Annotated in this window: 28 protein-coding genes and 4 pseudogenes; 18 read left to right on the top strand and 14 right to left on the bottom strand. The window is 40.8% G+C overall.

The annotated features are described in order from the left end of the window. Positions 1 to 399 precede the first annotated feature (399 nt). Together FTU38_RS12800 and FTU38_RS12795 are read left to right on the top strand one after the other, a co-directional pair. Positions 400 to 711, top strand: a pseudogene (locus tag FTU38_RS12800) (HNH endonuclease signature motif containing protein); the annotation flags it as partial. Between the two features lie 550 nt (positions 712 to 1261). Continuing rightward, complete coding sequence (locus FTU38_RS12795; RefSeq protein WP_001255534.1) at positions 1262 to 2494, top strand: ATP-binding protein; 1233 nt, start codon at positions 1262 to 1264, stop codon at positions 2492 to 2494. 271 nt (positions 2495 to 2765) lie between these two features. On the opposite strand, the gene FTU38_RS12790 is transcribed toward FTU38_RS12795, so the two are convergent. Further along, positions 2766 to 3095, bottom strand: a complete 330-nt coding sequence (locus tag FTU38_RS12790; RefSeq protein WP_000506885.1) for a DUF4236 domain-containing protein — start codon at positions 3093 to 3095, stop codon at positions 2766 to 2768. Positions 3096 to 3303: 208 nt separating this feature from the next. On the opposite strand from FTU38_RS12790, the gene FTU38_RS12785 reads away from it, so the two are divergent. The 7 genes from FTU38_RS12785 to brxL are packed head-to-tail and all read left to right on the top strand — an operon-like array spanning position 3304 to position 17411. Further along, positions 3304 to 4170, top strand: a complete 867-nt coding sequence (locus tag FTU38_RS12785) for a WYL domain-containing protein (protein ID WP_159153678.1) — start codon at positions 3304 to 3306, stop codon at positions 4168 to 4170. 11 nt (positions 4171 to 4181) lie between these two features. Further along, positions 4182 to 4793 carry a DUF1819 family protein gene (locus FTU38_RS12780; RefSeq protein WP_159153677.1) on the top strand — a complete coding sequence of 204 codons (612 nt, stop codon included), beginning with the start codon at positions 4182 to 4184 and terminating at the stop codon, positions 4791 to 4793. Positions 4794 to 4809: 16 nt separating this feature from the next. Next, positions 4810 to 5385, top strand: coding sequence for a DUF1788 domain-containing protein (locus tag FTU38_RS12775; protein WP_002010699.1), 576 nt, complete (start codon positions 4810 to 4812; stop codon positions 5383 to 5385). A 40-nt stretch (positions 5386 to 5425) separates the two neighbouring features. Further along, positions 5426 to 9106: a BREX system P-loop protein BrxC gene (brxC, locus tag FTU38_RS12770; protein WP_159153679.1), complete on the top strand. Its 3681-nt coding sequence runs from the start codon at positions 5426 to 5428 to the stop codon at positions 9104 to 9106. 46 nt (positions 9107 to 9152) lie between these two features. Further along, positions 9153 to 12674 (top strand): BREX-1 system adenine-specific DNA-methyltransferase PglX, encoded by a 3522-nt coding sequence (pglX, locus tag FTU38_RS12765; protein WP_159153676.1) that lies wholly within the window; start codon positions 9153 to 9155, stop codon positions 12672 to 12674. A 43-nt stretch (positions 12675 to 12717) separates the two neighbouring features. Continuing rightward, the gene (gene pglZ / locus FTU38_RS12760) at positions 12718 to 15342 is read left to right on the top strand and encodes a BREX-1 system phosphatase PglZ type A (protein ID WP_180111402.1); all 2625 of its coding nucleotides are present in this window, start codon (positions 12718 to 12720) and stop codon (positions 15340 to 15342) included. A gap of 29 nt (positions 15343 to 15371) precedes the next feature. After that, the gene (brxL, locus tag FTU38_RS12755; RefSeq protein WP_159153674.1) at positions 15372 to 17411 is read left to right on the top strand and encodes a protease Lon-related BREX system protein BrxL; all 2040 of its coding nucleotides are present in this window, start codon (positions 15372 to 15374) and stop codon (positions 17409 to 17411) included. A gap of 124 nt (positions 17412 to 17535) precedes the next feature. On the opposite strand, the pseudogene FTU38_RS12750 reads toward brxL, so the two are convergent. The 4 genes and pseudogenes from FTU38_RS12750 to FTU38_RS12735 form a co-directional block, all read right to left on the bottom strand. Beyond that, a pseudogene (locus tag FTU38_RS12750) lies at positions 17536 to 17772 on the bottom strand (hypothetical protein); the annotation flags it as partial. A gap of 196 nt (positions 17773 to 17968) precedes the next feature. Next, positions 17969 to 18679 (bottom strand): serine/threonine protein phosphatase, encoded by a 711-nt coding sequence (locus FTU38_RS12745; RefSeq protein ID WP_004827016.1) that lies wholly within the window; start codon positions 18677 to 18679, stop codon positions 17969 to 17971. Further along, positions 18661 to 19383: a hypothetical protein gene (locus FTU38_RS12740; RefSeq protein WP_159153672.1), complete on the bottom strand. Its 723-nt coding sequence runs from the start codon at positions 19381 to 19383 to the stop codon at positions 18661 to 18663. The genes FTU38_RS12745 and FTU38_RS12740 overlap by 19 nt, the downstream gene beginning before the upstream one ends. After that, complete coding sequence (locus FTU38_RS12735) at positions 19380 to 20027, bottom strand: hypothetical protein (RefSeq protein WP_004827010.1); 648 nt, start codon at positions 20025 to 20027, stop codon at positions 19380 to 19382. The genes FTU38_RS12740 and FTU38_RS12735 overlap by 4 nt, the downstream gene beginning before the upstream one ends. Before the next feature lie 461 nt (positions 20028 to 20488). Here FTU38_RS12735 and FTU38_RS12730 point away from each other — a divergent pair, with 461 nt between their 5' ends. From FTU38_RS12730 to FTU38_RS12710, 5 genes are all read left to right on the top strand, one after another. Next, positions 20489 to 24208 carry an ATP-binding protein gene (locus FTU38_RS12730; RefSeq protein WP_180111401.1) on the top strand — a complete coding sequence of 1240 codons (3720 nt, stop codon included), beginning with the start codon at positions 20489 to 20491 and terminating at the stop codon, positions 24206 to 24208. A 24-nt stretch (positions 24209 to 24232) separates the two neighbouring features. Then, entirely contained in the window at positions 24233 to 24865 is a 633-nt protein-coding gene (locus FTU38_RS12725; RefSeq protein WP_004676008.1) for a hypothetical protein, read from the top strand. Beyond that, positions 24862 to 26106, top strand: a complete 1245-nt coding sequence (locus FTU38_RS12720) for a hypothetical protein (RefSeq protein ID WP_005100615.1) — start codon at positions 24862 to 24864, stop codon at positions 26104 to 26106. The genes FTU38_RS12725 and FTU38_RS12720 overlap by 4 nt, the downstream gene beginning before the upstream one ends. Positions 26107 to 26255: 149 nt before the next feature. Further along, positions 26256 to 26963: a hypothetical protein gene (locus FTU38_RS12715; RefSeq protein WP_227518671.1), complete on the top strand. Its 708-nt coding sequence runs from the start codon at positions 26256 to 26258 to the stop codon at positions 26961 to 26963. 179 nt (positions 26964 to 27142) lie between these two features. Next, on the top strand, positions 27143 to 27718 hold the full coding sequence (locus tag FTU38_RS12710) for a recombinase family protein (protein WP_075316580.1): 576 nt from the start codon (positions 27143 to 27145) through the stop codon (positions 27716 to 27718). Positions 27719 to 28010: 292 nt separating this feature from the next. Here FTU38_RS12710 and FTU38_RS12705 read toward each other — a convergent pair whose 3' ends face one another. The 5 genes from FTU38_RS12705 to FTU38_RS12685 all read right to left on the bottom strand — a co-directional run bounded on the left by FTU38_RS12705 (position 28011) and on the right by FTU38_RS12685 (position 32926). After that, a complete protein-coding gene (locus FTU38_RS12705; protein ID WP_043963410.1) occupies positions 28011 to 28715 on the bottom strand; it encodes an IS6-like element IS1008 family transposase in 705 nt (234 codons plus the stop codon). A gap of 241 nt (positions 28716 to 28956) precedes the next feature. Beyond that, on the bottom strand, positions 28957 to 29757 hold the full coding sequence (locus FTU38_RS12700) for a DUF2310 family Zn-ribbon-containing protein (RefSeq protein WP_114237944.1): 801 nt from the start codon (positions 29755 to 29757) through the stop codon (positions 28957 to 28959). Positions 29758 to 29893: 136 nt separating this feature from the next. Continuing rightward, entirely contained in the window at positions 29894 to 30232 is a 339-nt protein-coding gene (locus tag FTU38_RS12695; protein ID WP_114237945.1) for a hypothetical protein, read from the bottom strand. 1083 nt (positions 30233 to 31315) lie between these two features. Continuing rightward, complete coding sequence (gene repM / locus FTU38_RS12690; RefSeq protein ID WP_180049802.1) at positions 31316 to 32161, bottom strand: replication initiation protein RepM; 846 nt, start codon at positions 32159 to 32161, stop codon at positions 31316 to 31318. Between the two features lie 60 nt (positions 32162 to 32221). Next, positions 32222 to 32926, bottom strand: coding sequence for an IS6-like element IS1008 family transposase (locus FTU38_RS12685; RefSeq protein ID WP_043963410.1), 705 nt, complete (start codon positions 32924 to 32926; stop codon positions 32222 to 32224). Between the two features lie 64 nt (positions 32927 to 32990). Between FTU38_RS12685 and FTU38_RS12680 the strand changes: the two are divergent. After that, positions 32991 to 33389: pseudogene (locus FTU38_RS12680) on the top strand (helix-turn-helix transcriptional regulator); the annotation flags it as partial. A gap of 27 nt (positions 33390 to 33416) precedes the next feature. On the opposite strand, the gene FTU38_RS12675 reads toward FTU38_RS12680, so the two are convergent. Beyond that, complete coding sequence (locus FTU38_RS12675; protein ID WP_180022882.1) at positions 33417 to 34013, bottom strand: LysE family transporter; 597 nt, start codon at positions 34011 to 34013, stop codon at positions 33417 to 33419. 426 nt (positions 34014 to 34439) lie between these two features. Here FTU38_RS12675 and FTU38_RS12670 point away from each other — a divergent pair, with 426 nt between their 5' ends. From FTU38_RS12670 to FTU38_RS12660, 3 genes are all read left to right on the top strand, one after another. Then, a complete protein-coding gene (locus FTU38_RS12670) occupies positions 34440 to 35603 on the top strand; it encodes an efflux RND transporter periplasmic adaptor subunit (protein WP_032073150.1) in 1164 nt (387 codons plus the stop codon). Then, positions 35600 to 38704, top strand: a complete 3105-nt coding sequence (locus tag FTU38_RS12665) for a multidrug efflux RND transporter permease subunit (protein WP_270915313.1) — start codon at positions 35600 to 35602, stop codon at positions 38702 to 38704. The genes FTU38_RS12670 and FTU38_RS12665 overlap by 4 nt, the downstream gene beginning before the upstream one ends. Positions 38705 to 38817: 113 nt before the next feature. After that, positions 38818 to 40332, top strand: a complete 1515-nt coding sequence (locus FTU38_RS12660) for an MFS transporter (protein WP_032073148.1) — start codon at positions 38818 to 38820, stop codon at positions 40330 to 40332. A 103-nt stretch (positions 40333 to 40435) separates the two neighbouring features. Here FTU38_RS12660 and adeS read toward each other — a convergent pair whose 3' ends face one another. From adeS to FTU38_RS12645, 3 genes and pseudogenes are all read right to left on the bottom strand, one after another. Then, complete coding sequence (adeS, locus tag FTU38_RS12655; RefSeq protein ID WP_032073131.1) at positions 40436 to 41542, bottom strand: two-component sensor histidine kinase AdeS; 1107 nt, start codon at positions 41540 to 41542, stop codon at positions 40436 to 40438. Beyond that, on the bottom strand, positions 41532 to 42260 hold the full coding sequence (adeR, locus tag FTU38_RS12650; RefSeq protein WP_032073130.1) for an efflux system response regulator transcription factor AdeR: 729 nt from the start codon (positions 42258 to 42260) through the stop codon (positions 41532 to 41534). Before adeR ends, adeS begins: the two co-directional genes overlap by 11 nt. A 271-nt stretch (positions 42261 to 42531) precedes the next feature. Then, positions 42532 to 42660: pseudogene (locus FTU38_RS12645) on the bottom strand (IS1 family transposase); the annotation flags it as partial.

Raw genomic sequence — 42660 nt, 5'->3', positions numbered from 1 at the left:
GTTCAAATGGCGATTCAGCGTTTAATTGGTTTTGGGAAAAAAGAAGAGTTTAAGGAAATTTTGGCAATTTTAAGAAAGCAGAATCCTGATAGGATAAGGGTTCTGTGAAATTTGTCGTGTACAGAGTATAATAATAATAATCGAGCATGAGTCTCATACGGATGCTCGGGTCGAAAGGGAATCCCCAGGCGAGTAACCTGTTTGCGGTGATCCATTAGCTGCAGGAGCAGAATAGCATACATCTGGAAGCAAAGCCAGGAAAGCGGCCTATGGAGCTGTGCGGCAGCGCTCAGTAGGCAATTTTTCAAAATATTGTTAAGCCTTTTCTGAGCATGGTATTTTTCATGGTATTACCAATTAGCAGGAAAATAAGCCATTGAATATAAAAGATAAAAATGTCTTGTTTACAATAGAGTGGGATATGTGGAGTCGATTAGTCCAATTTCTCGGTCAAAGCCCAAGGCCTTTTCGGCATTAACCAAGAGTCTGCTTAAGCACAATTTTCTGGTGGGTAATCATAACTTTTGCCTCATTTGTGATGGATTGATCTATCTTGATTCTACTGAATCGGATCATCGGATTGCCAAAGCCGTAGGTGGGCAAGGTGTTCTAGAGAATGGTCTGCTGGTTCATCCCATCTGTAATAGGATGAAATCAGATCTGAGCCTGGAAGAGATTAGAGCGGATTTGTTTGGTGAATTACTGTATTAATCAACAGAGCGATGAGCTCATTTTTGCAGAAGTATCAATGATTAATCACATGATTTAACTTTTGATACATTCAGCCAATATGGTTATTTTTAATTCAGTCCAGAATCACAACCAGAAACTAGCTGTAGTTTCTGAATGACCGTCAAGGTCCTTAGTTTCGCCCATAGATTCCCTCTGTGGGCTTTTTTTGATCAAAAATTGTATAGATGCTCTAAAATAAACCTTTTAGCATTTCATAAGCAATTAGGATTAAGGCTGAGACCATCAGCACAACAAAAATGAGTTCCACTCTAGTTAACAACTTAGTTCCATTTACTTTTCACTTAATTTATATAGCAGTTAACTCGTAGCATAAATGACATAACATGACATGGAAAATAATCAAAAAGACAGAATTTGGATTTTGATCAGATCTGCATGTTTACATGCTTCTACAGCAGCTTTGAATGTTTCACTTAACCTTTAAACTTTTCTTAAAACTAAATATATTTACATATACATTCTAAAATTTGATAGAATTTATTAAAACTTTAGATTCTAAGTGTAAATAATGAGAAGCGCTAATATTCGACGTGATGGCTACTTAAAATTTCTGAATACATGGCAAGACCGTGATGTCATTAAAGTGCTTTCGGGTGTACGTCGCTCTGGAAAATCCACCTTGTTAGCGATGTTTCAACAAGACCTAAAAGCACAGGGTGTACAAGCCGAAAACATCATTGCTATCAATTTCGAATTTATGGAATTTGAAGAACTCACAGATTACCGTAAACTACATGATTATGTACTGTCTAAAGTTGATAAAAGCAAAAAAAACTATGTTTTTTTAGATGAAATACAACATGTTACCAATTTTGAGAAAGTAGTCGACTCCTTATATGTTCGGGATTATATCGATTTATATATTACAGGCTCAAATGCATTCTTTCTAAGTGGAGAACTTGCGACTTTACTTACAGGACGCTATATCGAGCAACACGTTCTACCTCTGTCATTCCAAGAATTTAAACAGTGGCATATTGAAAATAATCCGATCATCCAACAATTATCCAATCGTGATTTGTATGCCATGTATACGCGCAGTAGTTTCCCTTATACGCTTGCCATGACTAGCCAGCAGGAAACTTATGATTACTTGCAAGCGGTCTATGCCAGTGTAATGTTTAAAGATGTTATTCCCCGTTTGAATACGGCCGATATTAACTCTCTCGAGCGTGTCGCAAGATATTTAGCAAGCGTGACAGGCTCACCCATTTCCATCAATAAAATTAAAAATACCTTTGTTTCAAGTGGGGTTAAGATTTCATTTGAAACAGTAAAACGCTATATTCAGGGCTTACAGGACAGTTTGTTATTTTATAGTGCCGCACAATTTAAAGTACGCGGGCGTGAGTTATTACAATCCTCTGAAAAATACTATTTAGTTGATGTCGGATTGCGCCGGATTATGTTGCCTGATGCTAATGCTGATCAAGGTCATATCTTAGAAAATGTGATTTATCTTGAGCTTGTCAGACGAGGTTATACGGTCTATGTAGGGCGGGTTGATGAATATGAAATTGATTTTGTTGCTGTCGATACTTTACAGAATTTAACTTATTATCAGGTGGCATTAGAAACGCTCAATGAGGAGACACTCAGCCGAGAGTTACGTCCATTACAGAAAATTTCTGATTCGTATCCCAAGTATTTGCTTACCTTAGACACGATAGGGACTGAAGCGAATTATAATGGTATTGTAAAAATGAGTGCTCTCGATTGGTTGCTATCTGAAAATAAGTAAAGTTGAGGGTAGACATGGATACTCTTATTTATTAATTAAAACTCAAAGACTTTTCAGCATCATTCAAGAATGTATTCAAGCATAATTTCTGCTCCAATTGTGATGGATCGATTTACCTCGATTCGATTGAGTCAGACTATCATGATTGAGCCAGAGTCGCTTACTGAAAGTAGCGAGAATTGCGCTGGAGTTTCTGAAGGAAATTAATTCCTTAGTTTGCCCATTCATCCATCTGGGCATTTTTTTTGATCAAAATACAGTGCTGTTCTTGCTAAAAAATGACGGCACCCACCATAAAACACAATATTCCAAAAATAATCCAAGGCCAGATCTTTGTCTTCGGTTGTTCTAAATTCTGAGGATTATATTCCGTGTGTTCTAGCGATGTCGGTTGTGGAACACGGGTCTTTTTAGAGTAAGGCTGGTGTTTAGAGTAAGATAGTCCCGTACCTGGAATACCGACACTGGTTCGCGTACCTTTTTTTCCAATATTTAGAGAAGCACCAGGTTTGCCAATGCTGGCACTGCTGATGCCTTTATGGGTCAGATTAATTTTAAAACCCGGGAATAATTTAATACTTTTACGAAATCTAAAACCCATATTGCTCTCATTCTAAAACTTAGCTCAATTCACGCGCTATACCAGGATCCATGATCTGCTAGAGATCGTACTTTGACGGCTATCATCAGGATACTAGTATATTTTTTATCTGGTGATTGCAATACTACCTTTAAATACCGTCAAAAATGTTTACTGTATATTTGCTGTAGGGTAATCTTAAAACTGCTATTTATTGACTGATTGGTATATGACGACAGATAAGCATGAAGTCCTTCTCAGAATGAGAGCCATTGAACTCCTTGCATACTGGGAAGGTCGTTTGGTTACCAATCGTTTGATGAGCTGGTTTGGGCTGAGTCGACAGCAGGCTTCTGCGGATATCAAGCGTTACAATACGCTGTATAACCCCGATGCCTTGATTCATGACCCCTCCGTAAAAGGCTATGTGCCTAAAGCCAGCTTCCAGCCTGTACTGACTACAGCGCATATCAATGAATATCTCAATATGCTCTCGGGCTTGGTCAGTGAATCGCATGCCCTGATTGCGATGCCAGAACCGAATCTTGCAGCAGTTCAATTACCTGATCGCAGTGTACGTCCTGAAGTGATTCGGGAAGTTTTGCGTGCCTGCCGCAACCAAAGTACTTTAAAAATGATTTATGCCTCGATGCAGAATCCGCAGTGGCATGAACGCATCATTTCCCCACACACCCTGGTGTATACCGGTTTTCGCTGGCATGTCCGTGCCTATTGCCATCAGAGCAAGCAGTTTAAGGACTTTTTACTCTCCAGAATTGATCGCACACCTGTTGTGGTGGCGATTGAGTCAGTAGACCCTGCTCAGGATCAGCAATGGCATGAAGAAATTGTACTGACGCTGATCCCTAATCCAAAATTGAACTCATCACAACAAGCGCTGGTCGAAAAAGACTTCGGCATGCCCGATGGCAGATTACAGATTCCGGTGAAAAAAGCCCTGGCTCACTATACCTTACAGCGATATCAGGCCGCAATCACGCTGGCTGAGGCGGAAGATGCCTTGAAATATCCCTTAGTGTTAAAAGGTTCAGATATCGAAAAGCTGTCGTCTTACCTGTTTGATCAGGCGTCATAAGGAGATTGGCCATGTTAGAGCAATTTCATTATGACAGTGACCTGATTGGTGGCTCCCTGATGGTGCGTGAAAGTCGGCTTATCGCGGATCTGTTATTACGAGAAGCGACTCCAGAACAATGGCATCAGGCAATTCAGATTGACAATATTCTGCAAAAAAGAACGCCTGCTTCAGCTCAACGCAATGCCACCGCTATTCGTAAGCGTCTGGAGCGCTTAGAGCCTGATTTCTGGAAAGCTTTGCGTGATGGGGATGATGAGCTGGCGACCCAGGTGGCTTTTTGTGGGGCACTGGAACGCAACCTGTTGCTGCTTGAGTTTATGGAAACGGTGATGAGGGATGCCTATATCTCCCAGGCGCAATACTTGGACAGTTATATCTGGTCAGACTTTCTGGATGAGCGCTCACAACGCGATCCGGATATCTGCGAATGGAAAGAGTCCAGCAAGAAAAAAATGGGGCAGGTGGTGTTTCGCATGCTGGCAGAAGCCGGTTACTTAAAAAGTACCAGTAAGCTGGAGTTACAGCGCGTGATCGTCAGAGCAGAGCTGCGTAGCCTGTTGGAAGAACATTATAAACAACGCATTAAAAGATCTATGGAAGTGTCGCTATGGACGCGGTAGTTGTAGAGGGGCAGCAATGAGTCAAACAATACATGAGCGTCTGAACCAGATTCCAGAGCGAATACTTTCAACCGAGTTTCTCACCGGTCAAGGGTTGGGCAATGAAATTGGCTTCTGGATTTTTGATTATGCACCTGAAGATGAGTTGAAAGTGCGCGAATATCTGCATTTTCTAGACGGGATGCTGGAGAAAAAACACAGTCAGCTGAAGGTGGTGAATATCAACCTGCTGCAAGCCGTGGTGGATTATCTGGCTGAACGTAACTTCATCGATAAAGCCATTCAAATGCAAAAAGCCAAAGGCGATGAGGCGCTGCTCAAAGCGCTGAAAGGCCCACTGCATATGGATAAGTTCGCGCCCTATCTGGTGAGTAAATATGCCACCAATGCGCAAGATATTGTGTTGATGACTGGGGTAGGGTCGGTTTGGCCACTGTTACGTGCCCATCACTTATTAAACAGTTTGCATTCGTTACTGGGGCATAAGCCAGTGGTGCTGTTTTACCCAGGTTATTACGACGGTCAAGCGATGAGTTTATTTGGAAAAATTCCAAGCAATAATTACTACAGAGCATTCAGATTAGTGCCTTAACACGGCAAATAGAAATAAGAATTCGGGGGAATTGATTGAGATGAACATTAAAGAACTTTTTTATAAGCCATTAGATCGTGCGATTAACGGGGTCGTAAAAGCAGACCAGAATGACAATACTACGGTTTATCAGGAACTCGATGAGTATGTGGTCACCAATGAACTGGAAAAGCATTTTCGGGACTTTTTCCAGTCTTATGGCACAGACCTGAGCGATCCTTCGATTGCCAACCGTGTCGGCGTATGGATTTCAGGCTTCTTTGGTTCAGGTAAATCACATTTCCTGAAAACCTTGTCGTATATTCTGGCCAATAAAGTGGTACGTGATGCGCAAGGTAACGAGCGTAGCGCCGCAGAATTCTTTGATGAAAGCAAAATTCGTGATGCGTTTATCCGTGCCGATATTGGTAAGGCCGTCAGCCATCATGCCGATGTCATCCTGTTTAACATCGACAGTAAAGCCAGCTCCAATGATGATGGCAATCCAATCCTGAATGTGTTTTTACGTGTGTTTAACGAGTATCAGGGTTTTAGTGCTGACCATCCACATATTGCCCATATGGAACGTCACCTGAGCCAGAAAGGTGTCTACGAACGCTTTAAACAGGCGTTTGAGGAATCTAGCGGCATGTCCTGGCTAGAGGAGCGTGACGGCTATCAGTTCTATCAGGATGATGTTGAAACCGCGATTTCCCAAGCCCTCAACCTATCCGCTGAAGCTGCACACAAGTGGTTTGAGGATTCTGAGCAGACCTTTAGTGTTTCGGTGGAAAACTTCTGTCAGTGGGTGAAAGAATACCTGGACAGTAAAGGACCCCAGCAACGCATGTTGTTCTTGGTCGATGAAGTGGGGCAGTTTATTGGCAGCGATACTCGCTTGATGCTGACACTGCAAACCATTACTGAAAACCTGGGTACGATCTGTAAAGGCCGCGCTTGGATTATCGTGACCTCACAGGCAGACATCGATGCTGTTTTAGGTGAGATGTCTTCTTCCAAAGCCAATGATTTCTCCAAGATTGCTGGACGTTTTAAAACCCGTTTATCGCTGTCCAGTTCCAATACCGATGAAGTTATTCAAAAACGTTTATTACGTAAAACTCCAGAAGCTGAAGCATTGCTCAGATCGGTGTTTGAGCAAAAGGGCGATATTTTAAAAAACCAGATTACCTTTGACCGTTCAGGCCCAACACTCAAGAACTATGAGGGTCCAGACAGCTTTATCCATAACTATCCTTTTGCGCCGTACCATTTCCAGCTGGTGCAGAAAGTTTTTGAAGAAATCCGTAAGGTCGGTGCGACCGGTGCACACCTGGCCTATGGTGAACGGTCCATGTTGGATGCGTTCCAGATGGCTGCCAATGCGATTGCTACAGATGAAGTCGGTGCCCTGGTTCCTTTCCACCGCTTCTATACTTCAGTGGAAGGATTTCTGGATACAGCAGTGAAGCGTACCATCGACCAGGCAGGGCAAAATAAAACCCTGGATGGTTTTGATGTGCAGATGCTGCGTACCCTGTTCATGATCCGCTATGTCGATATCATCAAAGGTACCTTGGATAACCTGGTGACTTTGTCGATTGAGAAAATTGATGAAGATAAGCTGGCATTACGCAAGCGGATTGAAGAAAGCCTACTGCGTCTGGAAAAAGAGAGCCTGATTACTAGGAATGGTGATGAGTTCCTGTTCCTGACCAATGAAGAACGCGATATCACCCGTAAAATTAAAGCCACAGACTTAGCGGCTTCAGAAGAAAATAAAGAGTTAGCTAATCTAATCTTTAAAGATTTACTGAGGGATCAGAACAAATACCGCCATCAAGCCAACAAGATGGACTATCAGATTGGTCGTTTTCTGGATGGTCATAGCCTGGATGGCAAGTATGAGAGCGATTTGAAAGTTGAAATCATTTCTCCACTGGATACGGAATATAACCTCTACACAGAAGCTTTCTGTATTGGTAAAAGCGCCGAGGCCGAAGGGCAGATATTGTTTAAACTGGCAGACGATAAACAGTTCTTTAATGAACTGCGCACCTGGCTGAAAACCAATAAATTTATTCGGTTAAATGATGATGGCACTCAGTCCGATATCACCCGTATCCTGGCAGACCGTGGCCGAGAGAACCAGGAGCGTAAAAAACGCCTGCGTGCCCGGGTCGAAGAAATGTTGCTGGACGCGGAAAGTTATGCCTTGGGTCAACATCTACAACTTTCATCTTCAAGTCCAACCACCAAGCTGGATGAGGCTTGTCGTTATTTGCTGGAAAACACCTATACCAAACTGAGCTATCTGCAAGTCTATCAGCAGGATGCCTGGCGTGAACTGAACGCCGTCTTGACTGTCGATGATATGGCGCAGCTCGGATTGTCTCTGGATGGCGGTCAGAGCAATCCCAAAGCCCTACAGGAAGTGGAGCAGTACATTGCACTACGCGCCACTGGTACAGAGCGTATTCTAGTCTCAGATGTGATAGATCGTTTTGTCAAACGCCCTTATGGCTGGCCAGATGCCGAGATTTTACTGCTGGTGGGGCAGTTGGCGGCAATGGGGCGGATTTCATTGCAATTAAATGGCGGCAGCTTACAGTTAAAAGATGCCTTTGAGCCTTTACAAAACAGCCGCCGTCGCCGTGATGTATCGATCATTAAAAAGCGCCAGACTGATGATCAGGTATTGAAACAGGCACGCCAACTGACTCAAGGGCTGTTCTCGGCGATGGGGCCAGCGACTGAGAAAGAGCTGTTTGAATTCTATACCCAACATTTTAAAAACTGGTTAGCCAACTTTAAGTCCTATAAGAGTAAAACTGATGTCGGACAGTTCCCGGGCAAAAAAGTGATTGAAAAGTCGATTCTGACTTTGGAACGTCTGCTGGCGAATAGCGACAGCTTCGATTTCTTTAAAGCGGTGGTTGAGAACAAGAATGACTATTTGGATCTGGAAGAAGACTATCGTGACATTCATGAATTCTTCAGCAACCAGATGCCAAGCTGGCAACAACTGCAACAGGCTCTACGTCATTTTGAGAAAAACAAACAGGCGCTGGGCAGTGATGAGGTGGCAAAAAAAGCCCTCTCCGAATTACATCGTATTGCCACCCTTGAATCACCCTATGGCCTGTTAAATAAAGTCGCTGATTTAGTTCGTACAGTGGAAAGCGTCAATGAGCAATTGTTGACTGAGAAGCGCAATCAGGCGATAGAACACATTGATGACAAAATCAAGCAGCTGGAAGCCGAGATTAAAAACAGTGGCATCGCTACCGCTGAGCTGAGTAACAAGCTACTACGTCCGCTGCAATTGCTCAAAGCGGATATTGAAGTGGAAACTAGCCTATCCACCATCTATATGCTGCAAACCCAAACCGCCGTGGAGCGTTTTGATGAAGCCTTGTATGAGCTGGAAAGCGAAGTTCAGACGGAAATCCAGCGTCAGGCCAAAGCGGCACAACTGGCTCAGAGCAAAGCAGAGAGTGTAACCAACACTGCAACCACCGCTAGCCCAGTTACATCAACACCTGCTGCGAGTCCGGTACAGCCTGTGACAGCCGTAGTGCCACCGAAACCGGTGGTAGAAGTCGATGTCGCCAGCATTTACAGCAAAACCTCCAGCAGTGTCTATCTGGAAACAGAAGAATCAGTGGATCAGTTTGTAGACGCACTCAAAGCTGAATTGAAAAAAATTGTGAGTGATAAAAAGCGTGTGCGTATCCGCTAACTTGGGTTAGGGATATCGGCATCAGCCATTAATTAAAGGTTTAAAGATGAATACCAGTCATATTAAAAAATACGCACCGCAAGCACGTAACGATTTTATCGCAGCGATGCGCAAGCAGGCCGCCAAGTATGGCATCACCGCAGACCGCATTTTACCGGCAGAACAGAAAGGCGACTTGCTGCTGATTGGCGATCAGGTTTTTCCGCTATCCGTCATGAAACCACGTGACAAGCTGATCAAGCGCATTCAAACCAGCAGTTTTGAGCAGACGATTGATTATATCGCTTACAGTTGGTTTAACCGTCTCTGTGCCATTCGTTACATGGAATGCAAAGGCTTACTGGATCATGGTCGCCGTGTGCTCAGCAGTGCCGATGGTAGTGCAGGCTTGCCACAGATTCTGGAAGAATGTCTGGACATTGAGCTACCGAATTTAGATGCCAGCCGTGTGGCTGAACTCAAGCTGGATGGCAATAAAGACGAAGAACTCTATCGTGAATTGTTACTAGCGCAGTGTCATGCGTTGAATCAGGTCATGCCACTCCTGTTCGAACAGGTGTCTGATGAATCTGAACTACTATTACCTGACAATTTGACCAAAACCGATTCTTTGATTCGTGATCTGGTCAGCAGCATTCCAGAAGAAGACTGGTCGGATGTGCAGATTATTGGTTGGCTGTATCAGTTCTATATTTCTGAAAAGAAAGATCAGGTGATTGGTAAAGTCGTCAAGAGTGAGGACATTCCTGCCGCGACACAGTTATTCACCCCAAACTGGATTGTGAAATATCTGGTGCAAAACAGTGTTGGTCGTCTATGGATGATGGCACAGCCTGATAGTACGCTGGCCAGTGAGTGGGAATACTATATTCAGCCGGCTGAGCAAAGTGATGAAGTCAATGCCCAGCTGAAACAGCTGATTGATGTACGCATTAGTGAAGATGGCGATACTTTAAACCCTGAAAGCATTACCGTGCTCGATCCGGCCTGTGGTTCGGGGCATATTCTGGTGGAAGCCTACGATTGCTTAAAAGCGATTTATTTGGAACGTGGTTACCGCAGTCGTGATATTCCACGTTTGATTCTGGAAAACAACCTGTACGGGATTGATATTGATACCCGTGCAGCACAGCTCGCCAGTTTTGCACTGTTGATGAAAGCGCGTGAAGATGACCGCCGTTTATTTAGCAATCCACCAAAGCTGAATATTATTGCGCTACAAGACAGTCAACCTGAACGTTTAGAAGCATTTAGCCAAGATTTAGCTAGTGCCAATATTGCACAGGCAGATTTAAAAGAACTGTTGGACCTATTTGAACATGCTTCGAACTTTGGTTCTTTGATTCAAATTCCTCAAGCATTTGCTAAAAAGCTGCCTGATTTAGAAACCAAGCTGAATACAGCTTTAGAGTCAGGGGATATTTTTGCACAACAGTCAGCACAAGAGTTATTGCCTTTAGTACAACAAGCTATATTACTTGCTAAACAATATGATGCAGTAATTGCAAACCCGCCGTATATGGGCGGTAAAGGCATGAATACAGCACTTAAAGATTTTGCGAAAAAGACATTCCCTGACAGCAAGTCAGATATGTTCGCAATGTTTATAGAGCGATGCCAAGAACTTTCTAAAGCATCAGGTGAAACAGCGTTTGTAACACCTTACGTATGGATGTTTATTTCGTCCTATGAGCAAATGCGTAGCAAATTGATTACAGATGCGACAATACAATCACTCATTCAACTTGAATACAATGCCTTTGAACCAGCGTGTGTCCCTGTATGTGCTTTCATTGTAGGAAAATCACACATAGCAAATTTTGTTGGTGGTTATATTAAATTATCTGAATTTAAGGGACATGAAAATCAAGCACCGAAAACTATAGAAGCGATTAACAATCCTGATTGTGGTTGGTTTTTTTCTGCTAAACCAGATGATTTTAAGAAAATACCTGGAAGTCCTGTGGCTTATTGGGTGAGTGATAAAATAGTAGATGCATTCACATTTGGTAAACCATTAAAAGAATATGCTGATGCAAGACAAGGGTTAGCTACCGCAGATAATAATCTGTATTTAAAACTATGGAATGAATTAAATATAAATCAAATTTATTTTGAGGCTACAGACGCTACTAAGGCAATTCAATCAGGTCGAAAATGGTTTCCTCATAGCAAAGGGGGGGGCTTTAGACGATGGTATGGGAATAATGAGTGGGTAATAAATTGGGAAAATGATGGTTTTGAATTAAGAAAATTTGAGAAAAGTGTTATCCGTAATGCGCATGATTATTTTAAAGGAGGAGTGACTTGGTGTGATTTAACTTCAAGTTATTTTAATGCTAGAAGTGTTGGTCAAGGCTTTGTATTTGACACAACAGGTCCAACAGCCATTTTAAAGAAACAAGAGCATAAATCTATTTTGCACGGTTTTATGAACTCTAAAGTTTTTCAGACCTTAGTTAATATTTCTCTGCAAGGATTACATTACAGTAATGGAGTAATAGCTATAACTCCTGTTTTAGAAAAAATATTTGATGATAGTCGGTTATCTAAAATTGAAAATAAGCTATATGAAATTTCTAAAATTGATTGGGACTCTTACGAAACCTCATGGGACTTTACTGAAAACCCTATTATTCGTACCCAACAATCCAATTTAGAACAAGCATTTAACACATGGCAACAGCAAAATGCTGACGCCGTGGCTGAAATGAAACGGCTAGAAGAAGAAAACAATAAGCTGTTTATTGATGCTTATGGTTTACAGGACGAACTGACACCAGATGTACCCGATGAGCAAATCACGCTCACCCGTGCCGACCGTGAAAAAGACAGCCAGCGTTTAGTCTCTTATGCGCTTGGCTGTATGATGGGACGTTATAGCCTGGACGAACCAGGTCTGATCTATGCCCATGCAGGCAATCAAGACTTTGATGCCAGCCGGTATCAAAGATTCCCAGCCGATGCAGACGGTATTATTCCACTGACCGAAATGCACTGGTTTGAAGATGATGCAACGCACCGTATTCGAGAGTTCCTAACTGCCGTTTGGGGTAAAGATACGCTAGATGCCAATATGCAGTGGCTGGCAGAAAGCTTGGATAAAAAAGCCAGTGAAACAGCTGAAGATACCATTCGCCGTTACCTCGCTAGCAAGTTCTATAAAGATCACATGCAGACCTATAAAAAGCGGCCGATCTACTGGTTATTTAGCAGTGGTAAACAGGGGGCTTTCCAAGCATTGGTGTATTTACACCGCTATAACGAAAGTACCTTGGCACGTATGCGTACCGAATACGTCATGCCGCTGATTTCTAAAATGTCCGCTATGGCCAATTCTTTGCAAAGTGAAATAGAAAACAGTGATTCTGCTGCTGAAATCAAACGAAAAGAAAAAGAGCTGCAAAACCTGCATAAGCAACAGGCTGAACTCAGTAGTTTTGAGGAAAAACTGCGCCATTATGCCGATCAGCGTATTTCACTGGATCTAGATGATGGGGTGAAAGTGAACTATGGCAAGTTTGGGGACTTGTTGGCTGAAGTCAAAGCGATTACGGGGGAGAAATGATGAATGCTTTTTCTCCGGTACTAGACCTTGATGAGGTCGTTGCATGAATTTAAGTCAACTACAACAAGGTCTGGAACAAGCCTTTTATATTGAACAGCACCGGATTGTCTTCTGGTACGATGCGGAACAGTCCTTTAGCGAAGAAGTAAAGGCGTTAAAACTGAATGATGTTCATATTCTGAATATGGCAGAAGAGTCGAGTCTGGAGATCAAGCTCAAACTGGAACTTGAGGATCAGCAGGGTAAATACTTGCTGTATTTCCCTAGTCCTGAGCCTGAGACCGAAAAAGACTGGTTACTGGACATCAAGCTGTATTCACGCAGCTTCTATGCCGATCGTTTCTCGATTATTTTCAATGAGCTGGGTTTACAGCAGCAGAGTCTAAGAGAACATCTGGCCAAACGTGAAGAATTCCTTAAAGCCAAAGCCCGTCTGAGTACATTGAAACGCTATATCCAGCCTGATGCAGATGCACAGGATCTGGATATGGCCATGATTGCGGCTGTGGTCAAGGCTGACAGTGCCGAACTTATGCATATCGTTCTGGCACTGGCAGATGAAATGGTACAGCAGAACCTGGCTCTGGAAGTAAATCCAGACTCCTTTGCTGAACTGGAAAAATTCCAACTAGTGCCAGCTTTAGTCACAGCATTACAGGCGGAAATTGGTTATCCAGCATCGGTTGAAGAGTTGAATGGGGAAGCACCATTCAAGCTCGGTACGTTCTTTATCCGTTTGATGAGCACAGGTTTCTGTGAAAGCTTGGGCGATATCCCCGTATGGGCTCAAGAACTGGTGATGTCATCCGTCAGCTCCCGTGCGACGGCTAGAGCCTTTTTGTCGCGCTGGAGAGACAGTTCTAAATACTACCCAACCTTCGATACACTCTCTCAGACCGTGGCCAATGCACTGCGGATCCAGGAGAAGGTCGGGGTCTTTGATCTGGAGCAGCTGCTCGATGTCATGACCTTTGAAGTGATTGAACAAAAGATCATTGTCGATCTGGCCAGCCAGATCCCTGCAGCAACCAAAGCTGAACTGGAACATTTCAGAACGATTATTTCTACCCGTCTGGATGGCTATTGGGCTTCCAAACATAAGGATGATGCAACACGCCGTAAATATCGTACTGTCTATACAGCGTTGCAGGCAGCCATTGAGCTGTTTAGCCTGCGACAGCAGTTTGATGCCGGTTTCTATTTCGACTCGAGTGAAGCTTTGTATAAAGCCTACGAGCAGGAGTTGTATCGCTTTGATATGGCTTATCGCCACTACAGTGCTGCTTCTCAACGCGCTCATGTCGATATCCTGAAAAAACTCGATGAAGAAGTCGAAAATTGCTATTCCTACTGGTATATCGATCACATGGCGCGCAACTGGGGAGAGCGGATTGAAGCAGAGCAACGTCTGAATGTCTGGAAAATGGCAGATATCCCAAATCAGCAAAACTTCTATGATACCCATGTCAGACCCTTGCTGAATTCTGCAACGAAACGCCGTATTGTGGTGATCATCAGTGATGCTTTTCGCTATGAAGCTGCGGTAGAGCTGCGTGATCGTATCAATGAAAAGCGTTATTCTGAAGCGACATTGTCTTCACAGCTGGGCGTTGTCCCAAGTTACACCACACTTGGCATGGCCTCGTTGTTGCCGCATCAGACTTTGGAGTACAAAGAGGCCGCAGGTGATGATGTTTTAGTAGATGGGCAGTCCAGCAAAGGGACTGCAGCACGATCCAAAATTCTGGCTGCCTATAATGGATTGGCGGTTACCGCTGAAACGGTAAAAGGTTGGTCGCGTGATGAAGGCCGTGAAGCACTTAAAGACCATGATTTGATTTACGTTTATCACAACGTGATTGATGCTCGGGGAGACAGTGCCTCTACAGAATCAGAAACCTTTATGGCGGTGGAACATGCCATTGAAGAACTGACCGAACTTAGCCGCAAAATCTTGATGCATTTCAATATTTCTACCCTGTTGATCACAGCCGACCATGGCTTCTTGTTCCAGCAAAGTAAACTGGAATCTGCGGATCGTTCAAGCTTGACTGAAAAACCGACCAATGCATTGAAAAGCAAAAAACGCTATGTGATTGGGCATGGTTTACCAGAGAGCAAGGAAGCATGGAAAGGCTCAACCCAAGCTACGGCAGGCACACTATCTGCGACTGATTTCTGGATTCCAAAAGGGGCGAACCGTTTCCATTTTGTGGGAGGCTCACGTTTCGTACATGGCGGAATCATGCCTCAGGAAATCGTAGTGCCTGTACTGACAGTAAAACAGCTGCGTGGTGAAAAGGCTGGACAGCGGACCAAGCGTAAAGTTGAGGTCATTTCTACCAAATCCACGCTGAAGATGGTCAATAACATCCAGAAGTTTGATTTGATGCAAACCGAAGCTGTCAGTGAGCTGGTCATGCCAGTGACTTTATCCATTGCCATTTATGATGGGGATCTTAAAGTTTCCAGTGAAGAAACCTTGACTTTTGATAGCAGTACCGACTCTGTTGCCGATCGGGTCAAACAGGTCAGACTGTCATTATCCGGTACTGATTTTGACCGTAAGAAGGATTACTTCCTAGTGCTGAAGGACAAAGACCTGAATATCGAAATGCAACGCTATAAGGTCACCATTGATCTGGCATTTACCGATGACTTCTCCTGATAACGAATTAACGATAGAGCGTAGCCTACATGGAATCTGCTAACGATAAAGAACTGGATCAGCTGCTGAATGAACACTTTGCTGGGCGGGTGGTACGTAAGGATCTGACTAAACTGATCAAAGAAGGGGCAAATGTCCCTGTCTATGTACTCGAATACCTGCTGGGGATGTACTGTGCCTCGGATGATCCAGAGATCATTGAACAGGGACTACGTAACGTAAAGACCGTACTGGCTGAGAACTACGTCCGACCGGATGAAGCCGAGAAGGTGAAATCCCTGGTCCGTGAACGGGGCAGTTATAAGGTCATTGATCGGGTGACTGTAAAACTGAATGAGCGTAAAGACAAATACGAAGCATCATTTAGTAATCTGGGCATCAAAGATGCCGAAATCTCGGCAGGCATCGTCAAAGAGTATGAAAAATTACTTGTTGGTGGTATCTGGGTCATTGCTACGCTCAGTTACTATTATGAAGAAGGACAAACCAATTCTCCATTTGGGGTGAGTTTACTCAAGCCGATTCAAATGCCGAATATGAATATGGATGAACTTTTCAGTGGCAGAGCAGCATTAAGCACTGATCAGTGGCGCGAGAGTTTAATCCGTTCGATCGGCATGGAACCGGCTTCGTTAAAAGAGGACGTGCAATGGCACCTATTAGCGCGTATGGTTCCGTTCGTTGAAAATAACTATAACGTCTGTGAACTTGGACCACGCGGTACCGGGAAAAGCCATATTTACAAAGAGTGTTCACCGAATAGTATTCTAGTTTCAGGTGGGCAAACCACTGTCGCCAATCTGTTCTATAACATGAGTAGCCGCCGTATTGGTCTGGTTGGACTCTGGGATGTGGTGGCCTTTGATGAAGTCGCTGGTATTTCCTTTAAGGACAAAGATGGCGTACAGATCATGAAAGACTACATGGCCTCTGGATCTTTTGCCCGTGGTCGTGAACAGATGGAAGCCTCAGCTTCGATGGTTTTTGTGGGTAATATTAACCAAAGTGTGGAATCTCTGGTTAAAACAAGCCATCTCTTGGCGCCGTTCCCTGAAGCCATGATTGATTCGGCATTCTTCGATCGTTTTCATGCTTACATCCCCGGCTGGGAAATTCCCAAGATGCGCCCGGAGTTCTTCACCAACCGTTATGGCCTGATTGTTGATTATCTGGCTGAATTCTTCCGGGAAATGCGCAAGCGTAGCTTTGCAGATTCCATTGAGAAGTACTTCAAACTCGGAAATAACCTGAATCAGCGTGATGTGATCGCCGTTCGCAAGACGGTTTCTGGATTGATGAAGCTGCTCTACCCACACGGTCAGTTTAATAAAGAAGATGTACGGCAATGTCTTCAATATGCACTGCAGGTGCGCCGTCGGGTTAAAGAACAGCTGAAGAAAATTGGAGGGATGGAATTCTATGATGTGCATTTTAGCTATATCGACAATGACACCCTAGAAGAGCACTTTGTTTCCGTCAAAGAGCAGGGGGGTGGCGGACTGATTCCTGAAGGTCCAGCCAAGCCAGGTTTTCTGTATACCATCGGGCTGAGTAATAAAGGCATGCCGGGGTTATACCGCTTAGAACTTCAAGTGACCAAAGGTTCTGGAAAATTGGCGACATCAGGCTTATGGAATTCAAGCAGTGCCAAGGAGCAGGTCAAAATCGCATTTGACTACTTCAAGGCCAATGCATCCAGAATATCGGGTGGCAGTAAGGTGCTGGAACATGACTTCCACTTACATGTGGTTGAATTACAGAATACCGGGCCGCTCAGCCATCTTGCCTTACCAAGTTTAGTGGCTTTCGCTTCTGGCCTGTTAGGACGATCGGTACAAAGTCAGATGGTGGTACTGGGTGATATGAGCTTGGGTGGTTCTGTGACACCGGTGGAAAGTATTGCCGAATGTCTGCAAGTTGCTTTTGATGCTGGTGCCAAGAAGGTTGCTTTGCCAATGAGTAGTGCGGCAGATATCCCAACGATTCCTGTGGAACTGTTTACCAAGTTCCAGACCAGCTTTTATGCAGATCCGGTAGATGCTGTGTTTAAGGGGCTAGGGGTGGATTAATTTCATATCTGTCTGGAAGAGTTACAGTAGATTGTTTTAAATTCAGTTTCTCAAGTTAAACACCATGTTGTAAAAGCATAATACTGCCTCTTTTAAAGAGCTAGTATTTTAGTGGGGGATTACCCTTCATTTTTTCTTGATCAGATATCTGTTGTATTTTGACAGGATTTTGTTGATCTAAATATTTTTGATACCAAACACGCAATGTTTCAGGAGTACAACCGATTTTAGGAGCAATAGCTGTGATTGCTGCCCAAGTAGAAGGATAATCTTTTTCAGATTCAATTAGTAATTGAACCGCTCTTTCTCTGATTTCAGGGGTCAATTTTACTTTGCCATTTGTAAGGTAAAAGGGGGCAATTTTAGAATGCCGTTGACAATGTATCGCCTTTTGAGTTTGAAGCAATGTACAATGATAAGATTAACCCGTTAGGTCAGGTGGCCTAACTTAAATAAAAATTCTCCGACAAACCCGGTACGGTTCATAGCGAGTATCTGCTTATAAAAATTAGGTTTATTTGATTTTAACATCCGAATTGGGTATATGAGACTTTATGTTAAATGAATGATATAACCCATAGAGAAATATCATCAAATAATGAAGATACTTCGGATAAATTTTTGCTATAAATTATTGTTTTTATATCATTTTCTGAAAGCTTCCAAAATCCATCGGATGCTAGAATATATGTGGATTTTTTTTCAATATCTAAGGTCTTAAAGCTCAAGGGTTTTAACTTTTTTGTATTAAATGACTTGGTGACAATATTATCATTTGAAGAAGACCTAAGTATCATTTCGATACTTTGGGGATCTGTTTGATTATTTAAGCTCATCGCTAAATTATGAGGATAAGTAATCCAACTGATTTGTTGCTCATTATTGATTTTCCCAAGTCTGCAATCACCCAAATGTGCTGAATAAATTTGAGTCTGACTAAAAATAACCATCAAAATACTCATTGCTGCAGGTCGCAATTTTCCCCGATGTTCTATATAAAAATTCTCTGTTAGACGTTCAAAAAAATCATGTATATCTTGTGTAGTATTATTTAATTGAGCAAAGACGTCCTTCAAAGAAAGCACATAAGCCTGAAAATTTTTAACTAGTATGTCGCTGTTTTTACATCCCCCATGACCATCCACTACGTAACAAAAATATAGATTTTCATTATCAGTAAGGTTCCCTACAGCATCGATTCCAAATTTTTCTGGTGCGCTAAGATTCTGACATAAGGAAAAGGAGTTTATTAATATGCTTTTGGCCATTGTTTTATGATCGCTTGAATTACTTGTAAAGCTCTTTCTCTTGAGCCAAATCTACATTGATCTTCCATTATGATTTCAAAATCAGTTAATTCAGTGAGTTTTTTAAATTGGTCAGATAAGTAATCTTTGAGTTCTGTTGGAGCATTATAGACTTCTTCAACTAAGGAGGATCGTCCCAAGCAAATTGTGATGATATCTTCTAAGTCTTTGCTATATAAGGGATCTTCTTTACGGCCATGTAATGCTTCAAACTTGGTTGCTAAGAAATATTCAGGCATTAAGGTATTGATAATTAAATTATTTCCTAGCTTATACTCTACTTTTTTCTTATAAGCTTCTAGATACCAAGAATTAGAGAAGCCTAAAATTTTTTCATCAGTGGGCATAAAGTCTACAATTAGATCTTCCCCTAGTTGGTAGCGACAAGTGAAGTCCGTGTTCTTTTCAAATGGATCTGAACTTTGATAATTTTTAAACCCTAGTTTTCTGACTTTCTCATCTAACTCATACCATTGGGTTGTAGTCTTTATATCTACAATTAAATCAACATCTTGAGTGTATCTAGTTGATAAAGATAAATTTTCTGGATCTAAAAACAGGCTAGTAGTGCACCCTCCAATAAATACTAGGTCTTTGATAAGATCCTCGCTTAAAGCACTTATAACCTGCTCTAGCATCTTCATTTGTGTTAAAGCATTATTCATTGTAGATACTCACGTAATAACTTTTCAGCTATTTTCTTTTCCCTTGGGGAACCTATTCTAAACACATCAATAAGAGCAAAAACTTCATACAGGAAATTATCATCTAACGCTGCATATGGTACAGATTTATATAATGGTTCAACTGCTAATCCTGAAATTGATTGATAGCTTTGAGCGGGCCAAATATAAGGTAATGAAGAAGAATACGATAAATGATCTGAAAGTTTTTTATTATTGAAAACAGTAGGAATACCAATATCAATAGCACCAACTTCTGTATGGAAAAAGTATTGAAAACTGTAAATAATTAGGTCTAAGAGAGCTCTTCTATTGGTTTTCCATTGCATTTCTACTAGCTCTAATCGCTTAAATGGTGAATTAGAGGTTACGATCAATAGCCCTATCTTGATTAAACGCTTTAAAGATTCTGCAACCTCACTTTTACTAATAACTACTGCTTCAGCCAACCCTCTGATTGATAAAGAATCATAAAAAGCACTTAATTTTAAAAAGATATCTAACTGCTCATCTTCTAATTTATCCCACTCAAGTTGTGCTTCTGAATAGTATTCTTTGAATATCTGGTGCTGATTCTCAATAGAGATCAGTTTTACGAGAACTAGAATGTCTTGAGGTTTAATCATATTAAGTTACCTTGTCCTTAATCCGTGGACTGAATTCATATTTGATCAACTCATTACACTATTTGCAAGTATTTTTTAAAAATAATATTAAATAAAAAAGCCCGACATCTTGTCGGGCTTTTTCATGTTTGGTGCTAGGTAGGGCTGTCTACCTAATAATCCTGGTGCTAGAACTTATCGTTATTGTTTTATGTTCCGGAACGTCCTGTTCCTGTATGACTTCATCATAAGTAAAAAACCGCAGCTGCCCTAGCCGCAAAATCCCTAAATCTCTGTGCGCCAGGGCGTACAAAAATGGCTAAAAGTTGTCCCGGTTTTATCCGCAGAAATTGGGGATAGTTGGTGTCTATGTCGGATAACCGCCATTATATTTAATAAAAGTATAAGATCAGGGAAAGTTACAGTTTTTATTTAAAATTGAAGTATCCATTAGACTTATGAATATTTATAAAAGGTATATAATGAGTATTATTAACCCTCAAGAAACCTCTATGAAAGGTTTACAGTCAATCATTCTTTATGATTCTTTTCTTTCATCTAAACTATTCCGAGTTGATATTAGTGGTGGTCATACAAACATTACCGGTATCAACGGTGCAGGGAAAACCTCATTCCTGAACCTGATTCCTATTTTCTTTGGTGCCTCACCAAATGGGTTAATAGAGAAAGCTGCAAACAAGAAAAATTTCGTAGACTACTATTTGCCGAGCAGTCGAAGCATGGTGATTTTTGAATACCTTGCTCACTCAGGTACAAAGTGTGTGGTGCTGTATCGCAATAATAATCAGGGCAAGCACAACTACCGATTTGTTGATGGATGCGCGGAAGATACGCTATTAAGTGAGAGCAGTCTGGAAATCTTGGGTCTTTCTCAGAATGTGAAAGACGTATTTGATCAGGTTTATAAATCTGGCGTTGATGTGAGCCGTCAGATCGACAGCATCCCTGAATATATCTATACGCTGACTGCAGATAAATCACGACTGACAGGTGAAAGAAACCTTCGTGATTTATGCAACCGCTATTCACTGTCTGGAAGCAAACAACAGCTAAAATTCCTGAGCAATCTGACCCAGGTAACGATTAACCAGAACAATGTTGTCTCAAACTTCAAAACCATGTTAATTGAAGCGTATTTGGACAACGAGAAAATCAAAACAAAACCAACCTCTACCGCAGATTGGTTAGCAACCATCAATGATGTGAAAGCCCTACAAAGCCTTCAATCGGAAAAGCAGAAGATTATCTCTGGCATTCAGTTAAAGAATGCGGTCTTAGCCTCCTTTAATGCGCTTCATGCACACCTGTTGGTACTCCGGGACCATGTGGTGAACTACGAGCAGCAGATCAGTTCGATAGAGCATGAAATCTATGCGGTAAAGAACAAAGGGAATGAGACAGTCCGTAACCTGAATAACCAGATTGTACAAGTCAAAGAGCTGATTGCAGTAAAAGAAAAGTCTGCAGGTAACTTTAAACAGGCAATTCATGATATTGAAGTTGCGGAAAGACGTTATCAAGACATGAATATTTCCGTCATGGAACAGGAATATAAGAAACGTGCGCACTACTTCAACGAGATTGAAGAAGCGAAGAAATACAAACAGTTTTTGACTGAAAGCTACGAAAATATCAACCGCGAGTACGACAAGCATTCAGCAGATTTGCTTCGTGAAAAAATGGCATCCAGTGAAGCCCTTAATGCTGAATCTAACGAGGTTCAGGAGGCAATCAACCAGTTGCGAAACCGCTTTGATCTCAAGGTGAAAGAGCTTGAGCGCAAACAGGCTGAACAGCTCCAAATTCTTGATCAAGAAATTTCCAGTGAACGTCAAAGGCTTCTGGATATCCAGTCAGCAGCTATGGAGCGCATGCACCAATCAACACTGTTTACGGATGAAGAAAACCTACAGCTACAGCGCCTCAAGTTGGCTTATGAAGTCAAAGATAATACCTTGTCTGCAAAGTCTGACGAATTGAAAGCGGCTCAAAACAAGCTTAAACAACTTAATTTTGATCAAAACAAGGCGCAGTATGATCTTAATGGATTAAAAGCCAAGCTTGAGAAAGCCAAGCAGTCAGAAGAGAATCTGCGTACAACCCTGTTCCAGAAAGACACCTTGCTACGGTTCCTGAATGATGCACCGAATGAAGATGTGGACTGGCGTACTACCATTGCGAAGGTCATCAATCCTGAGCTTTTCTTCAAAACCAACCTGAACCCTGTCTGGCAAACTGGCGTGAATGCCAATGCCCTAAGCCTCTATGGTCTTGAAATAGACCTGAACAAGTTGGAGATTCCAGGGGAAGCCGACAGTCTTGAGCAACTACAAATACGTCTGAAAGATGCCGAGATTTACACGGCTTCTTTGGTTGAGCAGTACGACAAGCAATCGCATCTGGCTCAGTCCATCCATAGAGAGATCAACGAGACCAATATTGCAGTTGTTAAACTCGAAAATGAGTTAAATACCCTGCAAAACGAGAAGCAGCAAGCCCGACAGGTTTATGACCAGACTGAGAAAGAGCTGAAAGCGAAGAAGGCAGAAGCTACACGTATTGAGCAAGAAGCTGTAAATAGAGCGAAATACGAGCTGCAAACTTTCAACAATCAGATTGAGCCGAAGAAACGTGGTGAGCTTCGATCAGCCAACATGCTTGAAAAAAATGGCTTAAAGGAGAGCTATGATGCGTCCTATGCAGACTTGCGTATCAAGCTTGATCTGATTGCCACAAAGGAAAAGCAGCTAGAGAGCAGCTATCAAGCCAAGATGGATGATTTGACCAACCTGTATCACAGCAAACTGCGTGAGCAAGGCGTGGATGAAAATATCCTGAAACAGGCAGAAATGAAGATCAAGGCTGCGATTGCACAGCACACCAAAGTCAAAGGCTATGAAAGCATTTTGGCTGAGTACGATATGTGGAAGAAAAACCACTATCAGTACAAGCAGAACCATATCGAGGACATGAACCAAGCTCTGAAACTTGTATCTGAATACAGCCACAATCTTTCCAAACTGGAAAGTGAGCTTGAACAAGTCCGAACCTCCCTTCGTACAAGAGTGGACAATCTTGAAGCGAGTGCACAAGATTTCAGGGAGAAAATCAAAAAGCTGGATAAACAGGGGCGTGAAATCGAAAACCTGTTCGATGACGATATCCTATTGGTAGAGGTAGATCGACCTGAGTTTTTAAGCTTCGACAGCTTCTCTCGTGATCTGGGTACGTTGGCTGATACACAGAAGAAACAGATTTATCAATTACGCTTGCAGACAAACGCTTCTAAGGCATTACTGCGCAAATATGAAGCCTTCTCTCTGTTCAAGCTGTTTGAGGAAAAGATGGAGAGTATGGGGACTACCAGTGAAACCATGAACACCATTAACTCCATGTCTACCATCGAAAGCATCATGGACTACGACTTGCCGAAAAAGCATGATGCAGTCACAAACATTTTCCGTAATAAATCGGCTCAGTTGCGTAACTATATTCAGGAAATCCTTAATCTAAATAAGCGTTTAAAGAGCGTATCTACGGAACTGTCTGGTTACCTGAACCGTAGCAACAAGTTCAAGGCATTCACTGACTTCTCAATGAATCTGGAAAGTGTGCTGAATGACAAGAACACCCTAGATCAGCTCAATCAGTTTGTTTTGCAGTGTGAGGACTATCAATCCTTTGAAAACATGCAAAGCAGCTCCATTCCGAGCGAGGATTTCATTCGTTGCTGTGAATACACCTTAAAGGCAATTGAAAGCACCAAAGGACATACTGATGATATCCGCTCTATGGTACGTCTGAAAATGAGCGTGATGAACAATGGTCGTCTTGCCGAGCTGCGTACTGACAACGACTTTACCAGTGCAGGGAGTACAGGAACGTCACGTATTCTGGTGCTGATCATGTTCCTCGCATTGTCACGGAAGTTATGCCCTGATAACTCGACCTACATCCATATCCCGCTTGACGAGATTGGCAACTTTGATGCGATCAACACCAATTTGCTGTTCGACATGATGGACCATAACAAAATCTATCTGGTCTGTGCTCAACCGGAAAACTCAACCTCTAACCACAAGTTTAAGAATCTCTACATTGTTGGAGCCAATGGTGTCAGCACTGTTGTTCCACTGGAAATCGAAGGCGATAACCCATTGCTTGCAGCAGAACCAGTCTAATAGGGAAAAAGTGGAGAATTTTAAATGGCTGATAAACGATTAACAAAAGTAGCGACCAAATTATTAGAAGGTTATCTAATTGACCAGTGGAGTGATTTTGAGAACTTTGAGTTTTTGAATGATGTCGAATTTTTAGATCAACTAAACAACCATATTAGTTTTCTAGGCAAAAAGTGTATTCAGACACCGTGCGGTGGTGGGTATTTCCTGATTTACCTTGATATTGAAAGTGACCCTGAGATCAAAAAGGTCATCACCAAACAGTTTGAGGAAAACGTCAGCAAAATGGAGCCACTTGTGGACTGGCTGCGACTGTTCAGAAAGGCAGGGGGGCGCAATGAACCTCTGATTGGAGGCGACAGAATTACGTCTGGTGAAATCCTGGTTGAAGTGGAGAAGTCCAAGCATGTCCAAAAAGGGCTAAAAGAACTCTCTGCAAAGTTGGGTAAGACCGCAAGCACAGTGAAAGACCAGATCAACGGTGTTATTCAGTTTTTGGTACAGCGCGAATATTTAGTGCCGGTTGGGGTTGTGGGTACTGAGTTTTTGGCAACTTCACGTTGGTCGATTTTCTACGATGAAGCTGAGTACCTTGCCGAACACAATGCGATTGATATCACTCAAACAGATGATGTGGAGCAGGGCGAGTTACTATGATCGACTTCGTGAATCCGGCTGAACGTGGGGCGAAGGTTTTCTCTGCAAACATTGATGCTATTGCCGAAGCAATCATGTTTACCAGTTCGTCTATTCAGGTCAATGAATCAAACAAATCCTTGATTGATAATTTGCTGTCTTGCGATCTTGGGTATCTGGATGCAGAAAAAAACACGCTGCATCTAAGAAACTTCGTCATTGAGTTTGTGAATTTCTATAAAAACAGAAAGAAACGCAACATTTCCGCACCCGACATTAGCGGTCTGATTGATCGTATCAAAACGGTGAGTACCGACTATGCCTTGTCAAAAGTCGAGGACCCGGAAAGTGCCGAAGTATTAAAGGTTGAAGCAAGTGACCTGATTATTGAGCTTTCAAACAATATCAGCGAGAACATGACCAATTTTGCCGATCAGTGCTTTGAGTATCTGTCGCTGTTCAACAACTACGACATGAAAATGCGTAAGGCTGAACAAAGCTTAAAGACTGCCAAAATGCTAATTACGGCACTGGAAATCCTTTCACCAAATACGATGGATGAATTGGCGGTAGGTGATGCAGACTTGCAGAGAGTGATCTCCAAACGTCTCAAGCCAAGCGTGTTTGAAGCCATTGAAGAAATGAACCACAGCCATCACCGACTGGACAAGCAACTCTTTGAATGGAAAAAGGACATAAAAACCCAGGAGCGAATCAATCTGATTGATGCGCTGCACCGTCATTTTGCCAACAACCGGACGCTGAATGCCGATATTGATTTCAACAAGGCACCTGATAGCTTCCGTCGTGTACCACTTATCAAGCTGAAAGCTCGTGCCGATATCTACCTTGAGGATTTTGAGAACACTTTATCTGCGGTAGCTCAGACAGCCAATCAGAAGCGTGTTAAAAAAGATGGTCCAGTTGTTGAAAAAAAACGCCCACCGGTAGAGAAGGCAACGCATACGATAGTGAAGGCAGTCTCACCTCTGGATAAAGCTGCATTTTTCTTCTTTGACGCTTTTGGCAGTCCGGCAATCAATGAAATATCAGCAAAGAACGCCTACATACGCCTAGAGCCTGGATGCAAATTTGAATACTGGATTAGTCGCCTCCTGTATGAGTTTGAACTCAACCACTCAAACCATCTTGAGTTGCAGTTAGTGGGTGAAACGGATGCTAAATATAATGGCAACTACTACATTTCAGATATCGTGTTTCGTCGCAAAGACAGCAACGGAAAGGTGATGCAATGCGCTTAGGGCAAAGAGAACTCTCAATCATTCAGACGGTTTTACAGCTTAAAACCAGAGTGGTGAAGCTTAACAAGACATGGACAATGCTGAACAAAGACATGCAGATCGGTAGCATCATCAAACGTGAGCTGCATCTAAGTGAATCAGATCTTGATGTGCTTCGGGTTCTGTACGGAAAGCATGTAAAAACGGAGCCAGAGGTAACGTATGACTCCAATGCAGACCGAATATCGCTTGCTGATCATCGTATAGATGAAAAGTCTGGCAATGCCAGCGTTTTCGGTGAGCAGCTTTGGTTTGCTGCGATCAATGCACAACTACCGTTAAAGTCCGGTGAGATGCACATTGCACATCCTGGCGTGACAACAGCCGTGTCCTTAGAGCATCTTGCAGTAGAAAAAATCAGGAAGCTGATCATTATTGAGAATGGCACTATGCTTGTACGGATTTCGGACTGGTATCAGCAAGTTCCACTCGAATGGCAAGACAGCCTATTCCTTTACAGGGGGCATGGTAAGAACTGCCGGTCAGTCAATCAGTTGCTTGAAGTTCTGCCAGAAGAATGTCCGGTAGCGGTGTATACCGATTTCGACCTGTATGGGTTGAATATCGCCAATAATTTCAACCTGATCAGACCAGTCTCTGTGATGGTTCCCCAATGTTGGCAAAGCATTAAAGAACAACACCCTGATAACAACTTCTATAAGTATGTAGACCAGTCAGAGTACATTTCGGATTTGTCGGAAACCGAAGGCATGTCGGAGCCGATGAAAGCGATCTTGAAGCATGTGAACTTCAATAAAGTTGCAGTTATGCAAGAGAACGTGAACCGGCTTGGTCCATTGGTGTGTATAGCAATTTAAGGGCACTGTTGCAAAAGTTCAAGGTGTTACTTTAGACTATACCCTAAAGTAACAATATAAAAGTTCTTAAAACTATGTAACATTTAAATGATTTTTAACCATATATAACATGTAACTTTGATATTTAAGATTTATAATTTACGAAATTGTTCATTTTTATCTAATTGGGGCGTGAAAGAGTGAAAGGCCAAAAAGTAGGTTATGTGCGAGTGAGTTCGGTCGAGCAAAATACAGGGCGTCAACTTGAGGGAATTGAAGTCGACCGGATTTTTGTTGACCGTGCTTCGGGTAAAAATACCGACCGACCGAAATTTCAAGAAATGTTGAACTATGTCCGGGAAGGGGACAGGGTGATTGTACATTCCATGGATCGTTTTGCACGAAGTCTAAAAGATTTGGTCACTGAAGTAGATAAACTGGTCAAAAGAGGGATCGCTATCCAGTTTGTAAAAGAGAATATTACTTTTACTGCCCAATCCACGCCGATGGATAATTTGATGCTGCAACTGATGGGTGCTTTTGCGCAATTTGAACGTGAAATCATTCTGGAAAGGCAAAAGGAAGGAATTAAACTCGCCTCTGTTCAAGGGAAGTACAAAGGCCGGGTACATAAATTGAAGCCTGATAAAGCTGAAGCTTTGCGACAAGCATGGAAGGAAGGGCAGTATCCTTCAAAAATGGCATTAGGCCAGGCATTTGGAATTAGCCGCCAAGCGGTATACCGCTATTTAAAAGCCGGAGAGGAACTCAGTTGAAATTGGCGACTATAATTATTTATCTTATGAAAACTGTGGAACACTGACCCGGTACGGTTCAAGTAAAAATAATTATATTGCTGAGGAGGTTCTTATTGAAAGAGCTGAGAAGTTGGTAAAAACTATTGAAGAAATAGCTAAAAATCAGCCTGTAAAATACGGGCTGATTTATTGTTATAACTTTTAAAGATTAAGTTTAAAATAATATTAGCTAGGTGTTGGAATATTAGTAGTTATAACGGCACTGTTGCAAATAGAGATTTGAGTCGATGATGTTCCCTTTAAAAAGTGCTTAGAGACCGAAAACCCTGTTGATTAGACACACTTCACCCTGAGGCTGACCATAATAAAATGACGATGCTTGTCCTTTACGTAGTGCACGCATGACTTCAATACCTTTAATTGTGGCATAAGCAGTCTTCATAGATTTGAATCCTAATGTGGCCCTGATGATTCGCTTTAACTTACCATGATCACATTCAATGACATTATTTTTATACTTAATCTGCCTGTGCTCAATATCTACTGGACATTTTCCTTCTCGCTTTAACCGTGATAAAGCATGGCCATAGGTCGCTGCTTTATCTGTATTGATGACCCGTGGAATTTGCCATTTTTTCACCGTATTGAAGATCTTTCCTAAAAAACAATAGGCTGATTTACTGTTCCGTCTAGCGGAAAGGTAAAAGTCAATCGTATGACCACGTTGATCAACTGCACGATACAGGTAAGTCCATCGCCCCTTCACTTTGATATAAGTCTCATCCATATGCCATGAATGTAAATCTGTAGGGTTACGCCAATACCAGCGTAACCGTTTTTCCATTTCTGGAGCATAACGCTGAACCCAACGATAAATTGTACTGTGATCCACATTTATGCCTCGTTCAGCGAGCATTTCTTGAAGTTCACGATAGCTGATGCCATATTTACAATACCAACGAACAGCCCAAAGAATGATTTCACCTTGAAAGTGCCGACCGTGGAAGGGATTCATCTGCTGTATCTCGAAATAAATAAGATATTTAGCTTATCATGTCAGCCTATTTGCAACAGTGCCTTTTTAGGTGGTTCCGCTAGGGTATACTGAAAATAAACTTGTCCTGTACCTGATTCCAGTAAAACACTCTCCGAAAATATCGAGACGATTCACGGTTGGTTACAGATAGTTTGGGTGTTATTTTTATCTCTATGCTTGATAGGCTTTATGAGCTTACCACAAATAATTTTTCATTCGGTCAGTCCTCGCTTTCATCCGACCAATTTTGACTCAACTCACTCACCAAACGACTCTCATCGCATTTAAAATCAATATAGTGATAGGTATTGGCAGGCAATAGCCAATCCTGCCCTGTCAGTGGACATTTTTGTTCCATATCTTCTGCCTGTGTCCAATCACGGTAATTCATTAGAAAATAATAGGTGGGTACACCTGTGCTTTGTTCAATGATACGGCACAATTCTCGACCTATTTTGCTATGCTCAGAATTGGGATTTTGCATTTGCTCTAAGGCAAAGGCTTCACTTACTGGTTGAGAACCAAGCCACAAACGATATAACGCTTCAGCCTGACGATACCATGACCACACATTATCATAACAAGGGTGATCAGGTTGGGTATATGGGATTTTATATAGAGGAATGCCTTGTAAGGTTACTCCATCTAGTAAAGGCGAACTCCAGCCCCAACGCAACATGTAAAATTCAGATTGCGTTGGTACGGCATAACGGGGAAGAGGATAGTCATGGTCTTCTCCGATATACAAGGTTTGAATGGGTTTACCTGCTAACTGTTCGATTTTATTGTGCATTTCTTGGGCATAGCTGTTCATATTTTTACGGTCAAGGGCATCCATTTCAGGACACACCACAGTCACGCGAGTAATATCATTTTGGCTAACAGCTAAATGATGGTTACGGGGTAATATTTGTCCGTTGCCTTCTAAATTTCCTAAATAACAAAATACATCATGGTCGTGGCTATCATCATCTTCAGCGATACCTGTATATTGGGGTATGATAATATCAAAGGCGTGCATTTTTATATCTCATGCTTAATTTATATTAAATATATTTGGGGATGTTGCTGTTGAAATTGGTTAAAGTGCTGTCTTGTAGTGTCAATTTAACCTATACCGTCAATGCCGTACACTCTAAATATTAATAATACTTAAACTACTTGATATTATAACTATAATTTTTCTTATCATATTTACCGAAATAAGGAACAGCTACATCCTTATGCACTGTATTATTACTATCAGTATATGTAATTACTATAGAGTCTTCGGTGTCAGAATATTTTATAGGATACTTAAATGATTGATTAGGAGATAAATTACCTATATTTTCTGATTTATTAGTGGTTTTATAAGTTAAATTAACCTTAGTTATATCTTCGGAGGTTTTGTTATTTATAATTAGCATCCCTTCTGATTCACTTTGACTGGAACAAGCCACAGTAATTAATGCACTTAAGCTAATTACATACAGTTTTCTTATTGAGATCTTCACGAGCCAAACCTTTAGTTATTTTATTTAATACAAAATAATTCTATGCAAGAAATGCCACTCTCAACTTCTTAAGCCTATTGGAATGGCTGTATTACAAGAATTGTAAGTTTAATATTGAAAGTCTAACCTTCGTAAAATAAATGATTTAGCGAAAAAAAGTTGAGAGTTAAGCATAAAATGGAATCTTATTTTTCACCAAAGGAATTAGAAGATGTTAAAGAACCATTAGTTATAACTTTCATTTTGAGACTACCCTAAATTCTGTGTAACTATCTAGTTTTCTAAAATACTTCTTAAATTTTGTCAAAATGGCTTTATTAGCTCGAAAAACTAACTTTCTATACACCATGAAGTACACCGCGACTACCTAAATAACTCAATATACCAATATCATTAGCCTACAGCCTAAGGTTCTAGTCCTCACTAGGGTACCGAAGCAGTGAAATTGGTTTGCCATAGGCATACTAATCAGAGTATGAAAAAGAAACTCCTCTCTCTGCAAATTCTTGATTGAAAACACTAAGAACCTTCATACTAAAAGTATAATAAATAAGTACTAGCCTTTCTATTATGGTGATGTCGTTCATATTCCAAGATATTCTCCGATCATCTAATAACCCCTCCCAACTAGGATCGTTTATTTTAGGTATAGATTGACTGCCGTAAGAAGGTATTTGATCAACTAAATGACGCATATCATCGAGTTTTTGATTTGATAGGGGTTACCCCAGAATTTGGAGAAAATAGTACGACAAGGAATTTTGTCGACTAATTAATTTATTAAAATCAAAGATTTATATTTTTATGCTTTGCCTGTCTGCTAGAGATTGGCAACATGCAATTTAATTGAAAGATTTTTAACGAAGTTCTTAAATAACAACTACATAGAAGTAAATAAATGTACTTACCGCCCTATAATTTCCGTTTTCTGTGCTGACCCCTAATATAGCAGTTTTTCACTGAATAGAACTCAGATAACTTATCATTTGGTGATAGTCAGAAGCCTTTATTCCCTTAAAATAATTTTTGTTTTTGATATCAAGGACTACTTCTACCACAACCTGTAAACAGCGAATAAAAATCTTAAAATTTAAACCCTAATTTCGATAAGAAGGGTAAATATACTTTCTGCTTTTCACTATCTAATAATGCTTCAGCAATTTGTTCAGCAAACACATCGTAACTTCGACCTGCTTGCCCTTGTGCCAAATACGATGCCTCATGTAATTGAGATATTTTTTTAGCGAAGGCAAAGCGTTGATTATCGGTCATGGTTATAAACATATCTACTGTATGTGGATCACGCTCTGTCTTTTCAGCTTTTACCGTTTTGGGCTTGGTTCTTTGTTTAAATTTAAAGGTAAATCCTGTAATAGTGCGACCTTGCTTGTGTTGCTCATATTCAGCAATAATATCCGTGTGTTCGTTAATTTGACTAATAGCCAAATCTAAAACTCTTGCTTTGAAATGGTGCATACGCACATATTCATCACTCAATAACCCAAAATGATTTCTTAACTCATCTAACGAGATTTCATTGGTTTTGCCCACAGACCGCCATTTAATCAAAAACTCATACAGGCGAATAGCATATCGGCTCTGTAAGCCTTTAATTTGCTCTATCTCGTATTTGGTAAATTTTTTTTCCAATCCTACAATTAATGGTACAACGTCATTGGCGAATACTAATCTTACCAATCCTAAATCATTAACGTAACTAATCTTTTGCACAAAGCGACTGCGGACAAACTCAATTTTTTGACTACCCTCAACAAACTGGGTGTAATTAAATTCCGCTTCAAATAAACCATTGACTCCACGCTTTAGGGCTTCATAAGCCGTATGTTTAGCCACGTCAAACTGTTGCATATAAGATTGGGCATGAATAGTTAAAGTCTTGTTCAATACACTTTCAATATTATCGCCCAACTTACGAGGGCACTGTTGCAAATAGAGATTTGAGTCGATGATGTTCCCTTTAAAAAGTGCTTAGAGACCGAAAACCCTGTTGATTAGACACACTTCACCCTGAGGCTGACCATAATAAAATGACGATGCTTGTCCTTTACGTAGTGCACGCATGACTTCAATACCTTTAATTGTGGCATAAGCAGTCTTCATAGATTTGAATCCTAATGTGGCCCTGATGATTCGCTTTAACTTACCATGATCACATTCAATGACATTATTTTTATACTTAATCTGCCTGTGCTCAATATCTACTGGACATTTTCCTTCTCGCTTTAACCGTGATAAAGCATGGCCATAGGTCGCTGCTTTATCTGTATTGATGACCCGTGGAATTTGCCATTTTTTCACCGTATTGAAGATCTTTCCTAAAAAACAATAGGCTGATTTACTGTTCCGTCTAGCGGAAAGGTAAAAGTCAATCGTATGACCACGTTGATCAACTGCACGATACAGGTAAGTCCATCGCCCCTTCACTTTGATATAAGTCTCATCCATATGCCATGAATGTAAATCTGTAGGGTTACGCCAATACCAGCGTAACCGTTTTTCCATTTCTGGAGCATAACGCTGAACCCAACGATAAATTGTACTGTGATCCACATTTATGCCTCGTTCAGCGAGCATTTCTTGAAGTTCACGATAGCTGATGCCATATTTACAATACCAACGAACAGCCCAAAGAATGATTTCACCTTGAAAGTGCCGACCGTGGAAGGGATTCATCTGCTGTATCTCGAAATAAATAAGATATTTAGCTTATCATGTCAGCCTATTTGCAACAGTGCCGGAAGATGCTCTATTTGATTTGGCAACTACACTGTGTGAAATTTCAGATACTTCATCTAACCAAAACAAAAAATTTGACTACAAGGCAGCAGAGAGAGCGCGTGAGTGTATTTTGGCGTATCCACATGAAAACTTAAGTTTGTCAGATTTAGAGAAACATGCTGATCGTGACCGCTGGAGCCTTTCTCGTGATTTCCGATTATTATTTGGAACTAGCCCACACCGTTATATGATCATGCGTCGCTTAGAAACAGTTAAGTTCTACCTTGCTCAAGGGGAGTCTATTGTTAATGCTGCTTTAAATGCAGGCTTTTTTGATCAGAGTCATATGACCAGACATTTTATAAAAACATTTGGTTTAACTCCCACTCAATGGAAAATGATAAATATTAAAAGATAGCCGTTCGATTTGAACGGCTAATTTGTCCTACAGCAGATTTATTCCATTAAGAAAATCTTTGAACATAAAAAGCCCTGATAAAATCAAGAGTATACCCATCAGCTTATTTAGCCGATTAAACCAGATAGGATTAGCAATTTTGTTGCCTAATAATTTTCCAACCAGAGCATAGGTGAATGGTGCGCCAACAGCACCAAGTGAAATCAGTAAAGAAACTATCAAGATCATGATTCCTGTGATTTTGGCTGCAGGGTACATAATTGTCGTAACAGGTAGAATGACGAGAATGGCTTTTGGATTTAATAACTGAATAAATAAGCCATTTAAGAATGTTAGATGGCTTTCTTGCTGTTGAGTTGTTTCTACATTCGCCCTAATCATTTTTATAGCCAAGTAGAATGTATAAATTGCACCCGCTAAAGCAATATAATGAATCAATCCATGTGGAATAACAGCTTCACCTATATAGCCAAACAATACGAATAAGATCAACATGGCGAAACCAATGCCTAGGTAAAATCCTATAGTCTTTTTTAATTGACCTGTAAGGCCAGAATTTAGCCCCATAAAATTTACAGGGCCTGGGCTATACATAACGCTTAATGTATAAAGAAATATTTCCACAGAGTTCACTCAATTAGATAGCAATAAACATCAAAGAGAGAACGGTATCGAGTTATAGGCCTTAAAGATTGTACGTTTGTGCTGAACTAATTAAAAATTTCTATTTAACTTATGTTCACCTAAAGTTCACTTCATAAGTGTATAAAGAAACTATGTATTGTATTTTCAATTGCTTATATAAATATTAGTCTTGGTTTAGAATTTTAAAGTTCATGAACTATGAGAAAAAACTAAGATACGATCAAAATTGTAGAACAACAAAATTATTTATACTAATTTACAAGCCACGCTGTTTAAGCGTGTCATTAAAAAATAAATCTTTTAATCTCTCCACACAATCTCCACACAATCTCCACACAACATCAGCAATTCATAAACACTGCTATTTCAAAATAGTAGTATCTAAAACCCCCCCTCTGAAAAAGCATGTCAACACATTATCATTTAATAGGTTCAATACTTATTACAACTGTACTTTTAATCGGCTGTACACAAGCCAAAGATGCTGAACAGTCCCCAACAGAAATGCCACCAGCGGTTGTCAGTACCATCACGGTATTACCGCATTCCATGAATTTAATTGAAAATCTTCCAGGCCGTGTTGTCGCTTACCGTATTGCTGAAATTCGCCCGCAAGTAGGTGGAATTGTTGATAAAGTACTTTTTAAGCAAGGCTCTTATGTGCAAGCAGGTCAACCGCTTTTTAAATTGAATTCTGAAATATTTCAGGCAGATGTAAAAAGCAATCAAGCCACTTTAAACCGTGCACAAGCTGAGGTGACACGTTTGCAGGTGCTGTTAAAACGCTACACTGAATTAGTAAAAGTAAATGCGGTTAGTCAGCAGGAATACAACAATACCGAAGCAGATTATCAAAAAGCAAAAGCCGATGTGGCGCAAATGCAAGCCATGTTAAGCAGACAACAACTTAATCTTAAATATGCGACTGTTACAGCCCCTATCTCGGGAACGATTGGTGAAATCTTAGTGACTGAGGGTGCATTAGTTGGTCAAGGTGATACTAATGCAATGGCCGTAATACAACAGATTAATAAAGTCTATGTTGATGTAAAGCAATCAATTAGTGATTATGAAAAACTACAGGAAGCTTTACAGCAAGGTGACGTGTCAAATACCAAACATACGGTTGAAATCCTAAATAGTCAGGGTAAACCTTATAACGTTACAGGTGAAATCCTATTTTCGGATACTAAAGTTGATCCTGATACGGGTGATGTCACAATCCGTATTTTAGCCAATAATGAAAATCAAAAACTTTTGCCAGGCATGTATGTTCGAGTCAATATGAGCCGAGCTCAAGTTGAAAATGCGCTCCTAGTTCCAGAACAAGCGATTCAACATGATATTAGTGGTAAAGCCAATGTTACGATTGTTAATCAAAAAGGTTTAGCGCAAAGCAAGCCTGTTCAGCTTGGTCAACGTTATCAAAATAACTATGTGATCAAACAAGGGTTACAAGCAGGTGAGAAAGTCATTGTTGAAGGGGCTGATCGTATACAGCCTGAGCAAAAATTAAAAATTAAGCAGTGGCAACCTACAAATATTAAGGAAAATGGAGGACAGCAATAATGTCCCAATTTTTCATTAGGCGTCCTATTTTTGCATGGGTGATTGCTTTATTTATTATTCTGTTGGGTGTACTAAGCATCCCCAAGTTACCTATTGCACGATTCCCAAGTGTTGCGCCACCACAGATTAGTATTACGGCAATCTATCCAGGTGCTACGCCAAAAACATTGAATGATAGTGTTGTGACCTTGATTGAGCGGGAAATGTCAGGTGTCAAAAACTTACTTTATTACAGTTCAAGTTCAGATAGTTCTGGAACAGCAACAATCACCGCAACATTTAAACCAGGTACAGATGTAGAACTTGCACAAATTGATGTGCAAAACAAAATTAAAGCCATTGAGTCACGCTTACCTCAAACAGTGCGACAACAAGGGCTGATGGTCGATGCTGCGTCGTCTGGTTTTTTAATGATGGTGGGCTTAAGTTCACCGAATGGCAAATATAGTGAAATTGATGTCAGTGACTATATGACTCGCTATGTGATTGAAGAATTAAAGCGGGTTGACGGTGTTGGTAAAGTCCAAAATTTTGGTGCTGAAAAAGCCATGCGGATTTGGGTCGATCCAGATCGTTTGGTTTCTTATGGATTGAGTATTCAAGATGTGAATACAGCCATCCAAAACCAAAACTTGCCGATATCACCAGGTCGTATTGGTGATGTTCCTGCTTTGACGGGGCAACAAATTACTATTCCTTTAACTGCTCAAGGTCAATTAGAAACTGTAGAGCAATTCAAGAAAATTAGTTTACGTGCTCAACAAAATGGCGCCAATGTTCGACTGTCGGATGTCGCTCGTGTCGAAATCGGGGCACAGATGTATAACTTTGCGATTTTAGAAAATGGCAAAGCCTCTACAGCTGTGGCGATACAAATGAGTCCTGGTGCCAACGCTGTCAAGACTGCAGAAGGTGTTAAAGCGAAAATTGAACAGTTAGGTTCAGCACTGCCTGATGGTATGAAATTCTCTATACCTTACGACACTGCACCTTTTGTAAAAATCTCGATTGAAAAAGTAATCATGACATTGCTTGAAGCTATGGCATTAGTTTTTATTGTCATGTTTATCTTTTTACACAATGTTCGATACACCTTAATTCCGGCGATTGTTGCACCGATTGCATTGCTTGGCACATTCTCAGTCATGCTGCTTGCTGGTTTTTCGATTAATGTGCTGACCATGTTCGGTATGGTGCTTGCGATCGGGATTATTGTCGATGATGCGATTGTGGTCATTGAGAATGTTGAACGCATTATGGCGACAGAAGGCTTATCTCCAGTTGAAGCCACATCTAAAGCCATGAAGGAAATTACCAATCCGATTATTGGCATCACCTTAGTGTTAGCCGCTGTATTCTTGCCGATGGCATTGGCGTCAGGCTCAGTGGGGATTATCTATCGTCAGTTCACCATTACCATGTCGGTTTCAATTTTATTCTCAGCTTTCCTTGCACTGACATTAACCCCTGCGTTATGTGCAACGATGTTAAAACCGATTGATCAAGACCATCAGAAAAAGGGTGTTTTTGCATCGTTTGATCGCAGTTTTGAGAAGCTGAACAATCGCTATGAACGCAGTTTATTTAAAGTAATTAAACATAAAACCCTCGCAATGTTATGTTTCTTAGGCATTGTCATTGTGCTGATTTTTAGTTTTAAACACGTTCCGACTGCGTTTATGCCAGAAGAAGATCAGGGGTGGTTTATGACTTCGATTCAACTTCCTGCGGATGCAACTCAAGAACGTACCCGTAAAGTCGTTGCTGAGTTTCAAAATTATTTAGACCAAGAAACGGGGATTAAAGACAATATGGCGGTCTTAGGTTTTGGTTTTAGTGGATCTGGTCAGAATACAGCGATGTATTTTACCAATCTATTGCCATTCGAAGAGCGTACTATTACGGCACAAGAAGTCGTGAATAATGCCAATATAGCGATGGCTGAAAGTTCAGAAGGTCAAACCATGTCTGTGTTACCACCAGCAATTGATGAATTGGGTAACTCATCTGGTTTTTCACTGAGATTATTAGATCGTGGCAATATTGGCATGCCTGCTTTAAGAGAAGCACAAGATCAGCTTTTAGCATTAGCAGCACAAAGTAAAATCGTGGCGGAGGTCTATCCTGAAGGTTTGCCAGATGGCAGTTCTGTACAGCTTAAAATTGATAGAGATAAATTGCAGGCATTAGGTGTTAATTTCAGTGATGTGACCGATATTATTTCAACCTCAATGGGTTCGATGTATATCAATGATTTTCCAAATCATGACCGTATGCAGCAAGTCATTGTGCAACTTGATGCCAAATCACGCATGAGTATTGAAGATATTCTTCAGATTAAGGTGAACAGTCAAAGCGGTAAATTGGTTTCAATGTCTGAAATAATTACTCCAATTTGGCAACATTCCCCACAACAATACAATCGTTACAACGGTCGTCCATCATTGAGTATTTCTGGCAGTCCAGCAGCAGGTATATCTTCAGGACAAGCCATGACTGAGATGGAAAATTTGATTGAACAACTTCCGAAAGGTGTGGGTTATGAGTGGACTGGGATTTCTCTAGAAGAAAAACAGTCGGAATCACAAACCTTGTTTTTATTACTGTTGTCGATGTTAGTCGTTTTCCTTGTCTTGGCAGCGCTTTATGAAAGCTGGTCAATTCCATTCTCTGTGATGCTAGTTGTCCCTCTAGGGTTGATTGGCGCCTTTTTAGCAGTAATGTTACGTGGTATGCCAAATGATATTTTCTTTAAGGTCGGCATGATCACGATTATTGGTCTATCTGCAAAGAATGCTATTTTGATTGTTGAGTTTGCAAAAGCACTAAGAGAAGAAGGAATGGGTTTAGTGGAGGCAACCGTTGCAGCCGCTAAATTGCGCTTACGTCCAATCCTAATGACATCTTTGGCATTTACCTGTGGCGTTATTCCTTTAGTCATTGCCAGTGGCGCTAGTTCTGAAACTCAAAAAGCGATTGGTACAGGCGTCTTTGGCGGCATGATCAGCGCAACAATTCTAGCTGTTATTTTTGTACCGATTTTCTTTATTGTCGTCATGAGCATGGTTGAGAAATTCTCGAAACGTAAAGCGGCACATTAAGCATCAAAACTGAGAATAAAAGCTGTGGGTTAACGAGTTTAGCCCACAACAAATCTTTCATTTACATCTTTATTTCAGAATTGATTTAATAAACCATCAATATAGGTTTAATCATGAAAGCTACCAATCTTGATCCGAAACGCTGGTGGATATTGCTCGCTGTCGTGCTTGCATTTCTGCCGATTGTGATTGATATGACTGTACTGCATGTTGCGGTTCCCTCATTAACCCAATCGCTGAGTGCCACAAGTAACCAAGTCTTATGGATTATTGATATTTATCCATTACTTATGGCTGGACTTTTAGTTCCGATGGGAACTTTGGCTGATCGTGTCGGCAATCGTAAGATTCTGCTGATTGGCTTGGTTATATTTGGAATTGCCTCAGTCCTTGCGGCATTTTCCCAAACGGCTTCTATGCTGATTGCCGCACGTGCTTTATTAGCATTAGGCGGTGCCATGATTATGCCCTGTGTATTGGGTATTATTCGCAGAACCTTCGAAGACAGTCGCGAACGTGCCATTGCGCTGGGTATTTGGGGCACAATCGGATCAGCCGGTGCCGCCATTGGACCGCTCATTGGTGGGGGATTGTTAGAATATTTCTGGTGGGGTTCAGTTTTCCTGATTAACGTCCCAATCATGCTGGTTGTCGCACCAATGTGCTATTTCTTATTGTCCCGAAAAGAAGCTATAACCCCTGGACATTGGGCATTTGGTCAAGCGCTATTGCTGATTGTCGGTTTGATTTCGTTTGTATATGCACTAAAAGCAGGCTTAGGCGGTAAACAGTCGTTGTTGATTGTCTTGCCTTTGGTCGTTTTATCTATCGGCTTATTAACCATATTTGTACGCAAACAGCTGAATTCTCCTCAGCCGATGCTAGATCTTTCGCTATTTTCACGTCCTGCTATTTTAGCCGGCATTATTATGGCAATGGTTGCTGCAGGCGCTTTGGCAGGGGTTGAGTTAACTTTGGCAATGGAGCTGCAATATGTCATTCGTTTAACACCGCTGCAAGCCGGTCTTTTTATGGTTCCGATTATGGTTGCGGCCGCTATTGGCGGGCCTATTGCTGGTTTTTTATCCAATAAATTTGGACTCCGTCTGGTTGCGACCATGTCATTAATATTGGCAGCAATTGCGTTGGTCAGTTTGAGTTATTCAGATTTTCATCATCCGGGAATCATCGTTCCCTTTATTTTAGCTTCGATTGGATTAACACTGAGTATTGGTTTAACAGCTTCATCCATTGCGATCATGGGCTCAGTACCTGCAGAAAAGGGCGGTGCGGCAGGTTCACTTGAAAGTACAGGTTATGAACTGGGTACAGGACTAGGTATTACTTTATTTGGTGTTTTCATGGCCTATATATTTGGCAGTCATCTTCAAGTGCCGTCAGATTTAACTGCTGTTTTAGCAGAAAAAGCCAGACTTTCGATTGGTGATACCTATTTAGTGGCGAGCCAGTTACCCGTTGAACAAGGTACAGCATTGATTAACGCAGGTAAAATTGCCTTCAGTTCAGCTCATGTTAATTTATTATTAACAGCAGGGATTATCATCGGGATACTCTCCATTGTGGTATTTTTTATGCTAGCTAAATATCGAGATGAGAATTCATTGTGATGAAATTTATTTGAGGATCATCAAACAGAATGGTTAAGTTCAGACATCAATTTATCTTAAATTTATGGTTTAAATTAAGCCGTATTAATCTGAACTTAACACATTATAAATGAGTTGATGTCTTACGATTTAGTTGAATAGTAAAACAGCTGCCACCTAAGTTTTTGGATTTAGAATAATAAATATGACCTTGGTGTGCTTCAATAATTGCATCAATCACTGCCAAGCCTAATCCAGTACCGCCATCTAGACATGATCTAGAGTCTTCCAGTCGATAGAAGGGTTTGAACAGGTGTTTAAGATGCGATTCATCAATACCAGGACCTTCATCTTCAAACGTCAATACCCAATGTTCTGCTGTGGTTACAGATGTAATATTTATTTTTCCAGCATTCGAATATCTTAGAAAGTTAGAGAACAATGCAATAAAGACCTGTTCCATCCTTCTTATATCAACGCAAACCAATTTATCCGTCAAATTTAAAACAATAGTTAAACCTTTAACATGAAACCGTTCATTAAACATCTGCAGACATTTTTCAATACTATTTTTTAAATTGGTCTTTTCTAGTTCTAATCGTAATTGTTTATTTTCAATAAGTGTCAGTGTCCGTAAATCTTCCACAAGGTAAGATAAGCCTTCGACTTGGTTCAATAAGCTTAGGTGTAAAGCTTTATCGGCAATAAATATACCATCGACAATACCTTGCAAGCGACCTTGTAATATTGTCACAGGTGTTCGTAATTCATGTGCAATTGCAGCATTCCAAACAGTTGAATTCTTAACTGATACTTCAAGTTGGTTTGCCATTTCATTGAAGTTCTCAATAAGAGACTTGATTTCATGTGGAATATCATGATGTGGCTGTTTAATTCTGAGTGCTAAATTGCCTTGTTGAATTTGTTGAATAACATCTGCTAAATCACTAATTGGCTGTGTATAGCGTTTTCCATATTTAAAGGCGAGGATAGTAGAAAGAAAAAAGCCTGTTAATAGCACTAAAAACAGCCAGATAAAGTCAACGGAGGTAACTGAAAATTCATTTGAATTAATAACTTGTGTATTTAGAAAACCTATTTTTATCGCCCAGCTATAAACAAAATAGCCAATCATGAAAGATAACAGCGTAATGCCTAAATTGAATAGGCTCATCATGATAATAAACTGGAAGTTAATTCCAACAGAATTTTTAAAAAAGTTAAATTTCATGATTTTGATCTAAGCGATACCCCACGCCACGGACATTGATTAATAAGCCATTTACATCATTTTCTTCAAGTTTTTTGCGTAATTTGCTGATATGGCTATCTACAGTGCGATCTAAAGCATCACTTTCAGGCATACAGTTTTGGATCAATTCATTACGTGTAAAGACTTTATTCGGTGTTTTTGCCATCAAAAACAGTATCTTATACTCAGTTAACGTAAGGTTGAGCAACTGATTTCTTTGACCATTTGAAATGTAAACTTGATGATGATCTGGATTAATTTCAATATTTCTATAACGAATAATATTAGTTATTTCCATATTTTGGCTTGTACTTCGTCTAAGTACGGCTTGTATTCGTGCAATCACTTCGTTTGGGTTAAATGGCTTAATAATAAAGTCATCAGCACCCATTTTTAGCCCCATGATCTTATTCACTTGATCATCTAAGGCAGTCAGCATAATGACAGGTAAATGACTTGTTTGACGGATGATTTGTAGAATTTCCCAGCCATTTAGTTTGGGTAATTTAATATCAAGGAGAATCAGGTCGATAGAGTTGGCTTTTAGGCACTCTAAAGCTTGTTGTCCATCCAATGCACGGATGACCTGCATGTTTTCATTTTTTATGTATTTTTCAAGAATGTCACCAATATCATAATCATCTTCTACAACGAGAATGACGCTGTTTTCGAAGCTGTGCTGTAGATTTGGATACATATATTTTATCTTAGATGAAGTAGCTATGCATTTTAACATTTAATTGTGTAATGGAGATGATTAGACGAGCAGTCATTTATATTTGTAATTGAGGGGTGACATATAATAAAATTCGTTGCATATCAGTATTAATGAACAAAATGTCAATTATCATTCATTTAACATAATGGCTGTTATACGAAACGAGAGAGTGTTAGAACCCATTTAAAGTGTCTATATTCTCACCAATAAAAATGTCCGGTTTCTCCGAGGTAAAATATGACTTTTGAACAAAAATAAGCCATTGTTTATTCTTTTTATTTCCAACAAAATTCCAGAACTCATCTACTTCGAGAGATTCATAATGACTTTGCTGAGGCTGAATTTCATAGGTTGATTCAGTTAAAGTACGTAAAACTTT

The sequence above is a fragment of the Acinetobacter sp. YH12098 genome, from assembly GCF_013419235.1.
Classification (GTDB): domain Bacteria; phylum Pseudomonadota; class Gammaproteobacteria; order Pseudomonadales; family Moraxellaceae; genus Acinetobacter; species Acinetobacter amyesii.
The sequence above is the reverse complement of the archived record's forward strand: the minus strand, read 5'-3'. Positions and strand labels throughout refer to the sequence as shown.

Excerpts from the sequence above, each read along its gene's own strand:
- FTU38_RS12730 (WP_180111401.1), top strand. The coding sequence starts at position 20,489 with ATGAGTATTATTAACCCTCAAGAAACCTCTATGAAAGGTTTACAGTCA.
- FTU38_RS12775 (WP_002010699.1), top strand. The coding sequence starts at position 4,810 with ATGAGTCAAACAATACATGAGCGTCTGAACCAGATTCCAGAGCGAATA.
- FTU38_RS12660 (WP_032073148.1), top strand. The coding sequence starts at position 38,818 with ATGAAAGCTACCAATCTTGATCCGAAACGCTGGTGGATATTGCTCGCT.
- FTU38_RS12700 (WP_114237944.1), bottom strand. The coding sequence starts at position 29,757 with ATGCACGCCTTTGATATTATCATACCCCAATATACAGGTATCGCTGAA.
- brxL (WP_159153674.1), top strand. The coding sequence starts at position 15,372 with ATGGAATCTGCTAACGATAAAGAACTGGATCAGCTGCTGAATGAACAC.
- FTU38_RS12790 (WP_000506885.1), bottom strand. The coding sequence starts at position 3,095 with ATGGGTTTTAGATTTCGTAAAAGTATTAAATTATTCCCGGGTTTTAAA.
- adeS (WP_032073131.1), bottom strand. The coding sequence starts at position 41,542 with ATGAAATTTAACTTTTTTAAAAATTCTGTTGGAATTAACTTCCAGTTT.
- adeR (WP_032073130.1), bottom strand. The coding sequence starts at position 42,260 with ATGTATCCAAATCTACAGCACAGCTTCGAAAACAGCGTCATTCTCGTT.
- pglX (WP_159153676.1), top strand. The coding sequence starts at position 9,153 with ATGAATACCAGTCATATTAAAAAATACGCACCGCAAGCACGTAACGAT.
- FTU38_RS12795 (WP_001255534.1), top strand. The coding sequence starts at position 1,262 with ATGAGAAGCGCTAATATTCGACGTGATGGCTACTTAAAATTTCTGAAT.
- brxC (WP_159153679.1), top strand. The coding sequence starts at position 5,426 with ATGAACATTAAAGAACTTTTTTATAAGCCATTAGATCGTGCGATTAAC.
- FTU38_RS12735 (WP_004827010.1), bottom strand. The coding sequence starts at position 20,027 with ATGATTAAACCTCAAGACATTCTAGTTCTCGTAAAACTGATCTCTATT.
- pglZ (WP_180111402.1), top strand. The coding sequence starts at position 12,718 with ATGAATTTAAGTCAACTACAACAAGGTCTGGAACAAGCCTTTTATATT.
- FTU38_RS12705 (WP_043963410.1), bottom strand. The coding sequence starts at position 28,715 with ATGAATCCCTTCCACGGTCGGCACTTTCAAGGTGAAATCATTCTTTGG.
- FTU38_RS12740 (WP_159153672.1), bottom strand. The coding sequence starts at position 19,383 with ATGAATAATGCTTTAACACAAATGAAGATGCTAGAGCAGGTTATAAGT.
- FTU38_RS12685 (WP_043963410.1), bottom strand. The coding sequence starts at position 32,926 with ATGAATCCCTTCCACGGTCGGCACTTTCAAGGTGAAATCATTCTTTGG.
- FTU38_RS12720 (WP_005100615.1), top strand. The coding sequence starts at position 24,862 with ATGATCGACTTCGTGAATCCGGCTGAACGTGGGGCGAAGGTTTTCTCT.
- FTU38_RS12785 (WP_159153678.1), top strand. The coding sequence starts at position 3,304 with ATGACGACAGATAAGCATGAAGTCCTTCTCAGAATGAGAGCCATTGAA.
- FTU38_RS12725 (WP_004676008.1), top strand. The coding sequence starts at position 24,233 with ATGGCTGATAAACGATTAACAAAAGTAGCGACCAAATTATTAGAAGGT.
- FTU38_RS12670 (WP_032073150.1), top strand. The coding sequence starts at position 34,440 with ATGTCAACACATTATCATTTAATAGGTTCAATACTTATTACAACTGTA.
- FTU38_RS12745 (WP_004827016.1), bottom strand. The coding sequence starts at position 18,679 with ATGGCCAAAAGCATATTAATAAACTCCTTTTCCTTATGTCAGAATCTT.
- FTU38_RS12780 (WP_159153677.1), top strand. The coding sequence starts at position 4,182 with ATGTTAGAGCAATTTCATTATGACAGTGACCTGATTGGTGGCTCCCTG.